Here is a 56,623-nt window from a genome sequence, read left to right as displayed (position 1 = left end):
CGGCGAGATGGTGCCGCCCGGCCTCAACGGGCTCTACGGTCCGCGCGGCCTGCCGGCGGCGATCCGCGACCGGTTGCGCGAGGCCTGCCGCGCGATCATGGACGCGCCGATCGTGCGGCGGACGATGGAGAACACGGGCCAGGTCCCGGCCTATCTGGACGGGCCGGAGTTCGCGCGTGTCACTGCCGAGGACGACGCCTTCAAGGAGCGGCTCATCCGCCGCCTCGGCCTCACGGCGGAGTAGCGGCGGCGGCCCGGCCCGCGTCGCCCGGCGCCGCGGCCCGCGCCCGCGCGGTCAGCCCGCGCGCAGCCCGGGCTTGAGCAGCACGCGCCCCGTCGGCGCCGCGCGCTCCATCATGCGGTGCGCCTCCGCCGCCGCCTCCAGCGGGAGCGCGGCGGCGATGACGGGGCGGACCAGCCCGCGGCGCATCAGGCCGAGCGCGTCCTCGAGCTGCGCACGAGTGGTGCTCTTCACGCTGCGCAGGGTGAGGTCGCGCAAGAAGAGCTGCGCCGGGTTCAGCCGCACGAACTCGCCGGTGAGCTGCCCGACGAGGATCCAGCGCCCGCCCTCGGCTAGGCTGCGGCGCGTCGCCTCGAAGGTCGCGCTGCCGACGTTGTCGATCGCGACGTCCACGCCCTCGCCGCCGGTGATCGCCTTCACCGCCGCCGAGAAGTCCTCGCCGCGGCGCGCCAGCACGACGTGCTCCGCTCCGGCCTCGCGGATCGCGGCGACCTTGCCGGGCGTCCCGGTCACCGCGACCACCTCGGCGCCGGAGAGCCGCGCGAGCTGCACCCCGTGCACGCCGAGCCCGCCGCCGGCGCCGGTGACCAGCACGCGCTCGCCCGCCCGCACCGCGGCGACGTCGCGCACGGCGTTCAGCTCGGTCCCGATCGCGCAGGCGGCGATGGCGGCGGCGTCCAGCGGCACGCCCTCGGGAACCTTCGCGACGTTGTCCTCCTCGACGCAGACCAGCTCCGCGTAGCCGCCGTTGAGGTCGAGGTCGCCGAGGAATTCCTGCTCCGGGCAGGAGGTCTCGCGGCCCGAACGGCAGTGGCGGCACTGGCCGCAGATGTGGCGGCGCTGCACCGTGCAGACCCGGTCGCCGGGACGGAACCGGCGCACGGCAGGGCCGACCGATTCGACCACGCCGGATACCTCGTGCCCCGGGATCAGCGGCATGCGCACGCCGCGCCGGTAGGTGCCGTTGCGGGTGACGACGTCGTGGAAGCAGACGCCGCAGGCCTCGACGCGGATGCGCGCGTCGTTCGGCCGCAGCGCCGGCGGCGGCACCTCCTCCAGCGCCAGTGCCTCCGGTCCGCCCGGCGCGCGCACCACCATCGCCCGCATCGCCCGTTCCCCCATCGCGTGCATCTGCCCGTGCCGGAAGGTGCCGCGGTCCGGGCGATCGGGCCAGGGCGTGGCGACCGGCCGGCTTCCGTGCACTCTTGGCGGCGCGCGGATTCGGTGCATGATGCTGCGGGGGAGGCGTCCCGGAAATGGCGGATTGGCGGCGATGGCGCCGTGTGCGGACACAGGCGGTTCCGATGGACCGTGACGGCAGGGCAGGGGCACCGCCCGGGCCGGGCGCGGCGGCCGGAACGTGGCGGGGGGCCTGACCCGGTGGACATGCCGGCAAGCCGGACCGTGCCCGCGCTGCTGGCCGAGATGGCCGCACGCCATCCCGCGCGGCTCTTCGTCGTCGATGGCGACCTGCGGTTGAGCTGGGCCGAGTTCCTCGCGGAGACCCGGGAGGTCGCGAAGGGGCTGCAGGCGCTCGGCGTGCGCAGGGGCGACCGCGTCGCCATCCTGATGGGCAATCAGGCGGAGTGGCTGCTGACGCAATTCGCCGCGGCGACGCTCGGCGCCACCGCGGTCGCGGTGAACACCTGGTGGCGGGCGCGCGAGCTGGAGCACGCGCTGGCGCTCAGCGAGGCCTCGGTGCTGGTGATGGTCGGGCGCTACCTGCGGTACGACTACGCGGCGGAACTGGCCGCGCTGGGCGATCCCGGCCGCGCGCTCCCGGCGCTGCGCCACATCGTCTGCTGCGACGGCGCCGGCCCGCCCGGCGCGCTGCCCTTCGCCCGCATGGTCGAGGCCGGGCGCGCGGTGCCGGATGACGCGCTCGAATCGGCGCAGGCGGCGGTGCGGCCGGACGATCCGGCGATCATCTGCTTCACCTCCGGCTCCACCGCGCGCGCCAAGGCCGTGCCGCTGGTGCACGAGGGCCTGATCCGCAACATGCACGGCATCGGCGAGCGGATGCGCCTCGGGCCCGACGACCGCGTGCTGCTCGCGGTGTCGCTGTTCTGGGCCTTCGCCTGCGTCAACGCGGTGTTCGCCGTCGCGACGCACGGCGGGACGATCGTGCTGCAGCGCCATTTCGAGCCCGGGCAGAGCCTGGCGCTGATCGAGCGGGAGCGCTGCACCGCGATCTACGCCATGGCCAACATGGCGATGGCCTTGCACGCGCATCCGGACCGGCACCGGCGCGACCTCTCCTCCCTCCGCACCGGCCTGACCATGCCGCAGGCGGTGCCGCTGCTCGCCGAGCTCGGCGCGCGCGAGGTCACGACCTGCTACGGCCTGACGGAGTGCTACGGCAATTCGACCGTCGCCGACTGCCGCGCGCCGCTCGAGCTGCGCATGCGCAGCGCCGGCCCCGCCCTGCCCGGCACCGAGGTTCAGGTGGTGGATCCCGCCACGCGCCGCCCGCTCCCGTCCGGCGAGGTCGGCGAGGTGCGTCTGCGCGGCTTCGTCACGCCCGGCTACCTCGGGGATCCGGAGCGCACGGCCGAGGCGATCGACGCCGAAGGCTGGTTCTACACCGGCGACCTCGCCCTGCTCGACGCGGAGGGCAACCTGCACTTCCGCGGCCGCCGCAAGGAGATGATCAAGACCGGCGGCATCAACGTCTCGCCGGTGGAGGTGGAGGAGCTGCTCCTCTCCCACCCCGCCGTGCAGCAGGCCGTCGTCGTCGGCGTGCCCGACGCGGAGCGCGAGGAGATCGTCGCCGCGCTGGTGGTGCCGAAGCCGGGGGCGCGGGTGACGGCGGAGGCCCTGGTCCGCTTCTGCCGTGACAATGCCGCGGCCTACAAGGTGCCGCGGCTGGTGGAGATCGTCGCGGCCGGGCAGGTGCCGCTGACCGACACGGGAAAGGTGAGCAAGCGCATGGTGCAGGAACGGTTCGCCGCACGCGGCCCGACGAGGGGGGCGGCGGCCTGATGGAGTGGGAGATCCTCGTCGAGAACCTGCTGAACGCGCTGGCCGCGGGCATCACCATCGGCTGCATCTACGGGCTGATGTGCGTCGGCCTCAGCCTGATCTTCGGCATCATGCGCGTCATCAACTTCGCCCAGGGCGACCTGCTGATGCTGGGGGCCTACTCGGCCTTCTACCTGGTCGCCGCGTGGGGGATCCTGGCCTTCCTGGGGCCCGAGTTCGGGCCGTTCGTCGGCGCCATCCTCGCCGGCCCGATCGTCTTCGCCGTCGGCTGGCTGCTGCACCGCTGGATCGTCGCCCGGGTCTCGGGCCTGCGCACCGCGGCGAGCCTCGACGAGGGCCATTTCGGCCAGCTCATCGTCACCCTCGGCATCGCGCTGATACTGCACAACGGCGGCCTGATCCTGTTCGGGTCGATGCCGCGCGCGGTGAGCACGCCGCTCTCCTCCTCCGCCTGGATGGTGGAGACGGGGATCGGCGACGCGACCATCTTCCTCAACAAGGCGCGCGTGATCGCCGGACTGGTCGCGGTCGTCGCGGTCGTCGCGCTCTACTGGCTGCTCGACCGCTCGCGGCTCGGCAAGGCGCTCCGCGCCGCGGCGGACAACCCCACCGCCGCGACCTACATGGGGATCGACGTGGACCGCGCGCACCGCATCGCCTTCGCCATCGGCAGCGGCATCACGGCGGTCGCCGGCGGGCTGGTCGCCACCTACCTGTCCTTCACCCCGTTCATGGGGATCGACTTCGTGGTGATCATGTACGCGGGCGTGGTGCTGGGCGGCATGGGCAGTCTGCTCGGCGCCTTCTGGGGCGGGCTAACGATCGGCTTCGTGCAGCAGATCTCGGCGTTGGTACTGCCGCCGCAGCTCCAGAACGCAGCGATCTTCGTCGTCTTCCTGCTGATCGTGAGCATCCGGCCCCAGGGCATGTTCGGCCGCTCGGCGGAGCGCGCCTGATGCGGCCCGGCGCGCTTCCCCGCCTGCGGCGGGACATCCTGCTCCTCATCGCGCTCGCCGCCCTCTACCTCGGCGTCTCGCGCATGGTGGAGAACAGCTACTACCTGCTGATGCTCACCCTCGTGCCGATCTGGGCGGTGGTGGGTCTCTCCTGGAACCTGTTCTCGGGCTATGTGGGGCTGATCTCCTTCGGGCACGCGGTGTTCTTCGGCCTCGGCGCCTACTCGGTGGCGCTGACGATGAACTGGTGGGACCTCACCCCCTGGCTCGGCATCGCGATCGGCGCGGTGGTGGGCGCGGCGGCGGCGGTGTTCATCGGCATGCCGACCTTCCGGCTGCGGGGACACTACTTCGCCCTCTCGATGCTCGCCTTCCCGCTGGTGCTGCTCTACGTCTTCCAGTACCTCGGCTACCAGGAGGTCTCCCTGCCGATGAAGCGGGAGGACCCGCTCCTCTGGCTGCAGTTCACCGATCCCTGGGGCTACATCGTCGTCGCCGTCGCGCTGGTGGCGATCGCGATGGGCATCTCGATGGCGGTCGAGAATTCGCGCTTCGGCCTGACCCTGATGGCGATCCGCCAGAACGAGCTGGCGGCCGAGGCCTCGGGCATCGACGCGTGGCGCTGGAAGATGCGCGCCCTGGTGCTGAGCGGCGCGATCGCGGCGGCGGCGGGCGGGTTCTACGCCTGCATCCTCCTCGTCGTCACGCCGGAGGCGGTGTTCGGCGTGCTCACCTCGGCCCAGGCGCTGACGGTGGTGCTGTTCGGCGGCGTCGGCACCGTCTGGGGGCCGCTGATCGGCTCGGCCATCCTGATCCCGCTCGCCGAGACCCTGCACGCCGAGCTCGGCAACATCATCCCCGGCATCCAGGGCGTGGTGTACGGTCTGGCGATCATCCTGATCATGCTGCTGGCGCCGGAGGGCATCTTCTGGACCGTCCGCGACCGCTGGCTGCGCGGCCAGGTCGCGCCCGCGCCGGCCCTGCGGGCGGCCGACGCGGACGCCGATGCCGGCGCGGCGCGGGCCGAGCCGCTCGTCCCCCCTGCGCCGCACACCGCCGCGCCGCTCCTCGAGGTCGAGGGGCTGTCAAAGTCCTTCGGCGGACTGCGCGCGGTGGACGACGTCTCCTTCCATGTCGCCCCGGGCGAGATCCTCGGCATCATCGGCCCGAACGGGGCCGGCAAGACGACGCTGTTCAACGTGCTCAACGGCGTGCTGCCGGCCGACGCCGGCCACGCCTGGCTGGCCGGGGAGCCGATCACGGGGCGCAAGCTCCACGCCATCTGCCGGCTCGGTGTCGGCCGCACCTTCCAGGTGGTGCGATCCTTCCCGCGCCTCTCCCTGCTCGACAACGTGCTGATCGGCGCCTATGGCGCCGGCCTCACCGGCGAGGCGGCGACCGCGGCGGCGGCGGAGGCGCTCGAGCGCGTCGGGCTGCTGCACCAGGCGGCGCAGCCGGCGGGCCAGCTCACCAACAAGGGGCTGCGGCTGATGGAGCTCGCCCGCGCCCTCGCCGGCCGCCCGCGCCTCCTGCTGCTCGACGAGACGCTGGCCGGCCTCGGACACGAGGAGTGCGACGAGGTGCTCGAGGTGCTGCGCCGCCTGCGCGCGGAGGGGATGACGATCGTCATCATCGAGCACACCATGCACGCCATGCTGCGCCTCGCCGACCGCTTCGTCGTGCTCGACCACGGCAAGGTGCTGGCCGAGGGCGCTCCGCGCGCGGTGGTGGAGGACCGGTCGGTGATCGAGGCCTACCTCGGCAAGAAGTGGCTCGCGCGATGCTCGACATAGAGGATTTCTCCGTCGCCTATGGCGGCCTGCGCGCCCTGACCGGCGTCTCGCTCTCGGTCGGGGAGGGCCAGCTCGTCGCCATCGTCGGCCCGAACGGCGCCGGGAAGTCCACGCTGTTCAAGGCGATCTCGGGCATCGTCCCGCCGGTCTCGGGGAGCATCCGCTTCGAGGGGCGCGACCTGCTCTCGGTGCCGCCCCCGCAGCGCGCGCATCTCGGCATCGCCCACGTCCCGGAAGGGCGTCAGGTGTTCAAGACGCTTACGGTGCGCGAGAACATCGAGATGGGCGCCTATACCGAGGCCGGGCGGGCGCGCTTCGCCCAGACCCTGGAGCGCATCCACGAGCTGTTCCCGATCCTACACGAGCGCGCCGGCCAGCTCGCCGGCACGCTCTCGGGCGGCGAGCAGCAGATGCTCGCGATCGCGCGGGGCCTCGCCTCGGCCCCACGCCTTCTGATGCTGGACGAGCCCTCGATGGGCCTCGCCCCGACCGTGGCGGACCAGATCTTCGAGCGCGTCTCGCAGATCCACCGCGAGGACGGGCTCACCATCCTGCTCGTCGAGCAGCGCGTCGCGGAGGCGCTCGAGCTCTGCGACCGCGGCTACGTCCTGGAGACCGGGCGCATCGTGCTCGATGGCCCGTACCAGACGCTGATCAGCGACGACCGCGTGCGCCGGGCCTATCTCGGGCTCGGCGAATAGCAGGGAGGACACCGCCCATGACGACCGACAGCACCACCGCCACCACCACCACCCGCCGCGGCGCCCTCGGCCTCGGCCTCGGCGCTGCGGCAGCGACCGCCACCGGCGGCTTCCGCCGCGCGCGCGCGCAGCATCCCGCCGAGGTGAAGGTCGCGGTCCTCGCGCCGATGTCGGGGCCCTGGGCGCGCGCCGGCATCCTGGCGCGCCTGGGCGCCGAGATGGCGGTGGACGAGATCAACAACGCAGGCGGCATCCGCGCCCTCGGCGGGGCGAAGGTGAAGCTCGTCATCTACGACGCCGGCGAGAACGCGGAGCGGGCGAAGAACGCCGCGCAGCGCATGGTCGCGCAGGAGCCCGACCTCGTCGGCGGAGAAGGCGCCTGGCTCTCCTCCTTCACCCTCGCCGTGACCGAGGTGACGGAGCGCGCCGAGCTTCCCTGGCTCACCCTCTCCTACGCCGATTCCATCACGGAGCGCGGCTTCCGCTACGTCTTCCAGTCCTCGCCGACCTCGAGCGCGCAGGCGAGGCAGACCCTGCCGACCATCCTCGAGCTGGCGGAGCGCGCGACCGGGCGGCGGCCGAGGCGGCTCGCCATGATCGCGGACAACACCGCCGCGCCGCAGGGCATCGTCAAGCCGATCCGCGAGGGAGAGGCGGCCAGGTACGGGCTCACCATCGTCGTGGACGAGACCTTCACCCCGCCGCTCTCCGACGCGACGCCGCTGATCCAGCGCGTGCGCAGCGCACGGCCGGACTTCCTGCTGCTGCTCTCGACCGCCGTCCCCGACGACAAGCTGCTGGTCGAGAAACTGAACGAGTACGGCCTCGGCCAGGGGCGGCTGCCGACCATCGGGAACGGCGGACACTGGGGCGCGCCGGAGCTGGCGCAGGTGACCAACCCGCAGATCCTCGAAGGAATGATGTTCACGCTCTCGAACTGGCCGGGCAAGGGCCACGAGGATCTGAACCGCCGCTTCGTCGAGCGGACGCGGGAGCCGTGGCTGGGCCACGACTCGCTCCTGCCCTACGCCAACATCCGGATCCTGTGCGAGGCGATGGAGCGCAGCGGCTCCGCCGACCGGCGCAAGGTCGCGGAGGCGATCCGCAGCCTCGACCTGCAGAACGAGGGCCCGGCGCTGCTGTTCCCGAGCCGGCGGCTGAAGTACGACGAGCGCGGCCGCCTGATGCACGCCGAGATGGTGACCTGCCAGTGGCGCGGCGGCGTCCCGCAGGTGGTCTTCCCGGAGGCGATCGCGACGGCGCAGGCCCTCTGGCCGCGGAGCTGACGGGCGCGGCGGGCGGATGCGGGCCTTCCCCGCGCCCCGTGCCGAGCTCGGCGAGGCGCCGGTGTGGGACGCGGAGAGGGGCGCGCTCCTCTCCGTGGACGTCCTCGGGCGCCGCATGTTCCGCCACGACGTCGCGGGGCGGCTGACCGGGGACTGGGCGCTGCCGCGGATTCCGGGCTCCTTCGCGCTGCGCCGCGGCGGCGGGATGCTGATGGCCTGGCGCAACGGCCTCGCGCTCGGCGAGCCCGAGGCCGGCCGGTTCGTGGATCTGCCCGCCGGCCCGCTCGACTTCGCCAGGGAGAGGTTCAACGACGGGCGCTGCGACCGGCGCGGCCGCTTCTGGGTCGGCACCATGGACCGCGCGCTGCGCGAGCCGGTCGGTGCCCTCTACCGCGTGGACCCGGACCTCTCGGTGCATCGCGTGCTCGGCGGCGTCACCCTCTCCAACGGCATCGCGTGGAGCCCGGACGACCGCGTGATGTACCACTGCGACACGGCGGCCGCCGTGGTCCGCGCCTGCGACTTCGACCTCGCGGCCGGTGTGGCGTCCAACCCGCGCGTGCTGGTCTGCTTCGCCGAGGGCGATGGCCGACCGGACGGCTGCGCGGTGGATGCGGAGGGCTGCCTCTGGGTCGCCGTGGTGGAGGCCGGCGTCGTCGCGCGCTTCGATCCTTCGGGCAGGCGCCTGCGCGAGCTGCGCCTTCCCGTCTCGCGCCCGACCAGCCTGTGCTTCGGGGGCGAGGGGCTGCGCACGATGTTCGTCACCTCCATGCGCCACGGCATGACGGCCGAGGCGCTGGCGCGCGAGCCGCTCGCCGGCAGCGTCTTCGCGCTGGAGGCGGGGGTCTCCGGCCTGCCGGAGACGCGCTTCGCGGGGTAGCGGCGCCGCTCAGATCACCCCTTCCTCGGCGAGCGCGTCCACCTCGCGCCGCGAGTATCCGAGCAGCTCGCCGAGGATGGCGTGGTTGTCCTCGCCGTAGCAGGGCGCGCCGCGGTCCGTGATGCCGCCCGAATAGGCGGGCGTGGCGGAGAGCTTGATCGGCAGCTCGGCCACCGGCCAGCGGCCGATCTTCGTGCCCGTCACCTCGGTGAGCCACTCCAGCGCGGCGAGCTGGGGGTCGCGGTCGCAGCGGTCCTCCGCGGTCTGGCAGACCCCCGCCGGCACGCCGGCGGCCTGCAGCCGCAGCATCGCGTCGTAGGGGTCGAGCCCGCGCGTCCAGGCCCCGACGGCCGCATCGAGCGCGTCCTGGTGCGCGAGCCGCGCCTCCAGCGTCGCGAAGCGCGGGTCGGCGCGCCAGTCCGGCCGCCCCGCCACGCGGCACAGCGAGGCCCAGGCCGCGTCGTCGAAGCAGGCGATCGCGATCCAGCGGTCCTCGCCCGCGCAGGGATAGGCGCCGTGCGGCGCCGCCGGCTTGCAGGGCGAGCGGTTGCCGATGCGCGTCCAGGCCCGCCCGTTCGCCGACCAGTCGAGCACCGTCGGGGCGGTGAGGAAGATGCCGGCCTCGCACTGCGAGGAGTCGATCCACTGCCCCTCGCCGGTGCGGTCGCGGTGGTAGAGCGCGCCCAGGATCGCGAGGCCGAAGCCGTAGGCGCCGATCCAGTCGAGGTAGGAATAGCCCCAGCCCGCCGGCATCGCGGGCTCCGGCAGCCCCGACATGTCGGCCGTGCCGGCGAAGGCCGCCGCCACCGGGCCGACCGTGCGGAAGCGCCCGTAGGTGCCCGTGCCGCCCATGCCCGATTGCTGCACGTAGATGATGTCCGGACGCAGCGACCGCAGCACGTCGTAGCCGAGGCCGAGCCGCGCGAGCACGCCGGGCGAGAACCCCTCCGCCACCACGTCCGACACCGCGATCAGGCGCTTCGCGATGTCGAGGCCCTTGGGGTGGCGGATGTTCAGCGAAAGCCCGCGCTTGCCGGCGTTCTTGTTGTTGAACTGCCCGCCCATGTCGGGGTCGGTGACGCCGGGCAGCGGCGCCGTGGCCTTCTCGCGCGCCGCGCGGCCGCCGACCGGGGCCATGGCGGCGAGGCGCGTGTCGGGGTTCTCCTTCCACTCGACCTTGATCACCTCGGCGCCGAGTGCCGCGAGGAACCGCGTGCCGCCGGCGGAAGCGAGGAACCAGGAGAAGTCGAAGATCCGCACGCCCTGCAGCGGGAACGGCCTGCCGCGCGGGGACAGGCGCGGCGGCGCGGCGGGGCGCGGCCGCGCCGGCACGGAGGCCGCCGGGCGCGCGCCGGGCAGCGCGTCGAGGACCGCGCGCGTGTCCTCGCCGAGCAGCGGCGCGCGGCGGCCGGCCTGCCAGGCGGTCCTGTCGCTCAGCCACTTGCTCACCGGGTAGCGGAAGCTGCGGCCGAGCTCCGGGTGCTCGATGTCGGCGAAGGTGCCGCGCCTGAGCCAGTGCGCGTCGGTCGCGTTCTCGTGCGGCTTGCGCAGCGGCGCCCAGAGCAGGCCCGCCTCCTGCGCCTCGCGCCAGGGCAGGTTCTCCCAGGTGTGGGCGCGGATGAAGCGCTGGATGATCTCCAGCACATGCGCCCGCGATTCGTCTCCCGCGGCGGAGCCAGGCACGTTGCGCGCGCGCAGGTCGGCGCCCTCCGCCGGGCGCCCGAGGTCGGCCTGCATGCCGTAGCGCTCGAGGAACGGCACCAGGTTCGCCTGGTCGCGCGCCGAGACGCCGTAGGCGATGCACCAGCGCCCGTCCTTGGTGTGGCCGACGTTCGGCACCTGGGTCGGCTGCTCCACCGCGTGGCGGCAGGTCTGGCGGAACAGGGGCGCGCGGCGCATCACCCAGGACATCACGTCGAGCTCGGTGTTCTTCGCCACCGCCTCGTGGATGGCGCAGGAGACGTCCTGGCCCTCGCCGGTGTGCAGCCGGTGCAGCAGCGCGGCGACGATGCCGACCGCGAGCTGCTCGCCCGCGATGTGGTAGGCGTGCCAGAGCTGCGGCGCGATCGGCGGCGTGTCGTAGCGCTGGCCGGGCGCCGGGTCGTAGCCGCAATTCATCATCACCCCGCCGAGGGCGAGGTGGACCAGGTCGCTCGCCTGGAAGTCCTTCCACGGCCCCGTGTCGCCGAAGGGCGTCATGCGCGCGTGGACCAGCGCCGGAAAGCGCTTCGTGACCTCGCCCGGCGCCAGGCCCAGCTCGCGCGCCAGGGCGCCGCGCGTCGAATCGAGCAGCACGTCGGCGCCGCCGATCAGCGCCAGCATCTGGCGCCGACGCGCCTGCGGGTCGGCGTCGGGCACGACGGAACGCTTGCCGCGGTTGTAGGCCCAGAAGTGCAGCGAACGCTCCGGATGCGGCGCGTCGTCGAGGAACGGGCCGATGCGCCGCGTGGGGCTGCCCTCCGGCGGCTCGACCTTCACCACCTCGGCGCCGAGCCCGGCGAGGACGAGGCCGACATACTCGGCGGTCTCGTCCGCCACCTCCACCACGCGGACGCCGGCGAGCACGCCGGGCTTCGCGCCTGCAGTCCCGATCAAGGCGACCTCCTGGATGAGGCGGGTCCGCGTCGCCCTAGCCCCGGCGCGGACGGAATTTCGGCAGGTTGATCTGGTCCGTCGCGCGCTCGAACACGACCTCCAACGGGGCGCCGATCGGCACGTCCTCGGCCCTGGCGCCGACGAGGTTGCTGATCATCATCGGCCCCTCCTCGAGCCCGACGAGGATCACGACATAGGGGATGTCGGGCGCGAACCCCTCCCAGTAGGCGCGGTGGAAGCGCACCCAGGAGAGCAGCGTGCCCCGGCCGGAGACCGGCTCCCAGGTTTGCTGCCGCGACAGGCAGCGCGGGCAGACCGGCGCGCCGGGATAGTGCCGGTGCCCGCAGTCGTCGCAGCGCTGCACGGAGAGCCGGCCGCGATTGGCGAGGTCCCAGAAGCCCTTGCTGACCGGATCGAGCGTCGGCAGCGGCTTGGCGGGCGTGGCAGTGGCGGTGGTGGCGCTCATCGCGTGTGCTCCTCCGCGGCCGCTCAGCCGGGCGTGTAGATGATGGTGCGCGAGCAGGGCGTCACGGCGGCGAACTGCACCACCTCCGCGCCCGGCACCTGGCGCTCGCCGCACTCGCCGCGGATCTGGCGCACCGCCTCGACGTTCAGCGCCCAGCCCTGCATGTAGGAGTTGGAGAGGTGCCCGCCATCGGTGTTGGTCGGCAGCTTCCCGCCGAGCCGCAGCGTCCCGCCCTCGACGAAGGCGCCGGACTCGCCGCGGCCGCAGAAGCCGAGGCCCTCGAGCGCGAACAGCACGGTCGGGCTGAAATTGTCGTAGCACATGAAGGCGTCCACGTCGCCGGGCCCGACGCCGGCCATGCCGTAGGCCTGCCGCGCCATGTCCTGCGCCTCCTCATACCAGAAGTTCAGGTCGAAATTGGCGATCGAGGCGTCGGTGTAGGCCTCGCGCCCGCCGATGCCGGAGATCAGCACCGGGCGCTTGCGCAGGTCGCGCGCCCGCTCGCGCGTGGTCATGATCAGGCACACCGCGCCGTCGTTGATCAGGCAGTAGTCGAGCAGGCGCAGCGGCTCGCAGATCGGCCGCGCGGTCTCGTGGTCCTCGATGGTGATGGGCTTCTTCATCACCGCGTCGGGGTGGAGGATGGCGTGGTGGCGGAAGGCCACCGACACCTCGGCGAGCTGGCGCGTGGTCGTGCCGTAGAGCGCCATGTGCCGGCGGAACATCAGCGCGTGCGCCGCGCCCGGCGAGGTCATGCCCCACGGGTCCCAGAAGCCGGGCGATTCGTCGCCGCCGTAGTTCACGCGCCGCGAGCGGCCGATGTTGGTGTAGATCAGCGCGGCGTAGTCGCAGAGTCCCGCATGCAGCGCCGCCGCCGCCTCGATGATCCCCATCGCCGACATCCGCCCGTGCGGCGGCAGGCTGATGGTCCAGCGCGGGTTGAGGCCGAGGATCTGGCCCATGCGCGCGTAGTAGGGCACGCGGCAGACGAGCAGCCCGTCTATCCTGTCCTTCTCGATGCCGCAGTCCTCGACGGCGCGGCGGAACGCCTCGGCGCCGAGGCCGTAGTCGTCGGTCTCGGGGAAGCTGCCGTAGGCCGTGTTGCCGACGCCGACGACGGCGATCCTGTCCTTGAGCGCGCGGAAGTCGCCCATCGCCGTCACGCCTCCGGGCCGCGGGCGCCGCCGCGGCCGGACGGCCGGACGGTCCACCTTTCGTCGAACATGGCTGCTTGCCTCCTGCTCCGCGGAGCCCGGCGCCTCGGGCGCGGCCGTCCGCTCGATCCGTTGCCCGGGGCGAAGCTTAGTCCTGCTTCCGACGCCGGCGAAGCCCCCTGCGCCGATGCCCCTGCCGGCGGTGGAACGCGCGGGGGCCGGATTCTGCATGGACAGGCCGGAGGGCGACCGCCCACCCTGCGGGGGCGTGCGCGCGTCCCCGCGGCCGCGCTCTCCACGAACCACGGCATGTTCCCCCTCATGGCATGACGGATCGCGATCCCCCGATCTTCGACGACCGCCGCACGGCCAGGCGATGCGATGGGGGGCGCGCATCGTGATCCGGCGGCGTCCACTGCTCCGCGGCGCGGCGCGCACGGCCGCAGTCGCGCTGACCGCCGGCGGCTGCGCCGCGCCGCGCCGGCTGCCCGCCCCCCCGCCCCCGCCGCCGCCCGGAGCGAGGTCGAGCGAGATGCTGCACCTGGTGACGCTCGGCTGGCACGTGGAGGTGGCGCTGCCGGCGCACGCGCTGCAGGGCACGCCGCTCGGCGCGGCCATGGCTCCGCTGTTTCCGCAGGCACGGCATCTCATGTTCGGCTTCGGCCTGCGCCGCTACTTCGCCCACCCGGATCCAGGCCTCCCCGAGCTGCTTTCCGGCCTGGCGCCCGGTCCGGGCGCGATCCGCGTGATCGGGCTGCACCGGCCGCCGCCCGAACTGTTCGGCGCCGGGTCGGTGGTGGCGCTGCCGGTGACCGAGGCCGGCCTCGCGGACCTCGCCCGGTTCCTGTGGGACGAGCTCGACAGGGACGCGCACGGCCGGCCGCGGCGCGTCGTCACCGATCCGGGCGTTCGCGGCGCCTTCTTCGAGGCGACGGCGCGGTACGATCTCGGCTACACCTCCAACACCTGGGCGGTTCTGGCATTGCGCCAGGCGGGGCTGCCCGTGGATCCGGCGGGCGTCGTCCTCGCCAGCCAGGCGGTGGCCCGGGCGCGCGCGGCCGCCGCCCGCGTGGCGTGAAGCGACGGCTTCCGCGCGCGCGGATGGCCGGGCGATAATGGACCGGGGCAGAGGGAGGCAACGCATGAGGTTCCGTTCCCGCATCGCCGCGGTGCTATTCGCCGCCGCGCTGTCGTCCGCGGCGCCGGCGGCGGTCCAGGCGCAGGACGCGCCCGAATTCCCGAACCGGCCGATCCGCGTGGTCGTGCCGTTCGCGGCCGGCGGCCCGACCGATCTCGTGGCCCGGCTGCTGGCGCCGAAGATGAGCGCGGTGCTCAACAACCAGCCGATCGTCGTCGAGAACCGGCCGGGCGCCGGCGGCGTCACCGGCGTGGACGTGGTCGCGAAGGCGGCGCCGGACGGCTACACGATCGGCTTCGGCAGCGCCGGCGCGCTGGCCATCTCGCCGAGCCTGCCGGGCCGCTACATGCCCTACGACACGCTGCGCGACCTGGCGCCGATCACGCTCGCGGTGCTGGTGCCGGAGCCGGTCGTCGTTCCGGCGAATCAGCCCTTCCGCACCATGCAGGAGTTCATCGCCGCCGCGCGTGCCCGGCCGGGCCAGCTCAACTACGGCCACACCGGGCCGGGCAGCATGCCGCACCTCGCGGGCGAACTGATCAAGTCCGCGGCGGGGATCGATCTCGTCGCCATCGCCTATCGCGGCGGCGCGCCGCTGACCACCGCGCTGCTCGCCGGCGAGGTCCAGATGGGCCTCGCCGACCTGCCGGTGCTGCTGCCGCACATCCGCGCCGGCACGATCCGCGCGCTCGCGGTCGGGAACCGGGAGCGGCTCCCGTGGCTGCCCGACGTGCCGACGATGGACGAGGTCGGCCTGCCCGGCGTGGACACCAACAACTGGCACGGCATGGTCGCGCCGGCGCGCGTGCCGGAGCCGGTCCTGAACGCGATCCACCGCGCCGCGGCGGGCGCGCTGCGGGACCCGGAGGTGGCGCGCGGCCTCTACGACCAGGGCGCAATCCCGGGCGGCAACAGCCGCGAGGAGTTCGCCGCCTTCATCCGCAGCGAGATCGCCAAGTGGGCGGAGGTGATCCGCCGCGGCAACGTGACCGCGGACTGACCCGCCGGCCGCGCGCTCAGGGCGCGGCCGGGTAGTCCGCCTCATTCAGCACCCAGCCCGGCCGCCCGGAGAAGTCGCGCCGCGGCGGCGCGAAGATGTCCACCAGCCAGTTGGTCCCCGCGCCGACCGCCTGGCTGGTGTGGATCGCCGGCGGCGGGATGACGCAGAGCGAGGGACTGCCGCAGAGCACGTGCTCGTCGTTCCGCCACAGCCGCATGTCGGTCGTCCAGGGCCAGCGCAGGTGGTGGACGAACTCGCCTCGCAGTGCGAGGGAGCCCTGCTCGAAGTCGTCGTGGTGGTGAGGCGACATGCGCCCCGGATCGCGCGGGCCCTGATGGGGCGTGAGGACGTTCACCATCAGGGTCGTGCAGCGGAAGATGCGCCCGAAGCGGCCCGGTGTCTCCGGCACGTCCAGGCTGTAGGCGCGCAGCCGGAACCCGCCGGGCGGGCCGGGCCAGGGCGCGAGCGGCGCGACGTTCGGATGCGGCGCGGCGTAGGAGGCGGCGTTGGCGCAGCGCGCCGCCAGGTCCTCGGCGCGGTGGCTGAACAGGCGGCGGACCGGCCCGGCGCCGAGCACGCGCAGGCTGCTCCCGCCGGGCGGCAGGATCAGCAGCGAATGGCCCTCGACGCGCGCCGTGCCCTCGGCCGTCGTGACCTCGGCCGCGGTGCCGGGGTCGGGCAGCAGCACCATGTACTCGTCCGGCTGGGACTCGCGGGCGAGCACCGCGCCGGGCCGCGCCTCGGTGTAGGCGCGGACGAAGTTCTGGCCGCGTCCGTACCAGCTCCGCGCCCGCGCCGTCTCCTCCTGCGGCGGCGTCTCGCGGAAGCGCAGCTACCCGGCTCCCGCCATGGCCGTCACCGGCGGCAGCCTCGCCGCGCTCCCGCGCCGCCCAGCGCGGCGCGCGGATCGCTCGCGTCGTACGCCGCCCGTCCTCCTAGCCGCGCCGAAGGTAGATCGGCGTCTTGCCCATCACCCGCATCGCGTGGTCGGCGGCGAACAGATCGGCGTAGTGCAGCACATGCGCCTCGACGGTGTTCCCGTGGAAGGGCGCGTTGGTCGCGTGGGTCGCGACGGTGCTGACCACGCGGTGCGGGAAGCCGAGGTCCTTGAGCAGCATCGCGCCCACCACGCCGTGCGGCAGCTCGTGGAACAGGCGCGAGTGGCCCTGGCCGTCCTCGCCGGCGTCGCGGCGGTAGAGCAGCGGCTTGTCCACGTCGTGCAGGACGAGGATCGAGACCATCGTGTCCCAGTCTATGCTCACGCCCCAGTCCGCGGCGGCGCGCCGGGCGAGGTCCACGCCGGCGCGCGTGACCTCGTTGACGTGCTCCGCCAGCGGGTAGAAGGGTGGCCCGGCCTGGAAGGGCATCTCCGCGAGGTCCTCGTAGGGGCTCGAGGACCAGGCGCTGACCCAGGCGGTGACGATGCGGTCGCGCACCTCCGGCGAGACCAGGTCGAGGCCCCAGAGCCACTCCTCCACGGCCTTGCGGCGGGAATTGCTGGCGCGGTCGATGGTGTAGGGGCTGTCCGACATGGCGCAATGGATCCCGATGTTGGCGGGCCGCACGTCGCGGCCGTGCGATGGCACGATCTTCGCCGGCGTGCCGGCGGGGGCGAAGATCCCGCTCCACCGCGCCGAGGGCGGGCCAGCGGGGTTCGGCGCCCCCATCGCGCCGTGCGGGCGCGGGATGTCCACCATGCCGGTCTCCCCTCCGCACGGCGCGCCGACCGCGGCGCTGCGCCGGTTCAGCCTGCCGCCGCGACCTCCAGCACATGCTCGGCCAGCGCGAGCGAGGCGGTCAAGCCGGGGCTCTCGATGCCGAAGAGGTTGACCAGGCCCGGCACGCCGTGCACGGCGCGGCCCTGGACGACGAAGTCCTGCGCCGGCGCGCCGGGCGGGACGATCTTCGGCCGGATTCCGGCATAGCCGGGCATCAGCGCGCCGTCCGGCAGCTCGGGCCACCAGCGGCGGATCGCGGCGTAGAAGCTTTCGGCGCGGCGCGGGTCCACGGTGTAGTCCAGCCGGTCCACCCACTCGACATCCGGCCCGAACCGGGCCTGGCCGGCGAGGTCGAGCGTCAGATGCGTCCCGAGCCCGCCCGGCACCGGCACCGGATAGATCAGCCGCGAGAAGGGCGAGCGCCCGGCGAGCGTGAAGTAGTTGCCCTTGGCGAGATACGCCTGCGGCACGTGCCCCGCCGGCATCCCCTCGAGGCTGCGCGCGAGCCGCGGCGCATGCAGGCCCGCGGCGTTCACCAGCAGCCGGCAGCCGAGTTCCATCGGCTCCGCCCCGCCCACGCGCAACGTGATGCCCGCCTCGCCCACGCGGCCATGCTCCACCGGCGCGTGGAAGGCGAAGACCGCGCCGGCGTTCTCCGCGTCGCCCTGCAGGGCGAGCATGTAGGCGTGGCTGTCCACGATGCCCGTCGAGGGCGAGACCAGCGCCGCCGTGCAGCGCAGCGCCGGCTCCATCGCCTTCGCCTCCGCGGCCGGGATCAGGCGCAGATCGTCCACGCCGTTCGCCGCCGCTCGCGCCCGGATCGCCTCCAGCCGGCCCGCCTCCTCCTCGTTCGTCGCCACGATCAGCTTGCCGCAGTTCCGGTGCGGCACGCCCCGCTCCGCGCAGTAGGCGTAGAGCATCCGCTTCCCGGCGACGCAGGTGCGCGCCATCAGGCTGCCCGCGGTGTAGTAGATGCCGGCATGGATGACCTCGCTGTTGCGCGAGGAGGTCTCGGTGCCGATACCCTCCGCCGCCTCCAGCACCAGCACCTCGCGCCCGGCCAGCGCCAGCGCGCGCGCGACCGCGAGCCCCACCACCCCCGCGCCGACGACGACGCACTCGACCGACTCCACGCGCCTTCACTCCCTCACCCAGTCGGGGTCCTTCACCAGCATCGCATCCTCGACGACCACCGCGTCGAGGCCCGTCGTGTGGAACATCAGGACCGCGTCCTCCGCGCCGTGCAGGATCGGCCTGCCCATCACGTTGAAGGAGGTGTTGAGCAGGATCGGCACCCCGGTCAACCGATGGAACGCGGCGAGCAGCGCGTGGAAGCGCGGGTTCCACTCGCGCCGCACGCTCTGCAGCCGGCCCGTGCCGTCGGCGTGCACCACCGCGGGGACAAGCGCGCGCTTCTCCGGCCGCCAGCGCAGCGTGCGCTCCATGTAGGGGCTCTCCTGGTAGTCCTCGAACCAGTCCGGCCCGTGCTCGGCGAGGATGGCCGGCGCGAAGGGCCGGAAGGCCTCGCGGAACTTCACCTTGGCGTTGATCAGGTCCTTCATGCCGGCGGGCCGCGGATCGGCCAGGATCGAGCGGTTGCCGAGCGCCCGCGGCCCGAACTCCGCCCGCCCCTGCGCCCAGCCGACGAGCTTCCCCTCGGCGAGCAGCCGCGCCGTCTCGGCGATCACGCGATCTTCCGGCAGGCGCTTCAGCCGTGGCTCCCACGCCGCCATCGGCCCGAAAAGCTCCGTGCGCAGAGGCGAGCCGAGATAGGGCGAGACGAAGCCGCGCGCCGCCGGCGGCCGCGCCCCGCCGCGGTCCTCGGCGATCGCCAGCCACGCCGCGCCCACCGCGTTGCCGTCGTCCGCCGGGGCGGAGGGCACGTAGAGGCGGCGGAACGGCGTGCGTTCGACGATCCTCCCGTTGAAGGAGGAGTTCAGCGCGCAGCCGCCGGACAGGACGAGGTTCTCCGACGGCGCCTTCGCCGCCGCCTCGGCGAGCAGCACCGCCATCATCTCCTCGAACACCTCCTGCCCGCAGCGCGCGAGGTCGGCCCAGCCCTGCGCGCCCGGATCCGGCGGTCGCCGTGCCGCGATCGTCCCCGCCACCTCGCGCGCCGTCGCGGCGTCGGCGAACACCAGGTCGCCCTCGCGCACCGTGTAGAGGCGCCGCAGGAGCCCCAGCAGCTCCGGGTCGCGCCGCCCATAGGGCGCGAGGCCCATCACCTTCCACTCCTCGCCCTTCACCTGGTCGAAGCCGCAGAGGTCGGTGACGAGGCCGAAGAAGAAGCCGACCGATTCGCGCCCGACATGCCGGCGCAGGGTCTCGATCCGGCCGCCGCCGTAGCGCTGGATCGCCGCCGCGCCGACCTCGCCCATGCCGTCCACGACGAGCGACGCCGCCTCCTCGAAGGGCGAGCCCCAGCAGGCAAAGGCGGCGTGGCAGAGGTGGTGGTCGTAGCGCCGCAGCGTGACGCGCGCATGGCCGCGATGCCGCGCCAGCGCCAGCAGCACGCCGCGCCCGGCGCGCTCCTGCTGCTGGTGCAGCGCCGCGATCAGCCCGTGCTCCGCGATCTCCGGCACCAGGGAGCGGTTGAGCGCGAGGCCGCGCCGCGCGATCGCCTCCAGCGCGAAGCCGCCGCGCGCGGCGCGTCGCGCCAGGCCCTCGGCGAAGGGGGCGCTCCAGGAGGCGGCGACGACGATCTCCGCGTCCTTCTCGACGTGCCGCTCGAGCAGCGCCGCGACGCGCTCCGCGGGGTCGGGCTCGCAATTCGGCGCGCGCTTGTATTGCAGGAACCGCTCCGCCGCCTCCGCGAAGCGGATCTCCCCGTCCTCGCCGAGGATGGCGATCGCCGGATCGTGGAAGGTCGTGGCGAGGCCGATATAGGCGCGAGGTGGCATCGGGGGCTGCGATGTCCGGAAGCGGGTGGAGCAGGGCGGGCGCCGGGACGCGGAGGCCGCGCCGGGTCCTCCCTGGTCGCCGGGAGGGCAGGGGGAGGGGCGGCCATCCTGCGCCTCGGCCCGCGACACTGCCACAGGCCATGCCCGGACGACAGCACCCGCCCGCGCCGATCCGCCGCGAGGCAGGCCCGCCGCTGCGCACTGGAACGGCCGCCCTGGCTCTGTCAAAAGGGACGCATGGACCGCCGCCCGACCCGGGACCACGACGAGGAGAACTTCCCGACCGCCTCGCTGCTCCTCGCACGCCCGCTGCGCGCGCGCGTGCTCGCCTTCTACCGCTTCGTCCGGACCGCGGACGACATCGCCGACCATCCGCGCCTCGGCGCAGCACGGAAGCTCGCCGAGCTCGACGCGATGGAGCGCGCCCTCGACGACCCCGCGACCGCGCGGCGCGAGGCGCGGCGGCTGCACGACCTCGGCGTCGGCACGGAGGAGGCGCGGCGCATGCTCTCCGCCTTCCGCCAGGACGTGGAGAAGCGGCGCTATGCCGACTGGGCGGAGCTCGAGGACTACTGCACGCGCTCCGCCGATCCGGTCGGGCGGATGCTGCTCCGCCTGCACGGCGAGGACGCGGCGGCGGTCCCGGCGGCGGACGCGCTCTGCACCGCGCTGCAGGTCCTCAACCACCTGCAGGACCTGGTGCCGGACCGGAACGCGCTGAACCGCATCTACCTCCCCGAGCCGTGGCTGGAGCGGGCCGGCGGCGAGGCGGCGTTCTTCCTGCCCGCGCGCGCGGCGGAGCGGCGCGCGGTGCTCGACGCGGCGCTGCACCGGGTGGAGGCGAAGCTCGACGAGGCCGCCGCGCTGCCGCGCCTGCTGCGCTCGCGACGCCTGGCGATGCAGAGCGCGGTGACCATCGCGCTCGCCCGGCGCCTGCTCGCCCGGCTGCGCGCCGCCGACCCGGTGCCGCGGCGCGTGGCGCTGACGCGGCTCGACTTCGCGCGCGCCTTCGCCGGCGCGGCCTTCCCGCCGCCTTCCGACGCGGCGATCGTGCGCGCCGCGGTCCGGCGCGCCGGCTCCTCCTTCGCCCGCGGCATGGCGGCGCTGCGGGGCGAGCGGCGGCGCGCGCTCTGGGCCGTGTACGCCTTCTGCCGCGCCGTGGACGACATCGCCGATTCGGCGATGCCGGAGGCCGAGAAGCGCCGCTTCCTCCTGCTATGGCGCCGCAAGCTCGCCGCGCCGGACTGCGCCCTCTCGCGCGAGCTCGCCCTGGCGCGGGAGCGCTTCGCCCTGCCGCTCGCCGAGTGCGAGGCGATGATCGCCGGCATGGAGACCGACGCCGCCGACCGGGTGCGACTGGCCGACGAGGCGGCGCTCGAGACCTACTGCCGCCGGGTCGCCGGCAGCGTCGGCGCCATGGCGGTGCGCGTCTTCGGCGCGCCGGAGGCGGAAGCGTTCGGCCTCGCCCTCGGCCGCACCTTCCAGCTCGTCAACATCCTGCGCGATATCGACGAGGACGCGCTGCGCGAGCGCGTCTACCTGCCGCTCGACCTCCTCGCCGCGCACGGCATTGACGGCCAGGGCGTCTCCGCGGGGGAGATCGTGCGCCACCCCCGCCTTGCCGAGGCCTGCCGTCCGCTCGTGGCGCGCGCCCGCGACGGCTTCGCGCGCGCCGAGGCGGAGATCGCCCGCCTCGACGCGCGCGCCCTGCTGCCGGCGCGGGTGATGATGTGGGGCTACCGCCGGCTGCTCGACCGGCTGGTCGCCCGCGGCTTCGACGGCCCGCACCGGCCGCGCCCGCGCCTCACCGCGGCGGAGAAGCTGCGCATGGCGGTGATGGCGCTCGGCTTCGCCGCGCCCGAGAGGCAGCGCGCGGCGTGACGGTGCATGTGGTGGGCGGCGGCCTCGCCGGGCTCGCCGCCGCGCTGGCGCTGGCCCGGTCGGGGCGCGCCGTCGTGCTGCACGAGGCGGCGCCGCTGCTCGGCGGGCGCTGCCGCGCCCTGCCGGACGGCACCGACAACGGCACCCACGCGCTGATCGGCGCGAACCGCGCGGCGCGGCGCTTCCTCGACGCGATCGGCGCGGGCGACGCCTGGGTGGAGCCGGAGCCGGCGGGCCTGCCGGTCCTCGACCTGGCCGACGGGACGGCGCGGCGGATCGCGCTCTCGCCCGCCGCGTGGTGCGATGCCGCGCGACGGCCGCCCGGGCTTTCGGCGCGCGCGCTGCTCGCCCTCGCGCGCGTCGCGCTGCCGCTGCGGCGCGATCGCCCTGTCGCCGCCGTGATGGCCGCGCATCCGGCGCTGCACCGCGCGCTGGTCGAGCCGCTCGTCGTCGCCGCGCTCAACACGCCGAGCGAGGAAGCGTCCTCGCGCGTGCTCGGCGCGGTGCTGCGCCGCCTCGGCGCACCCGGCGCGGCGCGCCTGTTCGTCGCGCGCGAGGGCCTCGGCCCCGATCTCATCGCCCCCGCCCGCGCGGCGCTGGAGCGGGCGGGCGGCACGGTGCGCACGGGGGCGCGGCTGCGTGGACTCTCGCTCGCGGAGGGGCGCGTCGCGGCCCTGGACTTCGGCACCGGTCCGCAGCCGCTCGCATCCGGCGATGCGGTGGTGCTCGCCCTGCCGCCCTGGGAGACGGCGCGGCTCCTGCCGGACCTGCCCGTGCCCACGCGCTTCGCGCCGATCCTCAACCTGCATTTCGCCCGCGCCGCGCCCGGCGTTCCGGTGCGCTTCCTCGGCCTGCTCGGCGGCCTCGCGCAATGGGTGCTGGTGCGGCCGACCGGCGTCAGCGTCACGGTCAGCGCCGCGGACGAGGCGATCGAGGCCGAGGCGGAGGCGCTCGCCGCCCGGGCCTGGGGCGAGATCCGCGCCGCCGCGCAGGCCTTCGCCCTGCCCGGCGCATGGCCGGAGGCGCCGCCGCCCTGCCGCGCGGTGAAGGAACGCCGCGCGACGCCGCGCCACACGGCCGGCGCCGTGCCGCCCACCCCGCCGCGCCGGCCGCTGGCGAACCTCGCGCTCGCCGGCGACTGGACCCTGCCGGCGCTCCCGGCGACCATCGAGGCGGCGATCCGCTCGGGCGAGGCGGCGGCGCGCGCCCTGCGCGGCTAGGCCGCCGTCGCCTTGCCGCACCGGCTCCGCCGTGCCAGCGTCCGGCGCCTGCGCGAGCGGGGAGCGGAACGGACTCATGGCGGCGGAGATCGGCGCGAGCTTCAGGCTGGACGGGCAGCGCGCCCTCGTCACCGGCGCGAGCAGGGGGCTCGGCCGCGCCGCCGCCATCGCGATGGCCGAGGCCGGCGCCGAGGTCGTCCTCGCCGCCCGCTCCGCCGCGGAGCTCGACGCGCTGGCGGAGGAACTGACGGCCCGCGGCCTCTCGGCCCGCGCCCTGCCGCTCGACGTCACGGACAGCACCGCGACGCGCGAGGCGATCGCGCGCGAGGGGCCGTTCGACGCGCTGTTCAACAACGCCGGCGGCAACCGCCCGCAACCCTTCCTCGAGGTGGACGAGGCGACCTTCGACTGGATGTTCGCGCTGAACGTCCGCGCGGCCTACATGGTGAGCCAGGCGGTCGCGCGCGGCATGGTCGCGGCCGGGCGCAAGGGCGCGATCGTGCACATGACCTCGCAGATGGGCCATGTCGGCGGCCACAACCGCACCGTCTACTGCGGCACCAAGCACGCGCTGGAAGGGATGACGAAGGCGATGGCGCTGGAACTGGCGCCGTTCGGCATCCGCGTGAACGCGGTGGCGCCGACCTTCATCCTCACCGAACTGACGCGCGGCTGGGCGGAGGACCCGGCCTGGCGCGCCGAGATCCTGCCGCGCATCCCGCTCGGCCGGCTCGGCACGCCGCAGGACGTGGCGGGGGCGGTGGTGTTCCTCTGCTCCCCCGCCGCCGCGATGATCACCGGCCATTCCCTGCTGGTGGATGGCGGGTGGACGGCGCAGTAGAACGGCCACCGAACCGACCGCACACAGGACCTGATCCGCCATGCGCGACTTCCACCTCCCCGGCCGCAGCCCGGTTTTCGCCACGAACGGCATGGCCGCGACCTCCATGCCCGCGGCGACGCTGACGGCGCTCGACATCCTGCGCCAGGGCGGCAACGCGATGGACGCCGCGATCGCGGCCTGCGCCGTGCTCTGCGTGATCGAGCCGCACAGCACCGGCATCGGCGGCGACTGCTTCTGCCTCTACGTCCCCGCGGGCTCGGGGAAGGTGATCGCGCTCAACGGCTCCGGCCGCGCGCCGAGGGGGGCGACGCCGGAGGCGCTGCGCGCCGCCGGCCTCACCGCGATGGTCAACACCTCGGCCCATTCGGTGACGATCCCCGGCGCGATCAGCGCCTGGGAGCTGCTCAGCCGCACCCACGGCCGGCTCGGCCTCGACGCGCTGCTCCAGCCGGCGATCCGCTTCGCCGAGGAGGGCTTCCCGGTCTCGCCGCGGGTCGCGCACGACTGGGCCGGCCTGGTCGGCAAGCTGTCGCAGCACCCCGCGGCGGCGCGCCGGTTCCTGGTGAACGGCGAGGCCCCCGCCCCCGGCCACCGCTTCGTCCAGCCGGAGCTTGCGCGCACCCTCCGCGCCATCGCGCGGCACGGCAAGCGCGCCTTCTACGAGGGCGAGGTCGCCGCCGACATGGTGGCGACGCTCCGCGCCGCCGGCGGCACGCACACGGAGGAGGACTTCGCCCGCGGCGCCGACGTCGCCGAGTTCGTCGAGCCGATCTCCATCGCCTGGCGCGGCGTCGAAGTCTTCCAGTGCCCGCCCAACGGCTCGGGCATGCACGTCCTGCAGATCCTCGGCATCCTCGAGAACTTCGCGACACCCGAGGCGGGCGCCCTCTCCGCCGAGCGCTACCACCGCCACATCGAGGCGGCGCGCCTCGTTTATCGCGACCGCGACGCCTTCCTCGCCGACCCCTCGCGGGTGGAGGTGCCGGTCGCGCGCCTGACCTCGAGGGAGTACCTGAAGCGCCTCGCCGGCCTCATCCGCGACGACGCGGCGATGCGCGAGCTGCCGCCGGCGGGCGAAAGCGACTGGGCGAGGCACCGCGACACGGTCTATCTCTGCGTCGTGGACCGGGACGGCAACGCCTGCTCCTTCATCAACTCGCTGTTCGAGGGCTTCGGCTCCGGCATCCTCGCCGAGAGGTCGGGGGTGATGCTGCAGAACCGCGGCTTCGGCTTCCGGCTGCAGGAGGGCCATCCGAACTGCGTCGCGCCCGACAAGCGGCCGCTGCACACCATCATCCCCGGCATGGTCATGCAGGACGGGGAGGCGCTGATGCCCTACGGCGTCATGGGCGGGCGCTTCCAGCCGACCGGCCAGACGCTGTTCCTCGCCAACCACTTCGAGTTCGGCCTCGACGTGCAGGAGGCGCTCGACCTGCCGCGCCTGATGCCGCTGAACACGCCGCAGGGCGACGTGGTGCAGGTGGAGCGCGGCATCCCGGGCGAGGTCGTGGACCGCCTGAACCGGCTCGGCCACCACTGCGTCCTGGTCGAGAAGCCGCATGGCGGCGGCCAGGCGATCCGCATTGATCGCGCGCGCGGCGTCCTCGTCGGCGGCAGCGACCCGCGCAAGGACGGCTGCGCGCTGGGCTACTGAACGGGAGGAGGGACTCCGCCATGCCGATGCGGGCGATCAAGGCGGACATCACCACCCTCGACGTGGACGCGATCGTCAACGCCGCGAACGAGCGGCTCACGCCGGGCGGGGGCGTCAGCGGCGCGATCCACCGCGCCGCGGGGCCGGAACTCGCCGCCGCCTGCGCCGCCATCGGCCACTGCCCGACCGGCGAGGCGCGCATCACCCCCGGCTTCCGCCTCAAGGCGCGGCACGTGATCCACGCCGTCGGCCCGGTCTGGCACGGCGGCAGGCGGGGCGAGCCCGATCTCCTCGCCGGCGCCTACCGCGCCTCCCTCGCCCGGCTGCGCGAGGCGGGAGGGCGCTCCATCGCCTTCCCCGCCATCTCCACCGGCATCTACGGCTACCCGCTGCGCGAGGCGACGCGCATCGCCGTCGCCACGGTGCGCGACGATCTCGCCCGCAACGGCGACGATCTCGACGTCACCTTCGCCTGCTTCGACCAGCACACGCTCGACACCTACAACCAGGAACTCGCCGCGCCGTGACCGAACCCTGCGACCTCAGCGCCGTCGAGGCGCGCCGCCTGATCGGCCGCAAGGCCCTCTCGCCGGTCGAGCTGCTGGAGAGCTGCCTCGCCCGCATCGAGGCGATCAACCCCGCCGTCAACGCGATGACGGCGATGGACACCGACCGCGCCCGCGCCACCGCCCGCGCGGCCGAGCAGGCGGTGATGCGCGGCGAGCCGCTCGGCCCGCTGCACGGCCTCCCCCTCGGCGTGAAGGACCTGGAGGAGACGGAAGGCCTGCGCACCACCTGGGGCAGCCCGATCTTCCGCGACCACGTGCCGACGCGCGACGAGCACATGGTCGCCAATCTCCGCCGCGCCGGCGCGATCGTGGTGGGCAAGACGAACGTCCCGGAATTCGGCCTCGGCGCCAACACGCGCAACACCGTCTACGGCGCGACCGGCAATCCCTTCGACCCGACGAGGAGCGCCGCTGGCTCCTCCGGCGGCTCCGCCGCGGCGCTCGCCACCGGCATGGTGCCGATCGCCACCGGCTCCGACACCGGCGGATCGCTGCGCAACCCCGCGGCCTTCTGCGGCGTGGTCGGCTACCGCCCGAGCCCCGGCCTGGTGCCGGCGGAGCGGCGCGGCCACGGCTGGTCGCCGCTCTCGGTGCTCGGCCCGATGGCGCGCGACGTGCCGGACACCTGCCTGCTGCTCTCGGCGATGGCCTCGGACGATGCCTGCGACCCGCTCGCCTACACGCTGCACGGGCGCGCGGTGCGCGGCGACCCGGCGCTGTTCTTCCCGCCGCAGCGGGTGGACCTCGCGACGCTCCGCCTCGCCGCCACCGAGGATTTCGGCATCGCCCCGGTCGAGCGCCACATCCGCGAGATCTTCCGCAGCCGCGTCGCCGCCTGCCGCCCGCTGTTCCGCGAGGTGGCGGAGGGCGCGACGCCGGACTGCACCGGCACCGACGAGGCCTTCGAGGTGCTGCGCGCCACCGGGGCGCTGGCCGCGCACCTCGAGAAGGTGCGCACGCGGCCGCAGGACTGCGGCCCGAACGTCATCGCCAATGTCGAGGAAGGGTTGCGCTACACGCTGGCCGACCACGCCCGCGCGGCGAGCCTGCAGACGCAGATCTACCGCCGCTGGCAGGCCTTCTTCCGCGACCACGACGTGCTGATCTCGCCGGCGATCACGGTGAGCCCGCGCCCCTGGCGCGAGCTCTACCCGGCGGAGATCGACGGGCAGAGGACGCGCACCTACTACCACTGGCTGGCGCTCGCCTACGCGGTGACGCTGACCGGCCACCCGGCCGTCTGCCTGCCGGTCGGGGTGGACCGCAACGGCATGCCCTTCGGCCTGCAGATCGTCGGCCCGCGCGGCGGGGATGCCTTCGTCCTCGGCGTCGCGGCGGCGCTCGAGGAGGCCTTCGCCGCCGATCCCGCGCTCCGCCGCCCGGTGCCGGACCTCGCGAAGCTGCGCGCCGCGCCGGCGATCAGCGGGATGCCGGGCTTCCTCGGCTGGGACTGACGCGCGCCGCGGCCGGCCCCGTCCGCTCAGTAGCCGTAGTAGTAGTAGCGCGGCCTGCGGTAGTAGTAGCCGGGAGGCGGCGGGGCATAGTAGCCCGGTCCGTAATAGTAGCTCCGCCGCTGGCTCTCCGCCGCGATCGCCCCGCCCGCGAGGCCCGCCGCGGCGCCGATGCCGGCGCCGAGCAGGGCAGTCCGGGCCGGATCCACGCGGCCGTACGGATCGGTGCAGCCGGCAGCGAGCACTGTGCCGGCGAGGGCAAAGACGGTCAGAAGCGTGCTGTTCCGGCGAATGCGCATGCGTTCGTCCTCCTGGCCGCTCGAAGTGGTGCGCGGGCGCGGCGTTCCGAAGGCATCACGGTGTCGGATTCGGGGCGGTCGGGGAAGCGCGATCGCGGCGGACCTCAATTGCCGGTGCCGACCTCCGGCGTTCCGCGCTGCTGGAGATAGCGCCGCGCGTAGGTGCCGGGCCCCACCGTCGGCGGCACGTAGGCCTGCCCCGGCGCGGGCGGCGGTCGCAGGCGGGGCGCCGCGACCGGTGGCGGTGCCGGCGGGGGCAACGGCGGACGCGCCGCCGGCGGCGGCCCCCAGCGCGGCACCGAGGCGGCCGGCGGGGGCGGCGGCGCAAAGCGGGGGGGCGGCGGCGGGGCATAGCGCCGGGGCTCGACGTAGCGGTAGGACGGCGCGGTGTAGCCGTAGAGCAGCCCGCCATACGGCACGATGCCCGGGGCATAGTCATAGCCATAGCCGTACCGCTCATAGTAGCCGTTGTAGTACGCGTCGGCGCAGCCACCGGCGGCGAGCGTCAGTCCGATGGCGAGCACCGGGCGGGCGAGGGGGCGCATGGGTTGATCCTCCTGACGCAACAACCGTGATTGGCCCGCCGCGTTCCCTGAACCCCGGGCGCCGCGCCGGCAGGAGCGGGGACCGCCGTTCAGCCCCGCCCGCCCGAGAAGGCGTTGAAGGTCTGCAGCGTGTAGGTGTCCTTCACCCCCGGCACGGTCTGCAGCCGCTCCACCACGAACAGGCCGATGTCCTGGTCGGGCTGCAGGTAGAACTTGCCCATCAGGTCGTACTGGCCGGAGATCGAGTGCATCTCGGACAGCTCCTCGATCGAATCCGCCATCTCGCGCGCCACGCGATAGGCCTGTCCCATCTCGCACTTGATCATGACGAAGATCGCTTTCATGGGCCCTTGTGTCCTCGTGCCGCGAGGCTTCCGCAGGACGCTAGCGCGCCGGCGCACCGCGCGCCAAGCGAGGCGCATCGCGGTCGCCTCTCGGCGCTGCGCCCTTCAGTCCTTGAACGGGTCGAACTCGCCCGGCCCCGCCATCGCCACCGCGAAGGGGCGCAGCCAGTGCAGCACCCGCACCGTCCCCGCGTGGTGCGCCAGCACCTCCGACAGCCTCCGGTAGGCCATCGGGCTCTCGTCCAGGTCGCCGCCCGCCAGCATCACGCCGCGCCGCGCGAGCCAGGCGTCCATCTCGGCACGCGTGAAGCGTCGCTTCGCCTCCTTGCGCCCGACCACCCGCCCGGCCCCGTGCACTGTCGAGTACAGCGCCGCGGCGGACGTCTCGCTCTCGACTCCCTCCACGATCGCCGCATCGTCGCCCATGGAGCCGCCGACGAAGCCGCGCTGCCCGGGAAAGGCCGGTGTCGCCCCCTTGCGCACCACCCACAGGGGGCGCCCGCCATGCGTCTCCCGCCAGGCGTAGTTGTGGTGGTTGTGCACGGTGTCGGTCACGGTCCCGCCGATGATCCGGCGCGCCCGTTCCACCACCCATTCGCGCCCGGCGCGGGCGTAGCGCCCGGCCAGCTCCATTGCCGCGAGGTAGCGCCGCCCCACCTCGCTCTCCACGTCCACCACGGCGGGCGGCACGTTCATCCCCTCCCTGCCGCCGGCGAGCTTCAGGTAGCGCGTGGCTGCGGTGTGGCCGAGCCCGCGGCTGCCGAAGTGCACGCCGATCCAGACCTGCCCCTCCTCGTCGCGCATCAGGTCCACATAGTGGTTGCCCGCGCCGACCGTGCCGAGCTGCGCCATCGCCTTCGGCCGGTAATCCTCCATGCCGGAGGCGCGCCACGCCTCCGCGTCGTCGAACAGCGGATGCTCCACCCGCTCCGCGTTGACGCGGCCGATCCCGAAGGAGACGGAGCGGCGGATGTCGGCGAGGATCGGCCCGACCCTGTCGGCGATCGCCGCGAAGGGCACGTCGAGCCGCACCGCCAGGTTGCCGCAGCCGATGTCGAAGCCGACGCCGGAGATGCTGATCTGCCGCTCGTAGGCGATGACGCCGCCGACCGGCTGGGCGTAGCCGAGATGCGCGTCGGCGCAGACCACCCCGGCGACCGCGTTGCCGACGGCCATGCAGTTGCGCATCTGCGCGAGAGTGCCCTCGTCGTGCTCGCCGAAGACGCGCAGCGGCGCCTCCGCCTCGCCCGCGCGCCGTCGCGGCGCGACCTCGGCGCGCGCCGCGTCCCGGAAGCCGCACCAGAGCGGCATGCCGCGCCCGGCGCGATCGCCCGGCTTCGGCACGCGCGCATCGGGGTCGAGGCCTGCGGCGACCGCCAGCTCCCGCGCGCGCGGCTCGAGGGGGTCGGGGCGGCGGGGCACTTCTGCTCCTCTCTCGTCCGGGCGGAGTCTGGGCGGCGCGGCTTCCGGGTTCAAGGCGCCGCCGGAGCGTCGGCGCCGGAGGAAACCCTCGTGCCGGGGATGGACCGCGAGGTCGGGCCGCACCGCGCCGACCGCGATCGCCGCCGGCCGGGCACGCCGATCCGGTGCCGCCGCTCGGCGCCTCGCCTCCGGCGAGGAGGACCGCGCCGGTCATCCGCGGCCCGCGACGGCGGGCCGACTCGCCCCCGCGGCGCCTGCAGGCAGCCGGTGTCGGGGCGCGAGAACCGCTCTTCCCGCACGGAGCGGCGCCGCCTCGACCAGGGCGGCGAGCGGATCGGGGCCCGGCGCGATCGGTGCGGACGGGCCCTTCAGCGTGGCCCGGCCGCCTCCCGCCTCATGCGCGGCCGCCGGCGGGTCCACCCGGCCCCGCCGCCGGCGGCGCCTCGGCGAACCGCGCCAGCCGCACCGCCGTGTGGCCGCGCATCGCGCGCGGGCTCGGCATGACCAGCAGGCAGTCGTCGTAGGGCGTGCGGATCTCCTCCTCGCCGTCCAGCGCGATCAGCGTGTTGCGCTGCGCGATCACCTCGCCGCCGCGGAACTCGCGTAGGAAGGTGAAGGCCCCGCTCGCCGCGGCCACCGCGTGGGTCACCCGCGCGAAGCGCGGCCTTGCCGCGCGCGGCGCCTGTTCCGTCCCGCCGGGCGCGGCCGCGACGCCGAGCAGGCGCAGCAGCCGCCGCGCGCAGGCCGCGGCCGTGTCCACCGTTTCCGGCTCCCAGTGCTGGCCGGCCTCGACCAGCAGCGCGGTGGCGGTCCCGCGCGGATCGGCGAAGCGCGCGTAGTCGATGAGCCGCCGTCCCACCGCGTGCCCCTCGTCCGCCACGACTAGCGGCGGCAGGCCGACCGCCAGCGCGAGCCGCGCCCCGCGCTCCGTCGGCCCGCTCAGGATCAGCGGGTCGGAGGGCCACAGCATGGAGTGCATGTCGAGCACCACGTCGGCCGTGTCGAACACGCGCCGCAGCGCGCGCGCCCGGCGCAGCTCCGACGAGGGCCGCCCGCCGCCGCGGCCGCCGTCGTCGAGCAGCTCCGCGCTCCACACGCGGTTCATGTCCTCGTCGAGGAAGCGGCTCGCCGTCGGGTCGGCGGGGTCGAAGCGCGCGAAGGCGTCCAGGTTGGCGAACACGAAGCTGAGCCGCCCGCGCAGCGGCCGCATCCTGTCGCGCAGCCACGCCGTCAGCACGTGCGCGCCGGCGATCTCGTTGCCGTGCATCAGCGCGACCAGGACCAGATGCGGTCCCGGCGTCCCGGCGGCGAAGCTCCACACGCCCGGCAGCCCCGCATTGCCCTCGCGCCACGGCTCGAGGTCGGGCACCGGGAGGCGCACCTCCGTGCACGGCTTGGGCTGCGGCGGCGCGGCCGGCGCCGCGCCGGATCGCGGGTAGGGTTCGCTCTCCATCCGGCGGGCGACCTCCCTCAACGTTCCGGCGCGCGCGTGGCGCCGCACTGCGCCGCGACGGCACCCCGCGACGCTGTCCTCCGGCCGAACGCATCCGCCGACGATCCGATGAGGACTGCCATCGCCGACCTCCCCGATGCAGTCTATACGCCCGGCGGCGACCGGCAATCCGGCGGGGAGGGGACGATCCATGGATGCCACGGCGAATGGCGGCGCGCACGCGGCGGCGAATCCCGCGGCGGGACCGCCACCGCGCATTGCGATCCTCGGACTGCACCTCGAAGCCAACGCCTTCGCGCCGCCGACGACGCGCCAGGACTTCGTCCGCCTCTGCCTCGAGCGCGGCGGGCGCATCACCGCGCTGGCGCGCTCCGCGACCAGCCACCTCCCGGCGGAATTGCCCGGCTTCTACCGGCGCATGGACGCGACCGGCCCGTGGACTCCGGTGCCCGTGCTGATCGCCGCCGCGCCGCCCGGCGGGCCGCTCGAGCAGGCCGTGTTCCTCGATTTCCTCGACGAGATGCAATGCGGTCTCGCCGCCGCCCTGCCGCTTGAGGGCGTCTACATCGCGAGCCACGGCGCGAGCAGCGCGACGGGCGACGAGGATAGCGACGGCACCCTCGCCGCGATGGTGCGCCGTGTCGTCGGCCCCGCCGTGCCCGTGGTCTGCACGCATGACCTTCACTGCAATGTGAGCGAACGGATGCTGGAGGCGCTCGACGCCTTCGTCGCCTACCGCACCAACCCGCATGTGGACCAGGCCGCGCGCGCGGCCGAGGCGGCGGACCTGCTGCGCGAGCTTCTCGCCGGGGGCCGTTTCGCCAAGGCGTTCCTCCGCCTGCCCCTCGCGCCGCCGACGGTGACCCTGCTGACCAAGGAGGGCCCCTACGCCGATCTGATCCGCGACGCCGAGGCGCTGATGCGCACCGACCCCGCCATCGCCAACGCCTCCGTCACCGGCGGCTTCGTGTATGGCGACCTGCCGAAATGCGGGATGACGGTGACGGTGACGGCGCGCGGCGGCGACCTCGCGCGCGCGCGCCGCGCCGCGCTCGCGCTGGCGCGCCGTGCCTGGGCGGAGCGCGGGCGCCACACGCGGCGGCTTCTCTCCGTCGCCGAGGCGACGGCGATCGCGCTCGCCTCCGGGCGCGGCGAACGGCCGCCTGTGATCCTTGCCGATTCGGGCGACAACCCCGGCGGCGGCGGCCGCGGCAACACCGCCTGGCTGCTCTCCGCGCTGCACGGGGCGCGCGCGCCGGGCGTGGTGCTCGGCGTCTTCGTGGATCCCGCGCTGGCGGCGGAGGCGCAGGCGCTGGGCGAGGGCGCGCGCTTCCGCGCCTTGTTCAACCGCGTGGAATCGGAATTCTCGAAGCGCTTCGAGGCGCCGGCGCGGGTGCTGCGCCTCTCGGACGGAAGGGGCGTCGGCCGGCGCGGCACCATCGCGGGACGCGCCTTCGACCTCGGTCCCTCGGCGCTGCTCGAGCTGGAGGGGAGCGGCCTGCGCGTCGTCGTGGTCAGCCTGCGGCGGCAATGCCACGAGCCGCGGATGCTGGAGATGTTCGGCATCGACATCGCCGAGGCGCGGACGGTGGTGGTGAAGTCGCGCGGGCACTTCCGCGCCGGCTTCGACGAGTTCTTCCCCGACGACCGGATCTTCGAGGTGGACGCGCCCGGCCTGACCAGCCCGGTGCTCGCGAACTTCCCCTGGAGGCGCCTGCCGCGCCCGCTCTTCCCCCTCGACCCGGAGGCCGGATGGCGCGAGCCCGACTGGCCGGAGGCGGCGCCGGGCCCTTCCCAGGCGCCGGGACACGCCGTTTAATCCCGCCGCGAACAGGGAAGGGAGGGGGAGATGAGCGCCACCGGGACCGCCACGGCCGCGCCGCCGCCGCGCAACACCGTGCGGCTCCTCGCCGGCGGCCCGCTGGAGCTGCGCGGCGACCTCCGCATCAAGGGCGATCCGATCGGCGCCGAGGCCTGGCTCTGCCGCTGCGGCCAGTCGAACAACAAGCCGCATTGCGACGGCAGCCACCGCAGCGCGGCCTGCCCGCTGCCGGGCGACTGCGCGCCGCGCGAGCCGGCGGCCGTCGCGGCCGCTCCGGCGCCCGCGGACGGCGCGCTCGAGATCGAGCCGCGCCCGAACGGCCCCAACCGCCTCACCGGCGACTTCGCGGTGCTGAACGCGCGCGGCGAGGTGATCGAACGACTGACCCAGGCCGCCTTCTGCCGCTGCGGCCAGTCGAAGAAGGCGCCCTATTGCGACGGCACGCACCGCGGCATCGGCTTCGTCGCGCCGTAGGCATGCCGCGCCGAACGCCGGGCACGGTCGGTCGCAGCGGCGGCATGCCGCCGCGCGCCGCCCGCGCCTGCCCGCGTCACTCCCCGGGCACCGCCTCCAGCGCCGCGAGGTAGCGCGCGACCGAGCGCGCCACCGCCGCCTTGCCGCCGGAGGGGATGTCGCGCCCCGGGAAGGCGCCATGCACGGCGTCGAACTCCAGCGCCGCGAGCACCGCGCCCATGCGCGCCACCTCCGCCGCCGGCAGCGGGATCATGTTCGGGTAGCTCCACAGGAAGCTCACATGCCGGTCCGGCGCCACCTGCGCGATGTCGCCGGAGAGCAGCGCGCCGCCCCGGCCGTTCGCCCAGTGCAGCACCGTCCCGCCCGCGAAGTGCCCGCCGAGCCGGTGCAGCGTCACCCCGGGCAGCAGGGCGCGGGCCTCGCCCTCCCAGAAGCGCAGCGCCCCCGCGTCCGGCCGCATCACGTGCCGGCGGTCCGCCGCGTGCAGCCACACCGGGCAGCCGAAGGCGCGCGACCACTCGACCATGGCGGAGTAGTAGTGGGGATGGGAGATGGCGATCGCCGCGAGCCCGCCGAGGCCGCGCACCAGCGCCACCGTCGCCTCGTCGAGCAGCGTGATGCAGTCCCACAGCACGTTGCCGTGCGGCGTCCGCACCAGCAGCGCGCGCTGGCCGATGCCGACCTGCGGCACGGAATGGATCGCCAGCAGGTCGGCCGCGACCTGGCGCCAGGCGTTCGCGTGCCCGCGCGCGCGCAGCGCCTCCAGCGTCGTCCAGGCCTGCCCGCCGGACGGCACGTACTGGCGCGGGTCCTCGCAGATCGGGCAGCAAGGGGGTGGCGCCTCGCCGCTGTCGGCGAACTGGGTGCCGCAGGTCGCGCAGACGAAATGCGCCATCGCGCGCGTGCTCCTCTCCCCATGTCCGGGCGCGCCTGCTCAGCGCGTCCGCGTCGCCATCGCCGCCTGCCGCGCCTCCGCCACCAGCCGCTCGAGCGTGGGCAGGTCGAGCGCGCCCGGAACCAGCCGCTCGCCGATCACCAGCGCCGGCGTCCCCTCGACCCCGATCTCGCGGGCCAGCCGCAGGTTGGCCTCGATCCGCCGCTGGATCGCCGGATCGTCCATCTCCCGCCGCAGCCGCGCCCAGTCGAGGCCGAGCCGCTCCGCCTGTTCGCGCAGCACGCCCTCGGGCGTGTCCCCGCGCAGTCGCAGCAGCGCGTCCTGGAATTCGAGGTACTTCCCCTGCCGCTGCGCCGCGAGCAGCGCGCGTGCCGCGAGCGCGCTGTTCGGCCCGAGGATCGGCAGGTCCTTGAGCACCAGGCGCAGCCGGCCGTCGCGCCGCAGCAGCTCCTCGATCGCCGGATGGATCTGGCGGCAGAAGCTGCAGCGCACGTCGAAGAACTCGACGATGGTGACGTCGCCGCGCGGATTGCCCTTCACCGGATCGGCCGGGTCGCGGAACAGCGCCTCCGCGTGCCGCGCGATCGCCTCGCGCGCGCGGTCGCCGCGCGCACGGATCTCGGATTCCTCGAGCGCGACCAGCGCGTCGCGCAGGATGGACGGGTCCTGGCGCAGCGCCTCCCGCAGGATCTCGACGATCGCGCGGCGCTGCTCCGGCGTGAAGCCGGCGCCCGCCCCGTCGTCCCGGGCGGACGCCGGACCGCCGCCGGCCAGCAGCGCCGCCGCGCAGGCGAGGGCGAGGACACGCCTCACCGTCCCCGCTCCTGCCGTTCCCGCCGCATCCGGTCCTCCAGCTCGCGCTCCTCGCGCGTCATGTTCTCGCGCCGTGTTGCGTTGCGCAGGTCGGTCGCGCGCAGCCGCGCCGGCCCCGGCGGCAGTGCCTGCTCCGCCCGCCGCGCCAGCAGCCGCGCCGCCGGGTAGTCGCCGTTGAGGATCGCCTCCTCGGCGAGGGCGAGGTCGGCGAGCGCGGCCTGCCCGGCGCGCCCCCGGGCGAGGCCGAGCTGGCGCCAGGTGAAGGCCGAGTCGCGCTCGAGCCGCAGGCTCGCCTCGAACTCCTCGATCGCCTGGCGCAGCAGCGCCGGGTCGCCCGTTTCCATCAGCGCCCGCCCGTAGGCGGTGCGGATCAGCGCCTGCGCCGGGGCCAGCCGCACCGCGTCGCGATAGGCCGCGATCGCCTCCCGCGGCCGGCCACCCTCGAACAGCACCTGCCCCTTCATCTCGTGCAGCCAGGGGCTGGCGGGCTGCTCGCGGATCAGGGTGTCGAGCATCCGCGCCGCCTCGTCGATCCGCCCGGAGCGGAAGTACTGGATCGCCCGCGCGTACCGCGCCGGGGCGGAGCGGTCGCTCTCCGGATAGCGCCGCCAGACGATGCTGCCGCTCTCGAGGAAGCCGTCGAGCTTGGCCCGCACCATCGCGAAGCCGGCCTCGATCGGGGCCGGCAGCGGCGCGTCGGCGTAGCGGCTGCGGGCGAGCTGCTCGCGCACGAACTCCAGCCGGTCGCGGGAGAGCGGATGGGTCCGCAGATAGGGGTCCTGGCGCGAGACCGAGAGCAGCTCCTGGTCCTGCAGCCGCAGCAACAGCCGCTCCAGCCCGCGCGCGGACCAGCCGTTGCGCTCGAGCAGGGTGATCGCCGCCTGGTCCGCCGCCTGCTCCTGCTGGCGGGTGAAGGCGTAGAGCTCGCTCATCGCGACCGCCTGGCCGCCGAGCGCGATCGCCGCCGCCGCGTCGCCCCGTCCGCTCGCCGCCGCCGCCGCGCCGCCCAGCAGCATGGCGACGATCGAGCGGATCATCGCGGCCCGCATCTGCTCCGGCAGCCGCGCCAGGTGGCCGCCCGAGATGTGGCCGGTCTCGTGCGCCAGCACCCCGACCAGTTCGGAGGCGTCCGAGGCCTGCTGGATCAGGCCGGTGTGGATGAACAGCCGGTTGCCGGTCGTCACGAAGGCGTTTATGGCCCGGTTCTGGATCAGGGTGATGCGCACCAGGGCGGGGTCGACGCCGGCGGCGCGGAACAGGGGCTCGGTGATGCTGCGGATCAGCGTCTCCGTCTCCGCGTCGCGGATCGTCACGATCGCCGGGGCGGCCGCGCCCTGGGCCCAGGCGCGCCAGGGAAGGGCCAGGACCGGCACGATGTGGCAGAGAACGAGCAGCGTTGTGACGAGGGTGCGCAGCGGAGGCGGGCGCTTCATGGCGTCCAGCCTACCCCGCCGGCACCCCCGCGGGCCAGCCGGGGTGGCGCTGGCCGCGCTGCTCGTCCTCTCCCTGGCGCCGGGCTGCGCGGCCGTCGATTCGCTGATCCCCCGCATCGACTCCGGCCCGCGCGTCGGGCAGCCCGGATACGTGCGCGGCTTCCTTGGGGGCGTGGCGGCGGAGGAGCCGCGCGCCGCGCTGGTCGCGCGCGAGGTCCTCTCGGCCGGCGGCTCCGCCACCGATGCGGCCGTCGCGGCCGGCCTGACGCTGGCGGTGACGCTTCCCTCCCGCGCCGGCCTCGGCGGCGGCGGCGCCTGCCTGGTGTTCGAGCCGGACCGGCGGAGCGGGGCGGAGGCGGTGGTGTTCCCGGCCGGCGCCCGGTCCGGCGCCCTGCCCGGCGGCGCCGACCGGCCGGCCGCCGTCCCCATGCTCGCCCGCGGCCTGTTCGCCCTGCACACCCGCGGCGGGCGGCGCCCCTTCGAGGAGCTGCTGGCCGAGGCCGAACGGCTCGCGCGGCTGGGCACCCCGGTCAGCCGCGCGCTGGCCCAGGACCTCGCGGCGGTGCATGGCCCGCTCTTTGCCGACCCCGCCGCCCGCGCGGTCTTCGCCCGCCCGGACGGTGCGCCGCTCGCCGAGGGCGACCGGCTGGTGCAGGCCGATCTCGCCGCGACGCTCGCGACCCTGCGGATCTCGGGCGTCGGCGACCTCCACCAGGGCGGGTTCGCGCGCCGGCTGGCGGAGGCCTCGGTGCGCGCCGGCGGGGGCCTCACGGTCGCCGAGCTGCGCTCCGGCGTGCCGCGGATCCTCCCCGCCGCCCAGCTCCGCGCCGGCAACGACGTCGTCGCCTTCCTGCCGCCCGAGGCGGATGGCGGGCTCGGCGCCACGGCGGCGGCGTGGCAGCAGGGCGCCGGCGATCCGGCCCGGATCCTTTCCGTCGTGACCCCGGTGTCGGCCGGCCCCGGCTTCGGCGCCAGCACCGCGCTGGTGACGCTCGACCGGGACGGCGGAGCGGTGGCCTGCGCCTTCAGCATGAACAACCTGTTCGGCACCGGGCGGGTGGCGCAGGGCACCGGGATCCTGCTGGCCGCCGCGCCAAACCTGGGGGCGGTGGCGCCGGCCCCCCTCGCCGCCGCACTGGCGAGCAACGCCAACCTGCGCGCCTTCCGCGCGGCCGTGGCGGGCAGCGGCCAGCAGGCGGCCCCGGTGGCGGTGGCCGCGACCATGGCGCAGATCCTCGGCGGCGCCGCGCCTGCCGCAGCGATCACCGCGGCGGCGCCGGAGCCCGCCCGGGTGGTGGCGATCGGCTGTTCCCGCTATCTGCCCGGCTACGCCGAATCCTGCGCCGCGGCGAGCGATCCGCGCGGCGCCGGCGCCGCACTCGGCGGCAGCGAGCGGTGAGGGCAGGGGATCGCGCCTGCCATCCCGCCGGAAGGCCAGCGCCGGTGCTGGCCGCGGCGTGACGGGGCGGCCCCGGCGCCGTTCGGGAGAGGAGTGGCGGACAGTGCCGCTGAAGGTCGGGCGCGGGGCGGAGGCACCGCCCTTCCTGGTGATGGACGTGATCGCCGCCGCCAACGCGCGCGCCGCCGCGCTGCCCCCCGGCGCGCCGGGCGTGATCCGCATGGAGGTCGGCCAGCCCGGCACCGGCGCCCCGCGCGGCGCGGCGGAGGCCGCCATCCGCGCGCTCCGCGCCGGCGCCCCGCTCGGCTACACCGAGGCCTTCGGCCTGCGCTCCCTGCGCGAGCGCATCGCCCGCCACTACGCCGAGCGCTACGGGCTCGCCGTGCCGGCCGCGCGCATCGCGGTGACGGTCGGGGCCTCCGGCGCCTTCCCGCTCGCCTTCCTCGCCGCCTTCGACCCGGGCGACGCGGTGGCGATGGCCGCGCCCTTCTATCCGCCCTACGCCAACATCCTGACCGCGCTCGGCATGCGCCCGCTGCTGCTGCCCTGCGACGCGGCGACGCGCTTCCAGCCCACGGTGGCCATGCTCGAGCGGCTCGACCCGCGCCCGGCCGGGGTGATCGTCGCGAGCCCCTGCAACCCCGCCGGCACCATGCTGGCGCCGGAGGAACTGGCGGCGATCGCCCGCTGGTGCCACGCGGAGGGCGTGCGGCTGATCTCGGACGAGATCTACCACGGGCTGGTCTACGGCGAGGTGAGGGAGGCCAGCGCGGCGGCGTTCTCCGGCTCCGCCGTGGTGGTGAACAGCTTCTCCAAGTACTTCTCGATGACCGGCTGGCGCGTCGGCTGGATGGTGCTGCCGGAGGACCTGGTCCGCCCGGTCGAGCGCCTGGCGCAGAACCTGTTCATCAGCGCCCCGCACGTCGCGCAGGTGGCGGCGGAGGCCGCCTTCGACTGCATCCCCGAGCTGGAGGAGAACCGCGCCCGCTACCGCCGCAACCGCGACCTGCTGCTGCGCGCGCTGCCGGCGGCGGGGCTCGACCGGCTCTCGCCCGCCGACGGGGCGTTCTACCTCTGGGCCGATGTCGGCCACCTGACCAACGACAGCCCGGAGTTCTGCGCCCGCATGCTGCGCGAGGCCGACATCGCCGCGACGCCCGGCGTGGACTTCGACCGCGAGCGCGGCAGCCGCTTCGTGCGCTTCAGCTACTGCGGGCCGGAGGCGGACATGGCGGAGGCGGCGGAGCGGCTGGGGCGGTGGCTTGCGCGATAGCCGGCGCGGGCGCGAAGGCGGTCGGCGCCTTCGTTCGCCACGACAGTTTCCGATGCGCGACCCGATGCGGGGTGATGACCGATGCCCGGCAGCGACATCGAGAGGCACGGCCCGTTGGGCATCTACCATTTTGCGGAGGACTTCTTCGCGACCGCGGTCCATACAGCCGAGGCGCTGGACGCCAAGCGGCTGCGGCTCCACTTCGGCGATTTCGTGGCCTATCACCTCCACGCCCATTCCATCGAGTTGGTGCTGAAGGCGTTCCTGCGAACCGCCGGGGTCGGCAACGACGACCTCAGGCGGCGCTACGGCCACGACCTGTCGGCACTCCTGCGCGATGCGGTCGCAGCCGGCATGGCCCTCGGCGGGCAAGAGGAGCACACGCGAGAGGTCGTGGATTGGCTCAACGAGCACGGCAAGGCGCAGACCTTCCGCTACTTCGAGGCGGGCAGCCGTCGCCTGCCCCCGCTCGCCGATGTGAAGGACGCGAACCGGCGGCTGCTTGCCGCCGCGCGATGCGCCTGCCGACGCTCGATCGCATGACGAGGGGCGCCCGCCGTCCGGCGCGGCATTTCACCCCCCGTGCCGCGCCCGCGAATCCTCCGGCGCCTGCTCGCGCCGCTCCGCCATCCCGTAGTCCCGCAGCACCGCCGCCACGCGCAGCCGGTAGCCGGCGAAGACCCCCGCCCGCCCCGCCGCCTGCGCCGCGCGGTGCGCGACGTGGTTGCGCCAGCGCGCCACCGCCGCCTCGTCCTCCCAGAACGACAGCGAGAGCAGCTTCGCCGGATTGCTCAGGCTGCGGAACCGCTCCACCGAGATGAACCCCGGCATCCTCTCCAGCTCCGGCCGCAGCCGGGCGGCATGGTCGAGATACTCGTCGTTGCGGCCCTCCGCGGGCTCGACCTCGAAGATGACGGCGATCATGCGGGCGGGGCCTCCCTCGGTCCGGCGCGATTCGCGCGCACCCTAGCACGCCGCCCGCCGAGGCCCTTCGTCCGCCGGCGAAGCGTCCGGCCCGCATCCGCGCTAGGCTCGCCCGCGCCATGCCCCCCGGATTCGCCGCCACCGCCGCGCTGCTCGCCGATCCGGCGCGCTCGGCCATGCTGCACGCCCTGCTCGGCGGCGAGGCGCTGACCGCGGGCGAGCTCGCCCGCATCGCCGGCGTCGCGCCGCCGACCGCGAGCGGGCATCTGGCGCGGCTCGTCGGCGGCGGCCTCGTCGCGGTGCACCGGCAGGGACGGCACCGCTACCACCGCCTCGCCTCCGAGGAGGTGGCGGCGGCGCTCGAGGCCCTCGGCGGCCTCGCCGCCCTCGCCGCCGCTGCCTCGCCGCGCCGCCCCTGGCCGCATGGCGAGGCCTTCCGCACCGCGCGCCTCTGCTACGACCACCTGGCCGGGCGCGTCGGCGTCGGGCTGCATGCGCGCATCACCGGCGCCGGCTGGCTCGCCCTCGCCCCGGGTGGCTGGGGGCTGACCGGGGAGGGGGCGCAGCGCCTCGCCGCGCTCGGCCTCGATCTCGAGGCGGCGCGCCAGGCCCGCCGCTTCGCCTGCGACTGCATGGACTGGTCGGAGCGCCGGCCGCACCTCGCCGGCGGGCTCGGGCGCGAGCTGGCGCGGGCGCTGCTGCGCCGCGGCTGGCTGCGCCGCACGGCGCCGCGCGGCGAGGGGGACCCCTTCGCCCGCCGCCGCCTCGCGCCCACGCCGGAGGGCGCGCGGGCGCTGCGCGAGGCGTTCGGCCTCGACCTCGCCGCGTGACGCCGACCGGAAGCCTCGGGCGCCGCCGCGCAGGGGAAGGCCCCGGCGGCGGAGGCCATGCCTGCGCGCTGCGGGCACCCCGCCTCGCTCGTGAGACGCGCCCCTGGGGCGTCGCCGGTCTCGCCAGCGCGACGAGGGCGGGCCTCACGAAGGCTGCGCGCCTCGGGGACCGATCGCCACGTCGCCGCCGGGATGTCCGAAACCGCTTCTCCTCGCCTTCGCCACGCCGGCCGCCGGGCGCGACGGCGATTCAGCGTCGCCAGTAGCCGCGGCGCTTCGGCAGCGCCTCTGCCTCCGGCTCCAGGTCGATCAGCCGGGGCTGGACCGGCGGACCGATGCGCGGCTCCTGCGGCGTCGGCTGCGGCTCGACGGACGCCGCCGGCGCCACCGCCTCTGCGCCCGGTGCCGCCGCCCCCGCGGCGGGCCCGGTCGGGGCTTCCGGCATCGCCGCGCCCGCCGCAGCGGTCGCCTCGGCCGGCGGCGCCTCGGCCGCCGCGCGATCCGACCCCAGCGCCGCGGCCACCAGATGTGGCACCGGCGCCGTCCCTGCCCCCGATCCAAGAGCGGGCTGCGCCCCGGTTCCGGCCGCCAGTGGCGCGGCGCGCAGGGCGGCCCCGGGCGAGGGGGAGAGCCCGCGCGCCGCTGCGGCAGCCTCCGCGGCAGCCTCGGCGGCGGCCATCGCCTCGTAGATGTCGTCTATGTGGCCCGCGAAGGGGTCGGCAGGTGTCGGGCCGGCATAGCGCGTGGCGGGCGCGGCAGCGGGCGCCGGCGGCGCGGCGGGCCCGGCCACCGCGGCGGCGAGCTGTTCCGCCTCGGTCCACGACCGGGCCACTGCCTCCCTTTCGGGCTCCGCGCGCCGCCGGCGGCCGCCGCGGCGGCCGCGACGGCGGCGCGCGGCGGCGCGCTGCTCCTCATCCCTGTCGCCGGCCTCGCCCGGCTCGCCGTCCTCCTCGCCCTCGATCTCCCCGGCCGCGAGGGGAGGCGGCTCCCCGGCTCCGGCGGCCGCGGACTCCTCCTCTTCCTCCTCGTATTCCTCCCGCTCATCGGCAGGCTCGGACGCGGCTTCGCCGGCCGCCCGCTCGCCGGGGAGCGGCGCACCACCCTCCTCCCGGCGTCCGGGCCGCCGCCGCCGCCGCCGCCGCCGGCGGCGCGCTGCCTCGCCCTCGGCCTCGCCGGCGCCGGGAGCCGGCGTCTCGCCGCGCCCCGCGCCGGCGGCAGGCGCCGCCGCCTCTTCCGGCGCCTCGGCCGCGATGGCGGCCTCCTCTTCCGGCGCCTCGGCCTCCTCCTCGGGCTCCTCGGGCTCCGGCGCGTAGTCCATGCGGAGCGCCGCGCTCGGCGCGGCCTCCGCCGCGCCGGCGGGCGCCGTCTGCGGACGCACGCGCTCGATGCGCAGTGACGGCGGAACGAGGCTGTCGTCCGGCTCGAACACCACCTGCATGCCGTGCCGGGCCTCGATGGCGGCGAGCCGGTCGCGCCGGCGGTTGAGCAGGAACAGCGCCACCGGCTGGGCGACGCGCACCAGGATCTCGGCGGCGCGGCGCTTCGCGCCCTCCTCCTCGATCGCCCGCAGCACCGCGATGGCGCTGCTCTCGATGCTGCGCACCTGGCCGCGGCCCTGGCAGTGCGGGCAGGTGACGAAGGCATGCTCGGCGAGCGAGGGGCGCAGCCGCTGGCGGCTCATCTCCAGCAGGCCGAAATGGCTGATCCGGCCGACCTGGATGCGCGCGCGGTCGTGCTTCAGCGCCTCCTTCAGCCGCCGCTCGACCATGGCGTCGTGCTTGGCCGACTCCATGTCGATGAAGTCGATCACGATCAGGCCCGCGAGGTCGCGCAGGCGGAGCTGGCGCGCGATCTCGTCCGCCGCCTCGAGGTTGACCTTGAGCGCGGTGTCCTCGATGTGCCGGTCGCGCGTGGCGCGGCCGGAGTTGACGTCGATCGAGACCAGCGCCTCGGTCTGGTTGATGACGAGGTAGCCGCCCGACCTGAGCTGCACCACCGGCGAGAGCATCGCCTCGAGCTGCTGCTCGACGCCGTAGCGGACGAACAGCGGCACCGGGTCGCGGTGGAGCTGGATCTTGCGCACATGGCTCGGCATGAGCATGCGCATGAACTCGCGCGCCTCGCGGTAGGCGTCCTCGCCCTCGACGATGATCTCGTCCACGTCGCGCCCGTAGACGTCGCGGATCGAGCGCTTGATGAGGTCCGCCTCCTCGTAGATCAGCGCCGGGGCGGTGGACTGCAGCGTGCGTTCGCGGATCGAGTCCCAGAGGCGCAGCAAGTACTCGCAGTCGCGCTTGATCTCGGCCTTCGGGCGGTTGGCGCCGGCGGTGCGGATGATGAGGCTCATGCCCTCGGGCAGGCCGAGCTCGTCGATGACCTCGCGCAGCCGCTTGCGGTCGGCGGCGGAGGTGATCTTGCGCGAGATTCCGCCGCCGCGCGGGCTGTTCGGCATCAGCACGGAGAAGCGGCCGGCGAGCGAGATGTAGGTGGTGAGCGCCGCGCCCTTCGAGCCGCGCTCCTCCTTCACGACCTGCACCAGCATGATCTGCCGGCGCTTGATCACCTCCTGGATCTTGTAGTGCCGGAGGAATTTCGGCGGGATGCGGCGCTCGCGGCGCACTTCCTCCGCCTCGGCAGCCTCTCCCTCGCCGCCGAGCGTCTCGGGCGGCGGCGGCGGCTCGGCATCGCCGTCGGGCTCCTCTCGCGGCGTCCGCAGCCGCTCCGGCGCCGCGGCCTCCGCGCGCGGACCGGCGAGGCGGTCCTCCTCGCCGGGATCCGCCTCCGTTACGGGGGCAGCGGCGGGGAACAGCGCGGCGTCCCCGGAGGCCGCCGGCGGCTCGGCCCCCGCTGCGGCCTGGGGAAGGGCGGCCTCGGGCGCCTCGGCGCCGCGGGCGGCGCCCGCCAGGGTGACGGTTTCGATGACGCCCGCCGGCGGGATGTGATCCTCTCCGGAATCCGCCGCGTCCGGGGCGGCGGCGCCGTCCTCGGGATCGGCAGGGGGCGCGCCGCTGATCCGCTCGACCGCGCGCGTCATCGGCATCGCCGGTCCGGACCGCGGCGGCGCGGTGCCCTCCGCCTCTCCGGCCGCCGCCGTGTCGGCTGCGCCTTCGGCGGGGGCGAGGGTCGGCACTGCCCGCGCGTCCTTGGCGACCGGCTCGTCGGGCCGCGGCGCGGCGGTCACGCGCACCGTCGTCCCCGCATCGTCGGCGCCGGGCGCCTCCGGGGGCGTCGTGGGCAGCGGCTCGGTGGGCCTCCAGGGCACCGCGCGCGCGGCCGCCTGCTCCGCGGCCTCGTCGCCCGGGGGCGGTGAGCCGGCGGCGAGATCCTCGTCCGGCCCGGCCCTCTCCGCCCGTTCCGCCGCGCCGGCGGATGCCGCGGCGATCCCGCCCGCTTCCGCCGCCGCGGCGGTCACCCGGGCGGCGATATCGGCGGCGGCCGCTTCATCGTCCCCCGCCTCGGCCGTGGCGGGCTCGGCGGTGGCCGGGGCGGGCCGGCGGCGCGCACGCTGCGGCTCCGGGCCGGCCGCCGCCGCTTCGGCGCGCAGCTCCTCCTCCTCCGCCTCGGCCTCCTCGCGCGCCTCGGCGGCCTGCATTTCGAGCAGGCGCTGCCGGTCGGCGACGGGGATCTGGTAGTAGTCCGGGTGGATCTCGCTGAAGGCGAGGAAGCCGTGGCGGTTGCCGCCGTACTCGACGAACGCGGCCTGCAGGCTGGGCTCCACCCGCACCACCTTGGCGAGGTAGATGTTGCCCTTGAGCGGGCGGCGATGCGCGGTCTCGAGGTCGAACTCCTCCAGCCGGTTGCCGTCCAGCACCACCACCCGGGTCTCCTCCGGGTGGCTGGCGTCGATCAGCATGCGCTTGGTCATCGGGATGTCTGCTCCGCGCCGCCGGGTCCCGCGGTGGGGACGGTCGGGCGGCGGATCGGGGTGGCGTGGCCCGAGCGGGGCGGGGCGGCGTCGCGCGGCGCGTCTTGGGACAGCATGCGGCGGCGCTCCGTCCTCGCTCGGCGGGCCGGTGCCGCGCGCGCGAGGGACGCGCGGCCTCGGCCCTGGGTTGGTGCGCCTGGGGACTGCCCCGGGAACCCTCACGAGGGCCGCCCGGCAAGGGCCGGATCGGCGATCGCAGGCGCAGGCGGGCCGGCGACGGCGCGCGCTCGACTCCCTCGCGCACCACAGGTCCCGCGCTGGCGGAGCGGGGCATCGCGCGGCGGATCGGGACCTCCCGGCGAAACGCGGGCCTCGCCGCGACGGGCGGCGGCGGGCGCCCAGGCCGAGGGTCCCGGCCGCGGCAGCCCGCTCCGGCGCCTCGGGCCGGAACGGGGCCTCGCCCAGACTCCGCCGGCGGCGGGCGCCGCCGGGGCAGGGCCACAGTAGGCGGTGGGGGGCTGGTTCGGCAAGGCCGCACGGCCCGATCGCCGCATTCAGGGACTCCCGGCGCCTCAAACCGCGGTGCCGAGGCGGCGCCCCCGCGACCGACTCGCCCTGCCGCGCGCGGGCGCGGCGCGCGGAGGACGGGGGCGGTCGTCCTGGCCGGCAGCGGTTGTTCCTTCATCTGCGATCTCAGCACGGCTTGGAAACCTTTTGCAGTATCTGGTAGCATGCCCGCGCAATCCGGTGCGACGGAGGGGGGTCTGCATCCGGTATGGCAACGTCGTTCTCTCGCCGCCGCGGCCTGCTCGCCGTCGGGCTCGGCTTCGTGCTGTGGTGGCCCGACAGCGCGGGCGCCTCGGGGCGCCCGCGGGCGCAGCCGCGGCGCCTGCCGCTGGTGGTGATCGATCCGGGCCACGGCGGACGCGATCCTGGCGCGATCGGCGCTACCGCCGGCACGCAGGAGAAGCAGGTCGCCCTCGCCGCGGCGCTCGAACTGAAGCGCCAGCTCGAGGCCTCGCGCCGGTGCCGCGTGGCGCTCACCCGCGCGCGCGACGTGTTCGTGCCGCTGGAGGCGCGGCTCGGGCTGGCCCGGCGCCGCGACGCGGCGCTGCTGATCTCGCTGCACGCCGATTCCGCGCCAGGGGCGCGGGGCGCAAGCGTCTACACCCTGTCCGAGACCGCCACCGATCCGTTCTCGGCGGCCCTCGCCCGGCGCGAGAACCTGGCCGACCATGCCGGCGGGCTGCGGCTTCCCAGCGTCTCGCCGGAGGTGCAACGCATCCTGCTCAGCCTCATGCGCCAGGAGACGCGTGCCGGCTCGCTCCGCATGGCACGGCTCGCGGTGGAGGAGCTCGGCCAGGCCGTGCCGCTGCTGCCGAACACCCACCGCGAGGCCGGCTTCGTCGTCCTGAAGGCCCCGGAAGTGCCGTCCGTGCTGGTGGAGATGGGCTTCCTCTCGCACCCGGCCGACGAGGCGGCGCTGCGCCGGCCGGCGCACCGGGCGAGGATCGCGGCGGCGTTGGCGCGCGCGGTGGGGGCGTGGCTGGAAGCCGGATCCGCCGGGCCGCTGGCGGCGGCCGAGGCGGCGTCCCGCGGCGGCGGACCGGCCGCCAACTGACGGCCCGGGCGCGACCTGCCCGGCGAGCCCGGCCCCGGCTCCCCCGCCGCAGGCGCCCGGGAGCGGCGGGCGGCGCCCCGCTCGCCCCGCCGGCGCCTCTCGGGCCCGCCCCACCGACGGCGCGCCGGTGGCGGAGCAGGGCATCAACAGGCCGGCATCCGCCGCGGCGGCCCGAGGCAAAACCCGCCGCGTGCCGCCACGGGCATCGCACCGGCCCGCATGGCGTTGTATGGGATGCGACATGCCTCCTGACGACCTGCGCGCCGACAGGCCCCTGGCCGGCGGCCGCCCCGCATCCGCCCGTCGCCGCCCCGCCGCCGGCGCCTCCCGGCCCACCGGCGACGGCGCGCCGCCGGCGCCCGACGGTGCGCCGCCCGGTGCTGCCCCGCCGCCGCCCCCGGCGCCGCGCCGGGAGCGTGGGCGCCGCCGTCGCCGGGGCGGCGTCCTCCGCGGGCTCGCCCGCCTGGCCGTCGTCCTCCTCGGCGCGCTCGCCGTCGCCGGGGCGGCGGTCGGCTACGGCGTCTACCAGCACATCGCCCAGGAGCTGCCGGACTACCGCTGGCTCGCCGACTACGACCCGCCGCAGATGAGCCGCATCTACGCCGCGGATTCGCGGCTGATGGCCGAGCTCGCCGCGGAGCGCCGCGTCTTCGTGCCGATCGAGGCGATCCCGCGCCGCGTCCAGCAGGCCTTCGTCTCGGCCGAGGACCAGCGGTTCTGGGAGCACCACGGCGTTGATCCCATCGGCATCGTCCGCGCCGTCCTCACCAACCTCGACCGCATGGGCAGCGGGCGGCGGCCGGTCGGCGCCTCGACCATCACCCAGCAGGTCGCCAAGAACATGCTGGTCGGGTCCGACCAGACCCTGATGCGCAAGGCGCGCGAGGCGATCCTCGCCTTCCGCATCGAGCAGGCGATGCCGAAGTCGCGCATCCTCGAGATCTACCTGAACGAGATCTTCCTCGGCCTGCAGGCCTATGGCGTGGCGGCGGCGGCGCAGAACTACTTCAACAAGAGCCTCGACGAGCTGACCCTGGCCGAGGCCGCCTTCCTTGCCGCCCTGCCCAAGGGCCCGAACCTCTACAACCCCTTCCGCTACCCCGAGCGGGCACTGGAGCGGCGCAACTGGGTGCTCGACCGGATGCTCGAGGACGGCGCCATCACCGCCGAGGAGGCCCGCGCCGCCAAGGCCGAGCCGATCGCGCCGCGCCCCTCCCGCCGGCCCGACATGATCACGGTCGGCCAGCACTTCACCGAGGAGGTGCGGCGCGAGCTGATCCAGCGCTTCGGCGCCGAGCAGACGGTGATGGGCGGCTACGTGGTCCGCACCAGCCTCGACCCCGCGCTGCAGGCGGCGACGGAGCGGGCGCTCCGCGACGGGCTGATGAACTACGACCGCCGGCGCGGCGGCTGGCGCGGACCGGTGACGCAGATCGCCTTCGCCGGCACCGAATGGATGCCGGCGCTGGAGGCCGTGCCCCGCCCAGCCGGCATGCTGCCCGAATGGCGCCTCGCCGTCGCGCTCGAGGTGCGCGACCGTGAGGCGCGGCTCGGCTGGCTGGAGCGGCCCGACCCGCGCGGCGCCGCGCAGCCGCGCATGGGCACGCTCGTCCTCGATGCCCAGGTCCGCTGGGCGCGGCTGGTGCGCGACGGGCGGCTCGGCCCCGAGCCGACGCGCCTCCAGCAGGTGCTCCAGCCAGGCGACGTGGTGATGGTGGAACCGCTCCCGACTCCCGGCGGCGGGCAGCAGGCCGGCGTCGAGGCGGCGCCCGCCGCCCGCTCCGGCCCGGTGCGCGTGGCGCTGCGCCAGATCCCGCAGGTGGAGGGCGCGGTCGTCGCCCTCGACCCCGCGAGCGGGCGCGTGCTCGCCATGGCGGGAGGCTGGAGCTTCGAGCGGAGCCAGTTCAACCGCGCCACCCAGGCGATGCGCCAGCCAGGCTCCTCCTTCAAGCCCTTCGTCTACCTCGCCGCGCTGGAGCAGGGCATCCCGCCCAACGCCGAGCTCGAGGACGCGCCGATCGAGATCCCCGACGGGCGCGGCGGCGTCTGGCGGCCACACAACTACAGCGGCAATTTCAACGGCTGGGTGACGATGCGCCAGGCGATGGAGCGCTCGCTCAACCTGGTCACGGTGCGCCTCGCCCGCGAGGTCGGGATCGAGCGCGTGGCCGACGTCGCCGCGCGCTTCGGGGTGATCCCGAACATGCCGCACTACCTCGCCCTGTCGCTCGGCGCCGGCGAGACGACGGTGCTGCGCATGGCCGCCGCCTACGCGAGCTTCGTCAACGGCGGGCGCCAAGTGTCGCCGACCCTGATCGACTCCGTCCAGGACCGGCGCGGGCGCGTCGTCTGGCGCGCCGACATCCGCCAGTGCCAGGGCTGCGACGCTCCCGACCCCGGCGCCGGGCCGCCGGCGCTGACCGAGGAGCGGCCCCAGGTCACCGACCCGATCTCCGCCTACCAGATGGTGAGCCTGCTGCAGGGCGTGGTGCAGCGCGGCACCGCCGCGGGCGCCATCGGCAACCGCCTCGGGCGTCCGGTCGCGGGCAAGACGGGCACGACCAACGACTATCTGGACAACTGGTTCGTCGGCTTCACCCCCGACATCGTGGTCGCGGTCTGGGTCGGCTACGACGAGCCGCGCAGCCTCGGCAGCGGCGAGACCGGCGGGACCAACGCCGCCCCGATCTTCCGCGAGGTGGTCGCCGCCGCGCTGAAGGACAGCCCGCCGGTGCCGTTCCGCGCCCCGCCGGGCGTGGCGCTGGTGCGGGTGAACGTCGCCGGCGGCACGATCCTCGAGCCCTTCCGTCCCGGGACCGAGCATGGCGGCTGGCGGCGCTACGGCGGCGGGGAGGAGTACGACGGCGGCGGCACCGGCGGCGCCTCGAACCTCGACAGGGGCCTCGGCGGGCTCTATTGAGCCGGCCGCCACGAACGCCGCCGAACCCGGAAGCGACGGAACCCCACACCGCCATGCGCGCCGACGCCGCCGCCCTGCACGAGCAGATCACCGCCTCGGTGGCTCTGCTGAGGAGGCATCTTTGACTGGGATGCCGCCGTCCGCCGCCTCGACGAGCTGAACGCGCGCGCCGAGGATCCCGCGCTCTGGAACGACCCCGCGGAGGCGCAGCGCGTGATGCGCGAGCGCACCCGCCTCGCCGGGCAGATCGAGGGCGTGCGGACGCTCGAGCGCGAGGTCGAGGACACGCTCGCCCTCATCGAGCTGGCCGAGGCCGAGGAGGACGAGGCCGCGCTCGACGCCGCGGTCGCCGACCTGCGCCGGCTGGCCGAGGAGGCGAAGCGGCGCGAGATCGAGAGCCTGCTCTCCGGCGAGGCCGACGCCAACGACTGCTACGTCGAGATCAACGCCGGCGCCGGCGGCACGGAGGCCCAGGACTGGGCCGAGATGCTGCTCCGCATGTACATGCGCTGGGCCGAGGCCCACGGCTACAAGGTGACCATCACCGAGCGCTCCGACGGCGAGCAGGCCGGGATCAAGAGCGCGACCATCCTGGTAAGCGGCCCGAACGCCTACGGCTGGCTCAAGACCGAGAGCGGCGTGCACCGCCTGGTGCGCATCTCGCCCTTCGACGCCGCGGCGCGGCGCCAGACGAGCTTCGCGAGCGTCTACGTCTACCCCGTGGTGGACGACCGCATCGCCATCGAGATCAACCCGGCCGACCTGAAGGTGGACACCTTCCGCGCCTCCGGCGCCGGCGGGCAGCACGTGAACAAGACCGAGTCGGGCGTGCGCTTCACCCACATCCCCACGGGCATCGTGGTGGCCAGCACGCAGGACCGCAGCCAGCACCGCAACCGCGCGATCGCGATGGAGATGCTGAAGGCCCGCCTCTACGAGCTGGAGCTGAAGAAGCGCGAGGCGGCGGCCGAGGCGGCGGAGGCGGGCAAGACCGACATCGGCTGGGGCCACCAGATCCGCAGCTACGTGCTGCAGCCCTACCAGCTGGTGAAGGACCTGCGGACCGGGGTGGAGAAGGGCAACCCGCAGGCGGTGCTGGACGGCGACCTCGACGAGTTCATGGCCGCGGCGCTGGCGCAGCGCGTGGGGGCGGTGCGGAGCGAGGCGAGCGCGGCGGCGAGATAGGCGAGGGAAGGGCGCAGCGCGCACGATCCCCACCGGTCGTCGTGCGCGGGGGCCGCTCGCGATCTCGGGTGCTGGCGGCCGCCCTCGTTCGCAGGCTGCGCTCTGCCTCGCCGCCTGCAGCGACCTCGGCGCGAGGGAGGGTGGCAAGCGGATGTGCCTTCGGATTCGTGCGTTCCGGGACGCGGTGCTGGTCCCCCTCTCCGTCGTGCGTGGCGCCGCGGCGGGCGGTGCCGCGATTCCCTACCGGGTTGGCGGCTTCGACAGTGACCGCGCCTTCATTCGCGAGACCGGCCTCTGGCGGCACTATGGCGCCGCCGCGGCGCCGGAATGGGCCGAGCCGGCCGCTCGGCTGCCGGGCACGCACGTTTACGGCGGCATACTGCTCGACAGCTTCGGCCACTTCCTGCTTGAGAGTCTCGCGCGCCTCTGGGCGATCGGCGAGACCGGCGATGCCCCGGTGCTCTGGCACTTCGTGCAGCCCCGCCGGCGGCCCTGGCAGAGCGAGATCCTCGGGATCGCGGGCCTCCACACGCGCGCCGCGGTGCCGATAGACCGACCGCTCGGCGTGGAGACGCTGCTGGTGCCCGATCCCGGCTTCGTCATCGGCACGCTGTTCCACCCCCGTCAGGCGAAGGCGCTCGACCTGGTCCCCGCGCCCGCGCCGCGCGCCGGGCGGCGCGTGTGGCTCTCCCGATCGGCATTGCCGCCGCACCATGTACGGGTGGAAGGCGAGGCCGTGGCGGAGGAGGCGCTGCGTGCGCGTGGCTGGCGAGTCGTGCATCCCGAGCGTCTGACGGTGCGCGATCAGCTCGCGGCAATCGCGGAGGCCGAGGTGGTTGCCGGGTTCCAAGGTTCGGCGCTGCACAGCCTGATCCTGCTGTCGGGATTCGCCGGCGAGGTCCGGATCGTCAGGCGGCGGGAGACCGGCATCGGCTTGCATCCGAACTACGGCCTCATCGCCCGCGGTAAGGGTTTCCGGCAGAGGGTCCTGGCCGTGCCGCTCCGCGCGCTCGATGACGGAGGGTCTAGCCCGCGGCTGGCCCTGGAGCGGCCGGAGGAGCTGGCGGATCTCCTCGACGGCCGCGCGTGACCGCGCCGCCAACGGTCATCGGGAGCGGCGTCGCGGAACCGCCGATCGCCCTGCCACCCGCGATGCGGCGTATGAGGCCGTCACCGAACGCCGGCGGAGCTCGCCTGCGTTGCCGCTGCGGGGTCCATGTCGGCTGGCGCGAAGAAGTGGTCCTCCTCCACCAGCCAGTGCAGCCGGTTGATCCCTTCCAGCGTCCGCAGCAGGGCGTCGCGGTTCGAGAAGCGCTCCGCCAGCCGCGTCGTCCCCTGCTTGACCATCGCCACCTCCGGCGTGACGGGGTCCTCGACGCCGATGTGCCGCGCGACGTTGCGCAGGAACGCGCCGCGCTGCAGCTGCTGGTACTCGATCAGCAGGAACGCCTTGCCGGCCCGGTCGCACTCCGCCACCAGGCCGTCGTAGTAGCGGCGGTACAGCCGGTACTCGTGCAGGAAGAGGTCGGGGTCGAGCTCGAGCACCGGCGGCGGCGCGAGGCGCTGTCCCGGCCGCGCGAGATAGACGCCCGTCCTGCGGGCGGTGAGCTGCGAGGCGTGCACCGCCAGGAAGTTCTCGCGGTAGAGGATCACGCAGCGCCAGTCCGGCGCCGCGATCACATGGGCGCGGATCGCGGGCGTGTGGCCGCGGAACCACTTGAAGCCGAAGATCGGGGTGGGGCAGCGCGCGACGACCTCGGCCAGGAACCCGACCGGATCGCGGTCCCGCCGCGCCTTCAGCGCCTCCTCGTCCTCTTCGCCGCGCGGCCAGAAGCCCGGCATGTGCGGCTTCTGCTGGTGGAAGATCTCGTGCCCGAAGCTGGTGCCGGGCTGGCCGTCGAGGAACCGCATCAGCAGCGTGGAGCCGGAGCGGGCATGCGCGAGCAGGATCGCCTTGCTGGATACGGCCACGCGGCCCTCCCGATCTCGAACAGGCGCCGGGCATGCTCCGCCCGGCCGGGCGGCGTCGGACGATAGTGGCCGGCCGCGACGCCGTTAAGGGACCCCGGCCGCGTCCCTCAGTCGTCCGCGACCAGCCGCTCCAGCTCCGCCGCCAGCCGCCGGATCTCCTCGTAGTTCGTCACCATCCGCGCCTTGTCGCTCGCCGTCGGGCGCAGCGGCGAGGCGCCGAACAGTCCGGCGCGCGCCTCCCCCGGCAGGCGCAGCAGCGCGCCGAGCCGTTCGGCCAGCTCCGGCGCCACGGTCGGCCCGGCGATGAAGCCCGGGTACTCGACCTCGAGCGCGCGCGGATAGCCTGCCAGCGCCCGCCGTACGTAGCGGCGCGCCTTCAGGATCGGATGGAGATACGCCACCGCCGCCGCGGCATCGAGCGTGACCGAGACCGCCTCGGCGTTCGCGCGGTCGTCGCCCGTGTGGTAGATCCCGCGCGATTCGGCGATCACGTGGCTCGCGTAGCAGTCCGCCAGGTCGCGCCGCAGCAGGTGCAGCAGCACCATCCCGCGCGACTTGAAGTAGTTGAGCAGGAAATTGTCGTGCGGATCCGACATCGGCCGCGCCCAGATCGGCGTCAGCGCCCCGAGGTTGTTGTACATCACGTCCACATGGACGAAGGCGCGCCCCGCGGCCGCCTCGTGGAGCTCGGCGAAGAACGCGTCGAGGCACTCGAACATCTCCGGGCCCGAGAAGGCGAAGCTCTCGCGTCCCGCCAGGTGGCGCGCGAAGAACCGGCCGAAGGAGGGCGCCGGCCGGCCGGGCTGGAACACCTCGCCGAAGCTCGCCACGCGCTCGCCGTTGCCGAGCGCGGTGCCGAGGAACTTCGTCCCGCTGCGCTGCGTGGCGAGGGTGACGATCACGTTGTCGTGGCGCCTCATCGGGCGGTAGCCTCGCCTCCGCTTGCCGGGCCCACGCCTCCTCCGGCAGATGGGGCTCGCCGCCGCTGCCCGCCCAGCGGCGCCCGGACGTCGCTCCCGAGGAGCTGGAACTGCACGTGACCTTACCGATCGCCCGCGACGGCGCAAGGACGGCCACGCCCGCCGCCCGTGCGCCATGAGCGAGCCGACGACCTCGGCCGAGCTGTCCGCCCTCTGCGCCGCGATGGAGGCGGGCGCCCTGGGCGGCGGGGAAGGAGCCTCGCCCGGCTTCGCCGTGCGGCTGCCCCGCGCCGCGTTCGAGGCCGCGCTGGAGGCGCGCCTCGAGCGGCTCGCCCCCCTCGCCGCGCCACGGGCGGCCGAGGGGGAGAGCGCCGCGGCCGCCGCGCGGCGGATCTTCGGCGCCGGCGTCGCCTCCGCGCTGCTCGAGGAGGCGAGCCTCGCCTGCGCCGCCACGCTGGCACGGCGCCTCGGCCTGCGGGCCGCCGGCGCGCCGCGCATCGGCGCCTTCGCCCGCGCTCCCGACGGCGACATACGCTTCGAGGTCGGGTTCGTGCCCGACGACGCTCCCGGACCGGGCGCGGGCCCGCCCGTCGCCCTTCCCCCGATCGGCCCGCTCGAGCGGCTCGTCGCCGAGCCGGGCGAGGCCGAGATCGCCGCCGAGCTGCAGGCGCTCGCGGCCGCCCGGGCGGAGTGGGAGGCGCTTCCGGCCGGCCATGCGGCGCGGCCCGGCGACCTCGTGGTCTGCGACGTCGTCGCCGAGCTCCCGCCCAACCTGCTCGGCAACCCTGCCGCCGCCGGCGCCGTCGCCGGCAGCCCCGGCCGGCCGCCGGCGGGCTGGGACATCGTGGTCACCGAGGGGCTCAGGCTCGCCATCCTCGGACGGGCGAGCGAGGACGGCATCCCCTGCCTCGACCTGCGCGTGACCGGCACGCCGCCGGGCAGGGGCACCTTCGTCGTGTTCCTCGATCGGCCGAACGCCGTCGCCGCGCGGCCGGGCGAAGCCTTCTCGCTGTCGGCGCGCTGGCGCCTGCTCGCCGGCGCGGTGCCGGACCGCGCGGCGTGCGAGGCCTTCCTCAACCAGCGCAGCGCCGCCGGCACCCTCCGCCCCGTCGCGGGCCGGCTGCCGCCTCCCGGGCCCGGACCGCTCGCCGCCCAGGCGTGGAGCCGCGACCTGACCACGGACCCCACCCCGGAGGTCGCCTTCGCGCGGCCGGGCCTGCTGATCCGCCTCGCCGCGGGCACCACCGGGCCGCTCGACATGACGCTGCGGATCGGGCTGCCGCGCCTCCTCCGCGGCGGCGCGGCGGCGAGCGCCGCGCCGCGGCCCTTCCCCGAGGGCAGCGCGCGGGACGTCGCGATCGAGGTCGGCGGCCCCGGCTTCCTGCCGGGCCTCGCCGACGGCCTCGAAGGCATTCGCGTCGGGGAGAGCCGCGACATCCGCGCCTTCTTCCCGCTGTTCGGCGCCCCGCAGGGCCTCGCCGGGCGCGAGCTGCGCTGCGCGGTGCGGGCGACGGCGCTGCGCCGCCGCGTCGTGCCGCCGGTGGACGAGGCGCTGGCCGCGGCGTGCGATTTCGTCGGCCTCGACGCGTTGCGCGCCGATATCCGTTCGCGGTTGCGCGAGGCCTACGCCGCGATGTCGGACCGCCGCCTGCGCGCCGACCTGCTCGCCCGGCTCGCCGCCGCGACGGACCTGCCGGTGCCCGGACCGCGGATCGCTGCGGAGCTGGCCTGGCTCCGCCGCCGCGCCGAGATGCGCGCCGCCGAGGAGCCCGGCGAGGTCCGCCGGCCGATGGACGAGGCGGCGCTCCGCGCCGCCGCCGAGCGCCGGGCGAGGATCGGCCTGCTGCTCGCCCGCTTCGCCGAGGCCGAGGGCATCGCCGTGCCCGACTCCGCGCTCGAGGCCGCGATGCGCCGGGAAGCGGCGCGCCACCCGGGGCGCGAGGCCGAGGCGCTCGCCCATCTCCGCTCCCATCCCGAGGCCCGCGAGGCGCTGCGTGCCCGCCTGCGGGCGGCCCTCGCGACCGACCGCCTCCTCGCCCGCGTCCGCGTCGTCGAGCGCCGCGTCGCGCCGGCGGTCCTCATGGACTGGGACCCGGAAGACACTTGGGGTTGAGCGGCGGGCGTGTATAACGCCGACTGGACGGCGGGCCCGGACGGCGCTCCCCCGCGACGCCGGGACCGGCGGCGGGCGGGCGCTTCCGCGCCCCGCCGGCCGGCCCTTGCGGCCCCTCTGCGCGGCGGCTTCCGTGACGTGACGCTCCAGGCCCTGCATTTCTGCCACTCCCCGGAAGGCGGCGCCGGGCGGGCGGCGCGGCGCGCCGTGCTGGCCTGTCGCGAGGCTGGGGTGCTCGCCACCTTCGCCTGCCTCGCGGGTGCGTCCGGCGCCGGCGCCGGCGAGCTGCACCTCGTCCCCGCCGCCCCGGCGTCGCCCGGCGAGGCGGCGCTGCGCGAACTGCTCGCCGAAAAGCTGCAATGGGGCGTCATCCCGCGGCACCGCACGCCCCTCTCCAACACCCTGCTCTCGCTTCCCCATCCCGGCGTGGACCCGGACAGCGTCGGGCCGGTCGCGACGGCGGACGTCCTGCACCTTCACTGGACGAGCTGGATGCTCACCCCGCGCCAGGTGGCGCGCTGGCTCGCCGCGGGGCGGACGCTGGTCTGGACGCTGCACGACTTCTGGCCGATGACCGGCGGCTGCCACTACCCGGCCGGCTGCGGGCAGTGGCGCACCGCCTGCCTGAAATGCCCGCAGCTCGACGACGAGGCGCAGCTCGTCCCCAACGCCT

General features: G+C 75.2%; 47 protein-coding genes (2 of these 47 only partly in view). 27 read left to right on the top strand and 20 right to left on the bottom strand.

Annotated features, from left to right (window positions below; all coding sequences use genetic code 11):
- A protein-coding gene (locus tag IEX99_RS07135; RefSeq protein ID WP_188899318.1) for a tripartite tricarboxylate transporter substrate binding protein crosses the window boundary here: on the top strand, positions 1 to 244 show its end. It extends 722 nt beyond the left edge of the window; 244 of the gene's 966 nt are visible here — the last part of the coding sequence; the start codon falls outside the window, past its left edge; the stop codon is at positions 242 to 244.
- Between the two features lie 51 nt (positions 245 to 295).
- Here the strand turns inward: IEX99_RS07135 and IEX99_RS07130 are convergent, their stop codons facing one another.
- Positions 296 to 1,363 carry an alcohol dehydrogenase catalytic domain-containing protein gene (locus tag IEX99_RS07130; protein WP_188899317.1) on the bottom strand — a complete coding sequence of 356 codons (1,068 nt, stop codon included), beginning with the start codon at positions 1,361 to 1,363 and terminating at the stop codon, positions 296 to 298.
- A gap of 282 nt (positions 1,364 to 1,645) precedes the next feature.
- On the opposite strand from IEX99_RS07130, the gene IEX99_RS07125 reads away from it, so the two are divergent.
- Genes IEX99_RS07125 through IEX99_RS07100 form a run of 6 tightly spaced genes read left to right on the top strand, consistent with a single transcriptional unit; the run spans position 1,646 to position 8,839 of the window.
- Positions 1,646 to 3,223 (top strand): AMP-binding protein, encoded by a 1,578-nt coding sequence (locus IEX99_RS07125; RefSeq protein WP_188899316.1) that lies wholly within the window; start codon positions 1,646 to 1,648, stop codon positions 3,221 to 3,223.
- On the top strand, positions 3,223 to 4,179 hold the full coding sequence (locus IEX99_RS07120) for a branched-chain amino acid ABC transporter permease (protein WP_188899315.1): 957 nt from the start codon (positions 3,223 to 3,225) through the stop codon (positions 4,177 to 4,179). The genes IEX99_RS07125 and IEX99_RS07120 overlap by 1 nt, the downstream gene beginning before the upstream one ends.
- Positions 4,179 to 5,972 (top strand): branched-chain amino acid ABC transporter ATP-binding protein/permease, encoded by a 1,794-nt coding sequence (locus IEX99_RS07115; protein ID WP_188899314.1) that lies wholly within the window; start codon positions 4,179 to 4,181, stop codon positions 5,970 to 5,972. The genes IEX99_RS07120 and IEX99_RS07115 overlap by 1 nt, the downstream gene beginning before the upstream one ends.
- Positions 5,960 to 6,673 carry an ABC transporter ATP-binding protein gene (locus IEX99_RS07110; RefSeq protein ID WP_188899313.1) on the top strand — a complete coding sequence of 238 codons (714 nt, stop codon included), beginning with the start codon at positions 5,960 to 5,962 and terminating at the stop codon, positions 6,671 to 6,673. The genes IEX99_RS07115 and IEX99_RS07110 overlap by 13 nt, the downstream gene beginning before the upstream one ends.
- 17 nt (positions 6,674 to 6,690) lie before the next feature.
- Complete coding sequence (locus tag IEX99_RS07105; protein ID WP_188899312.1) at positions 6,691 to 7,959, top strand: ABC transporter substrate-binding protein; 1,269 nt, start codon at positions 6,691 to 6,693, stop codon at positions 7,957 to 7,959.
- 16 nt (positions 7,960 to 7,975) lie between these two features.
- Positions 7,976 to 8,839, top strand: coding sequence for an SMP-30/gluconolactonase/LRE family protein (locus IEX99_RS07100; RefSeq protein ID WP_188899311.1), 864 nt, complete (start codon positions 7,976 to 7,978; stop codon positions 8,837 to 8,839).
- 9 nt (positions 8,840 to 8,848) lie between these two features.
- On the opposite strand, the gene IEX99_RS07095 is transcribed toward IEX99_RS07100, so the two are convergent.
- From IEX99_RS07095 to IEX99_RS07085, 3 genes are read right to left on the bottom strand one after another with little or no spacing between them, the layout of a single operon-like run.
- A complete protein-coding gene (locus IEX99_RS07095) occupies positions 8,849 to 11,434 on the bottom strand; it encodes a CaiB/BaiF CoA transferase family protein (RefSeq protein ID WP_229677854.1) in 2,586 nt (861 codons plus the stop codon).
- Positions 11,435 to 11,468: 34 nt separating this feature from the next.
- Positions 11,469 to 11,900 carry a Zn-ribbon domain-containing OB-fold protein gene (locus tag IEX99_RS07090; RefSeq protein ID WP_188899310.1) on the bottom strand — a complete coding sequence of 144 codons (432 nt, stop codon included), beginning with the start codon at positions 11,898 to 11,900 and terminating at the stop codon, positions 11,469 to 11,471.
- 23 nt (positions 11,901 to 11,923) lie between these two features.
- Positions 11,924 to 13,054 (bottom strand): thiolase family protein, encoded by a 1,131-nt coding sequence (locus tag IEX99_RS07085; RefSeq protein WP_188899309.1) that lies wholly within the window; start codon positions 13,052 to 13,054, stop codon positions 11,924 to 11,926.
- Positions 13,055 to 13,586: 532 nt separating this feature from the next.
- On the opposite strand from IEX99_RS07085, the gene IEX99_RS07080 reads away from it, so the two are divergent.
- Positions 13,587 to 14,132 carry a DUF2459 domain-containing protein gene (locus tag IEX99_RS07080; protein ID WP_188899308.1) on the top strand — a complete coding sequence of 182 codons (546 nt, stop codon included), beginning with the start codon at positions 13,587 to 13,589 and terminating at the stop codon, positions 14,130 to 14,132.
- 64 nt (positions 14,133 to 14,196) lie between these two features.
- Positions 14,197 to 15,192 (top strand): Bug family tripartite tricarboxylate transporter substrate binding protein, encoded by a 996-nt coding sequence (locus tag IEX99_RS07075; RefSeq protein ID WP_188899307.1) that lies wholly within the window; start codon positions 14,197 to 14,199, stop codon positions 15,190 to 15,192.
- Between the two features lie 16 nt (positions 15,193 to 15,208).
- On the opposite strand, the gene IEX99_RS07070 is transcribed toward IEX99_RS07075, so the two are convergent.
- The 4 genes from IEX99_RS07070 to IEX99_RS07055 all read right to left on the bottom strand — a co-directional run bounded on the left by IEX99_RS07070 (position 15,209) and on the right by IEX99_RS07055 (position 19,810).
- Complete coding sequence (locus tag IEX99_RS07070; RefSeq protein ID WP_188899306.1) at positions 15,209 to 15,916, bottom strand: cupin domain-containing protein; 708 nt, start codon at positions 15,914 to 15,916, stop codon at positions 15,209 to 15,211.
- 211 nt (positions 15,917 to 16,127) lie between these two features.
- A complete protein-coding gene (locus tag IEX99_RS07065) occupies positions 16,128 to 16,889 on the bottom strand; it encodes an HD domain-containing protein (RefSeq protein WP_188899305.1) in 762 nt (253 codons plus the stop codon).
- Between the two features lie 47 nt (positions 16,890 to 16,936).
- Positions 16,937 to 18,043 carry an NAD(P)/FAD-dependent oxidoreductase gene (locus IEX99_RS07060; protein WP_188899304.1) on the bottom strand — a complete coding sequence of 369 codons (1,107 nt, stop codon included), beginning with the start codon at positions 18,041 to 18,043 and terminating at the stop codon, positions 16,937 to 16,939.
- A gap of 6 nt (positions 18,044 to 18,049) precedes the next feature.
- Positions 18,050 to 19,810, bottom strand: a complete 1,761-nt coding sequence (locus IEX99_RS07055) for a carbamoyltransferase family protein (protein ID WP_188899303.1) — start codon at positions 19,808 to 19,810, stop codon at positions 18,050 to 18,052.
- Positions 19,811 to 20,047: 237 nt separating this feature from the next.
- Between IEX99_RS07055 and IEX99_RS07050 the strand changes: the two genes are divergently transcribed.
- The 6 genes from IEX99_RS07050 to IEX99_RS07025 all read left to right on the top strand — a co-directional run bounded on the left by IEX99_RS07050 (position 20,048) and on the right by IEX99_RS07025 (position 27,432).
- Positions 20,048 to 21,691 carry a squalene/phytoene synthase family protein gene (locus IEX99_RS07050; protein ID WP_188899302.1) on the top strand — a complete coding sequence of 548 codons (1,644 nt, stop codon included), beginning with the start codon at positions 20,048 to 20,050 and terminating at the stop codon, positions 21,689 to 21,691.
- Positions 21,688 to 22,911 carry a hydroxysqualene dehydroxylase gene (locus IEX99_RS07045; RefSeq protein ID WP_188899301.1) on the top strand — a complete coding sequence of 408 codons (1,224 nt, stop codon included), beginning with the start codon at positions 21,688 to 21,690 and terminating at the stop codon, positions 22,909 to 22,911. Before IEX99_RS07050 ends, IEX99_RS07045 begins: the two co-directional genes overlap by 4 nt.
- 76 nt (positions 22,912 to 22,987) lie before the next feature.
- Positions 22,988 to 23,752 (top strand): SDR family NAD(P)-dependent oxidoreductase, encoded by a 765-nt coding sequence (locus tag IEX99_RS07040; protein ID WP_188899300.1) that lies wholly within the window; start codon positions 22,988 to 22,990, stop codon positions 23,750 to 23,752.
- A 40-nt stretch (positions 23,753 to 23,792) separates the two neighbouring features.
- The gene (ggt, locus tag IEX99_RS07035) at positions 23,793 to 25,409 is read left to right on the top strand and encodes a gamma-glutamyltransferase (protein WP_188899299.1); all 1,617 of its coding nucleotides are present in this window, start codon (positions 23,793 to 23,795) and stop codon (positions 25,407 to 25,409) included.
- Positions 25,410 to 25,429: 20 nt separating this feature from the next.
- Positions 25,430 to 25,936: an O-acetyl-ADP-ribose deacetylase gene (locus IEX99_RS07030; protein ID WP_188899298.1), complete on the top strand. Its 507-nt coding sequence runs from the start codon at positions 25,430 to 25,432 to the stop codon at positions 25,934 to 25,936.
- On the top strand, positions 25,933 to 27,432 hold the full coding sequence (locus tag IEX99_RS07025) for an amidase (protein ID WP_188899297.1): 1,500 nt from the start codon (positions 25,933 to 25,935) through the stop codon (positions 27,430 to 27,432). The genes IEX99_RS07030 and IEX99_RS07025 overlap by 4 nt, the downstream gene beginning before the upstream one ends.
- 26 nt (positions 27,433 to 27,458) lie before the next feature.
- Here IEX99_RS07025 and IEX99_RS07020 read toward each other — a convergent pair whose 3' ends face one another.
- The 5 genes from IEX99_RS07020 to IEX99_RS07000 all read right to left on the bottom strand — a co-directional run bounded on the left by IEX99_RS07020 (position 27,459) and on the right by IEX99_RS07000 (position 31,492).
- The gene (locus IEX99_RS07020) at positions 27,459 to 27,728 is read right to left on the bottom strand and encodes a hypothetical protein (protein WP_188899386.1); all 270 of its coding nucleotides are present in this window, start codon (positions 27,726 to 27,728) and stop codon (positions 27,459 to 27,461) included.
- Between the two features lie 104 nt (positions 27,729 to 27,832).
- The gene (locus IEX99_RS07015) at positions 27,833 to 28,273 is read right to left on the bottom strand and encodes a hypothetical protein (RefSeq protein WP_188899296.1); all 441 of its coding nucleotides are present in this window, start codon (positions 28,271 to 28,273) and stop codon (positions 27,833 to 27,835) included.
- 89 nt (positions 28,274 to 28,362) lie between these two features.
- On the bottom strand, positions 28,363 to 28,617 hold the full coding sequence (locus tag IEX99_RS07010) for an Lrp/AsnC ligand binding domain-containing protein (RefSeq protein ID WP_188899295.1): 255 nt from the start codon (positions 28,615 to 28,617) through the stop codon (positions 28,363 to 28,365).
- Between the two features lie 105 nt (positions 28,618 to 28,722).
- Positions 28,723 to 30,039, bottom strand: a complete 1,317-nt coding sequence (locus IEX99_RS07005; protein WP_188899294.1) for an RtcB family protein — start codon at positions 30,037 to 30,039, stop codon at positions 28,723 to 28,725.
- A 394-nt stretch (positions 30,040 to 30,433) separates the two neighbouring features.
- A complete protein-coding gene (locus IEX99_RS07000; protein WP_188899293.1) occupies positions 30,434 to 31,492 on the bottom strand; it encodes a M14 family metallopeptidase in 1,059 nt (352 codons plus the stop codon).
- 190 nt (positions 31,493 to 31,682) lie between these two features.
- Between IEX99_RS07000 and IEX99_RS06995 the strand changes: the two genes are divergently transcribed.
- Both IEX99_RS06995 and IEX99_RS06990 read left to right on the top strand, forming a co-directional pair.
- On the top strand, positions 31,683 to 33,311 hold the full coding sequence (locus IEX99_RS06995) for a M81 family metallopeptidase (RefSeq protein WP_188899292.1): 1,629 nt from the start codon (positions 31,683 to 31,685) through the stop codon (positions 33,309 to 33,311).
- A 30-nt stretch (positions 33,312 to 33,341) separates the two neighbouring features.
- On the top strand, positions 33,342 to 33,788 hold the full coding sequence (locus IEX99_RS06990; protein ID WP_188899291.1) for a CDGSH iron-sulfur domain-containing protein: 447 nt from the start codon (positions 33,342 to 33,344) through the stop codon (positions 33,786 to 33,788).
- A 76-nt stretch (positions 33,789 to 33,864) separates the two neighbouring features.
- Here IEX99_RS06990 and IEX99_RS06985 read toward each other — a convergent pair whose 3' ends face one another.
- From IEX99_RS06985 to IEX99_RS06975, 3 genes are read right to left on the bottom strand one after another with little or no spacing between them, the layout of a single operon-like run.
- A complete protein-coding gene (locus IEX99_RS06985; protein WP_188899290.1) occupies positions 33,865 to 34,683 on the bottom strand; it encodes an MBL fold metallo-hydrolase in 819 nt (272 codons plus the stop codon).
- A gap of 39 nt (positions 34,684 to 34,722) precedes the next feature.
- Positions 34,723 to 35,496 (bottom strand): DsbA family protein, encoded by a 774-nt coding sequence (locus IEX99_RS06980; protein ID WP_188899289.1) that lies wholly within the window; start codon positions 35,494 to 35,496, stop codon positions 34,723 to 34,725.
- On the bottom strand, positions 35,493 to 36,929 hold the full coding sequence (locus tag IEX99_RS06975; protein ID WP_188899288.1) for a M48 family metalloprotease: 1,437 nt from the start codon (positions 36,927 to 36,929) through the stop codon (positions 35,493 to 35,495). Before IEX99_RS06975 ends, IEX99_RS06980 begins: the two co-directional genes overlap by 4 nt.
- 43 nt (positions 36,930 to 36,972) lie before the next feature.
- Between IEX99_RS06975 and IEX99_RS06970 the strand changes: the two genes are divergently transcribed.
- From IEX99_RS06970 to IEX99_RS06960, 3 genes are all read left to right on the top strand, one after another.
- Positions 36,973 to 38,328 (top strand): gamma-glutamyltransferase, encoded by a 1,356-nt coding sequence (locus IEX99_RS06970; protein ID WP_229677853.1) that lies wholly within the window; start codon positions 36,973 to 36,975, stop codon positions 38,326 to 38,328.
- Between the two features lie 103 nt (positions 38,329 to 38,431).
- Positions 38,432 to 39,601 carry a pyridoxal phosphate-dependent aminotransferase gene (locus IEX99_RS06965; RefSeq protein WP_188899286.1) on the top strand — a complete coding sequence of 390 codons (1,170 nt, stop codon included), beginning with the start codon at positions 38,432 to 38,434 and terminating at the stop codon, positions 39,599 to 39,601.
- Positions 39,602 to 39,682: 81 nt separating this feature from the next.
- A complete protein-coding gene (locus IEX99_RS06960; RefSeq protein WP_188899285.1) occupies positions 39,683 to 40,144 on the top strand; it encodes a HEPN domain-containing protein in 462 nt (153 codons plus the stop codon).
- 30 nt (positions 40,145 to 40,174) lie between these two features.
- On the opposite strand, the gene IEX99_RS06955 is transcribed toward IEX99_RS06960, so the two are convergent.
- Positions 40,175 to 40,525 (bottom strand): antibiotic biosynthesis monooxygenase family protein, encoded by a 351-nt coding sequence (locus IEX99_RS06955; protein WP_188899284.1) that lies wholly within the window; start codon positions 40,523 to 40,525, stop codon positions 40,175 to 40,177.
- 119 nt (positions 40,526 to 40,644) lie between these two features.
- Here IEX99_RS06955 and IEX99_RS06950 point away from each other — a divergent pair, with 119 nt between their 5' ends.
- Positions 40,645 to 41,355, top strand: coding sequence for an ArsR/SmtB family transcription factor (locus tag IEX99_RS06950; protein ID WP_188899283.1), 711 nt, complete (start codon positions 40,645 to 40,647; stop codon positions 41,353 to 41,355).
- 250 nt (positions 41,356 to 41,605) lie between these two features.
- On the opposite strand, the gene IEX99_RS06945 is transcribed toward IEX99_RS06950, so the two are convergent.
- Positions 41,606 to 45,220: an Rne/Rng family ribonuclease gene (locus IEX99_RS06945; RefSeq protein ID WP_229677852.1), complete on the bottom strand. Its 3,615-nt coding sequence runs from the start codon at positions 45,218 to 45,220 to the stop codon at positions 41,606 to 41,608.
- Positions 45,221 to 45,995: 775 nt separating this feature from the next.
- Between IEX99_RS06945 and IEX99_RS06935 the strand changes: the two genes are divergently transcribed.
- The 4 genes from IEX99_RS06935 to IEX99_RS06920 all read left to right on the top strand — a co-directional run bounded on the left by IEX99_RS06935 (position 45,996) and on the right by IEX99_RS06920 (position 52,036).
- Positions 45,996 to 46,841, top strand: coding sequence for an N-acetylmuramoyl-L-alanine amidase family protein (locus IEX99_RS06935; RefSeq protein ID WP_188899282.1), 846 nt, complete (start codon positions 45,996 to 45,998; stop codon positions 46,839 to 46,841).
- A gap of 241 nt (positions 46,842 to 47,082) precedes the next feature.
- Complete coding sequence (locus IEX99_RS06930; RefSeq protein ID WP_188899281.1) at positions 47,083 to 49,761, top strand: penicillin-binding protein 1A; 2,679 nt, start codon at positions 47,083 to 47,085, stop codon at positions 49,759 to 49,761.
- A 53-nt stretch (positions 49,762 to 49,814) separates the two neighbouring features.
- Positions 49,815 to 50,946, top strand: a protein-coding gene (gene prfB, locus IEX99_RS06925; RefSeq protein WP_188899280.1) for a peptide chain release factor 2 whose coding sequence is annotated in 2 segments (ribosomal slippage) — positions 49,815 to 49,883 and positions 49,885 to 50,946 — 1,131 coding nt in all. Because the reading frame shifts where the segments join, the coding sequence is not laid out codon by codon here.
- Between the two features lie 184 nt (positions 50,947 to 51,130).
- Positions 51,131 to 52,036 carry a glycosyltransferase 61 family protein gene (locus IEX99_RS06920; protein WP_188899279.1) on the top strand — a complete coding sequence of 302 codons (906 nt, stop codon included), beginning with the start codon at positions 51,131 to 51,133 and terminating at the stop codon, positions 52,034 to 52,036.
- Positions 52,037 to 52,116: 80 nt separating this feature from the next.
- Here the strand turns inward: IEX99_RS06920 and IEX99_RS06915 are convergent, their stop codons facing one another.
- Positions 52,117 to 52,917 carry a hypothetical protein gene (locus tag IEX99_RS06915; protein ID WP_188899278.1) on the bottom strand — a complete coding sequence of 267 codons (801 nt, stop codon included), beginning with the start codon at positions 52,915 to 52,917 and terminating at the stop codon, positions 52,117 to 52,119.
- Between the two features lie 107 nt (positions 52,918 to 53,024).
- On the bottom strand, positions 53,025 to 53,837 hold the full coding sequence (locus tag IEX99_RS06910; protein ID WP_188899277.1) for a hypothetical protein: 813 nt from the start codon (positions 53,835 to 53,837) through the stop codon (positions 53,025 to 53,027).
- A gap of 175 nt (positions 53,838 to 54,012) precedes the next feature.
- Between IEX99_RS06910 and IEX99_RS06905 the strand changes: the two genes are divergently transcribed.
- Positions 54,013 to 55,950 (top strand): trigger factor, encoded by a 1,938-nt coding sequence (locus tag IEX99_RS06905; RefSeq protein ID WP_188899276.1) that lies wholly within the window; start codon positions 54,013 to 54,015, stop codon positions 55,948 to 55,950.
- Between the two features lie 138 nt (positions 55,951 to 56,088).
- Positions 56,089 to 56,623: the start of a glycosyltransferase gene (locus IEX99_RS06900; RefSeq protein ID WP_188899275.1), read on the top strand. 2,144 nt of this gene lie beyond the right edge of the window; 535 of the gene's 2,679 nt are visible here — the first part of the coding sequence; it begins with the start codon at positions 56,089 to 56,091; its stop codon lies off the right edge, out of view.

The organism is Caldovatus sediminis, assembly GCF_014644455.1.
Taxonomy (GTDB): Bacteria; Pseudomonadota; Alphaproteobacteria; order Acetobacterales; family Acetobacteraceae; genus Caldovatus; species Caldovatus sediminis.
Note: the sequence above shows the minus strand (reverse complement) of the source record. Positions and strands in the feature narration are given on the sequence as shown.

Coding starts and splice junctions, on each gene's coding strand:
- IEX99_RS07130 (WP_188899317.1), bottom strand. CDS start 1,363: ATGGGGGAACGGGCGATGCGGGCGATGGTGGTGCGCGCGCCGGGCGGA.
- IEX99_RS07120 (WP_188899315.1), top strand. CDS start 3,223: ATGGAGTGGGAGATCCTCGTCGAGAACCTGCTGAACGCGCTGGCCGCG.
- IEX99_RS07115 (WP_188899314.1), top strand. CDS start 4,179: ATGCGGCCCGGCGCGCTTCCCCGCCTGCGGCGGGACATCCTGCTCCTC.
- IEX99_RS07110 (WP_188899313.1), top strand. CDS start 5,960: ATGCTCGACATAGAGGATTTCTCCGTCGCCTATGGCGGCCTGCGCGCC.
- IEX99_RS07105 (WP_188899312.1), top strand. CDS start 6,691: ATGACGACCGACAGCACCACCGCCACCACCACCACCCGCCGCGGCGCC.
- IEX99_RS07100 (WP_188899311.1), top strand. CDS start 7,976: ATGCGGGCCTTCCCCGCGCCCCGTGCCGAGCTCGGCGAGGCGCCGGTG.
- IEX99_RS07090 (WP_188899310.1), bottom strand. CDS start 11,900: ATGAGCGCCACCACCGCCACTGCCACGCCCGCCAAGCCGCTGCCGACG.
- IEX99_RS07085 (WP_188899309.1), bottom strand. CDS start 13,054: ATGGGCGACTTCCGCGCGCTCAAGGACAGGATCGCCGTCGTCGGCGTC.
- IEX99_RS07080 (WP_188899308.1), top strand. CDS start 13,587: ATGCTGCACCTGGTGACGCTCGGCTGGCACGTGGAGGTGGCGCTGCCG.
- IEX99_RS07075 (WP_188899307.1), top strand. CDS start 14,197: ATGAGGTTCCGTTCCCGCATCGCCGCGGTGCTATTCGCCGCCGCGCTG.
- IEX99_RS07065 (WP_188899305.1), bottom strand. CDS start 16,889: ATGGTGGACATCCCGCGCCCGCACGGCGCGATGGGGGCGCCGAACCCC.
- IEX99_RS07055 (WP_188899303.1), bottom strand. CDS start 19,810: ATGCCACCTCGCGCCTATATCGGCCTCGCCACGACCTTCCACGATCCG.
- IEX99_RS07050 (WP_188899302.1), top strand. CDS start 20,048: ATGGACCGCCGCCCGACCCGGGACCACGACGAGGAGAACTTCCCGACC.
- IEX99_RS07040 (WP_188899300.1), top strand. CDS start 22,988: ATGGCGGCGGAGATCGGCGCGAGCTTCAGGCTGGACGGGCAGCGCGCC.
- ggt (WP_188899299.1), top strand. CDS start 23,793: ATGCGCGACTTCCACCTCCCCGGCCGCAGCCCGGTTTTCGCCACGAAC.
- IEX99_RS07030 (WP_188899298.1), top strand. CDS start 25,430: ATGCCGATGCGGGCGATCAAGGCGGACATCACCACCCTCGACGTGGAC.
- IEX99_RS07020 (WP_188899386.1), bottom strand. CDS start 27,728: ATGCGCATTCGCCGGAACAGCACGCTTCTGACCGTCTTTGCCCTCGCC.
- IEX99_RS07015 (WP_188899296.1), bottom strand. CDS start 28,273: ATGCGCCCCCTCGCCCGCCCGGTGCTCGCCATCGGACTGACGCTCGCC.
- IEX99_RS07010 (WP_188899295.1), bottom strand. CDS start 28,617: ATGAAAGCGATCTTCGTCATGATCAAGTGCGAGATGGGACAGGCCTAT.
- IEX99_RS07000 (WP_188899293.1), bottom strand. CDS start 31,492: ATGGAGAGCGAACCCTACCCGCGATCCGGCGCGGCGCCGGCCGCGCCG.
- IEX99_RS06995 (WP_188899292.1), top strand. CDS start 31,683: ATGGATGCCACGGCGAATGGCGGCGCGCACGCGGCGGCGAATCCCGCG.
- IEX99_RS06990 (WP_188899291.1), top strand. CDS start 33,342: ATGAGCGCCACCGGGACCGCCACGGCCGCGCCGCCGCCGCGCAACACC.
- IEX99_RS06985 (WP_188899290.1), bottom strand. CDS start 34,683: ATGGCGCATTTCGTCTGCGCGACCTGCGGCACCCAGTTCGCCGACAGC.
- IEX99_RS06975 (WP_188899288.1), bottom strand. CDS start 36,929: ATGAAGCGCCCGCCTCCGCTGCGCACCCTCGTCACAACGCTGCTCGTT.
- IEX99_RS06960 (WP_188899285.1), top strand. CDS start 39,683: ATGCCCGGCAGCGACATCGAGAGGCACGGCCCGTTGGGCATCTACCAT.
- IEX99_RS06955 (WP_188899284.1), bottom strand. CDS start 40,525: ATGATCGCCGTCATCTTCGAGGTCGAGCCCGCGGAGGGCCGCAACGAC.
- IEX99_RS06950 (WP_188899283.1), top strand. CDS start 40,645: ATGCCCCCCGGATTCGCCGCCACCGCCGCGCTGCTCGCCGATCCGGCG.
- IEX99_RS06945 (WP_229677852.1), bottom strand. CDS start 45,220: ATGACCAAGCGCATGCTGATCGACGCCAGCCACCCGGAGGAGACCCGG.
- IEX99_RS06935 (WP_188899282.1), top strand. CDS start 45,996: ATGGCAACGTCGTTCTCTCGCCGCCGCGGCCTGCTCGCCGTCGGGCTC.
- IEX99_RS06930 (WP_188899281.1), top strand. CDS start 47,083: ATGCCTCCTGACGACCTGCGCGCCGACAGGCCCCTGGCCGGCGGCCGC.
- IEX99_RS06910 (WP_188899277.1), bottom strand. CDS start 53,837: ATGAGGCGCCACGACAACGTGATCGTCACCCTCGCCACGCAGCGCAGC.
- IEX99_RS06905 (WP_188899276.1), top strand. CDS start 54,013: ATGAGCGAGCCGACGACCTCGGCCGAGCTGTCCGCCCTCTGCGCCGCG.